The following is a 57,671-nucleotide window of genomic DNA, read 5'->3' as shown; positions in this document are numbered from 1 at the left end:
GATAGTGAACCAGGTCTTAATAATATTGAAATGCTTCACGCAATTGACGAAGGAAAAATGAAAGCAATGTATCTTGTCGGAGAAGATATGGCTCTTGTAGATTCTAATGCAAATCATGTACATGAAGTGTTATCGAGCCTTGATTTCTTCGTTGTGCAAGATGTTTTCCTTTCTAAAACTGCTCAATATGCAGATGTTGTATTACCAGCAGCGCCATCTCTTGAGAAAGAAGGTACTTTCACAAATACAGAGCGCCGTGTCCAAAGATTATATCAAGTTCTTCCTACGCTAGGAGATGCGAAACCAGACTGGTGGATCGTCCAGGAAGTTGCGAATAAACTAGGTGCAAACTGGAATTATAGCCACCCAAGTGAAATCTTTGCTGAGATGGCAAGTTTATCACCATTGTTCTCGCAAGCGAACTATGAAGTGCTTGAAGGATGGAACAGTTTCCATTGGGGAAGTTTTGATGGAACGAATACACCACTTCTGTTCCAAGACGGATTTAACTTCCCAGATAAAAAAGCTCGTTTTGCGATTGCTGACTGGGTACGTCCAGCTGAATTTCCAGCTGAGTTTGACCTTCACATAAACAACGGTCGTATGCTTGAGCATTTCCATGAAGGGAATATGACAAATAAATCAACAGGTATTCAAACGAAAGTACCTGGTGTTTTCGTTGAAATCTCTCCAGACCTTGCAAAAGAACGTGGCGTAAAAACAGGTTCGTTAGTTCGTCTTGTCTCTCCTTTTGGAGCATTAAAATTACGTGCACTCGTTACAGATCGTGTAAAAGCGAATGAGTTATATTTACCGATGAACTCTACAGATAACGAAACGGCAATTAATTTCTTAACAGGTCCTGCTGTGGATGTACGTACGAATACACCTGCGTATAAACAAACGAAAGTACGTATGGAAGTATTAGAAGTTGAGGGCGAAAATCCGATGCCAAAAGCGAACCCACGTAATAAAAAACGTCACCCTCAAGCTGGAATTGAGGTACATCGTAAGTGGGCACGTCCAGGGTATGTGCATTTAACGGATAAGTAGGAGGAGAAAACTATGGCTGCACCTATAAAAATGATTCAAAAACAAGAATTAACTGAGGAAGAAATAAAACAGCAAAAGTTAGATGATTTAAAAGAGCTTCTAACTAATAATGAAGAAGCTCTAAATCAGATGTTTAATATAGTAGGGGAATTAAATGACATTGGAATGCTAGAAGCTGCAAATTCAATGCTAAAAGCGAAAGAACCAATTGCGAAAATTGTTCTAGGTCAAGTAACTCGTGAGCCTGTTACAAATTTAATTAATAATATGATGGGTGCTGCAGGTGCGTTAACTGAACTTGACCCAGAACTTACGAAAAAGCTTATAGGTAGTTTATTAGTCGGACTAGAAGAAGGTAATGAACATCTAGAAAGTAATAAAAAAGTAGGGGTATTCGATCTTATGAAAGTATTGAAAGACCCAGATATTAACCGTGCTATCGGGTTTGGGCTTCATTTCTTAAAAGGTATGGGTAAAGGGTTAAAAGACGAATAAACTTCATGAAGTGAACCTTTCCGCCCAAATATTTGTACGAAATAGTTTGGGCGGAAGGCTCATTTTGGTAAAATATATAATAAAGTAAAATGAGGCTTTTGGGAGGTATAATTGTATGTCAAAAAAAGTACATGAATTTAATGATATGATACGAAAACTTCGAAAGGAACTTTTTGGAAAAGGACCAGAACGAATTCATACTGTTTTTGCGGAAAATATGGCTATAGCGACTCTTTATGGAAACTTAACACCTACTGAAAAATTTATTTCAAGTACGATGGACGGTGCGGAAATGGTTCATATGGCTAGAACGAAAATGATTCAAGAAGTGTATGCTGCGAATTCCCGTGAACATTTGGAGGAACTTGTTGGAGCGAAATTAGTGAATTTGTTTTCGGATATGAAAGTAGAAGAAGATATTGCAGTTTCTGTATTTGTTTTTGATAAAAATATAACGTGAGAGAAGGATACTGATCGTGAAACCGATACAGGTAGAAAGAGAAATCTTTCGTTATGAACAAGGAGCATTTAAGCATATAGAGGACAGCATTGTAACAGAGTTTCCTGTCACCATTAAAATGAACGGACAGGAGTTTGTTACAATGGTTAGTACTCCAGAATATATAGAAGATATGGTAATAGGCTTCTTAGCGTCTGAAGGAATCATTCGGAAGTATGAAGATATTGATAGTGTATGGGTGCAGGAGAAAGAAGGATTTGTGCATGTAATAACGACAAAAGTAAATCCGTATTATGAACAAATGCAAAATAAACGCTATATTACGTCTTGTTGTGGTATGAGTAGGCAAGGGTTTGTTTTTGCAAATGATGCACTAAGTGCAAAAAAAATGAAGGGTGTCCATGTACAGGTTGCTGCAGAGGATTGTTTTCGGTTAATGAAAGAAATGCAGCAATCTGCGGATACGTTTCATCATACTGGTGGGGTTCATAATGCAGCTTTATGTGATGTGAATGGTATTATTTTAAGTCGAATGGATATTGGTAGGCATAATGCATTAGACAAAATTTACGGTTATTGTTTAAGAAACGATATTTCTATAAAAGATAAAATCATTGTTTTTAGTGGTCGTATTTCTTCGGAAATATTATTGAAAGTTGCAAAAATCGGTTGTGAAATTATACTATCAAAATCAGCTCCAACTGAGTTAGCTTTGCAACTAGCGGAAGATTTAGGTATTACGACAATAGGATTTATTCGTAATCACTCCTTAAATGTATATACCCATCCAGAACGTGTTTTAAATATAAAATAAAAGTGAGGCAATGAAGATGAAATCAGTTACATTAGACAAGTTGCAACGTCCGTTAAAGGATTTACGTATTTCAGTTACTGATCGCTGTAATTTTCGCTGTCGATATTGTATGCCAGAAGAAATATTTGGTCCTGATTACTCGTTTTTGTCTAATGATAAAATTTTATCTTTTGATGAAATTGAAAGGATAACACGTATTTTCGTTTCTTTAGGTGTGAGAAAATTACGGATTACGGGCGGAGAACCGTTACTTCGAAGAGGGCTTCCAAAGCTTATTGAGCGCCTTAATAAAATTGATGGTGTAGAAGATATCGGTTTAACAACCAATGGATCGTTACTCAAAAAGTTTGCTCCTGATTTATATAAGGCGGGACTATCACGTGTAACAGTTAGCTTAGATTCCTTAGAAGAAGAGCGGTTTTTCTATTTAAATGGTAATAGGAGCAAAGTGCAAAGGGTTCTGGAAGGAATACAGGCTGCAGCTGAAGTTGGAATGAAAATTAAAATAAACATGGTCGTTCAAAAGGGAAAAAACGAACAGGACATTTTGCAGATGGCGCAATATTTTAAGGAAAATAAGCATATTCTTCGTTTTATTGAGTATATGGATGTTGGAAATTATAATGGTTGGGATTTAAAAGAGGTCGTCTCTAAACAAGAAATAGTAGATACGATTCATCAAGTTATGCCGTTAGAACGGATAGAAGCAAATTATTCTGGTGAAGTGGCTACTAGGTATCGTTATATAGGAAGCGATGAGGAAATAGGTATTATTTCATCAGTAACAGATTCTTTTTGCTCATCATGTACGAGAGCTCGTATTTCTGCAGAAGGAAAATTATATACTTGCTTATTTGCTTCTAAAGGAAATGATTTAAGAGAATTGCTTCGTTCTGAACATACAGATGAGGACATTACAGATGTAGTACGCGATATATGGAATAATAGGGAAGATCGTTATTCAGATGAACGCTTAAATCATACAAATAAGAAAACAATACCTAAAATTGAAATGTCACATATCGGTGGTTAATATATAAAGCTAGCTTCATAGTGAAAAATGGAAAATTTACAAGAGTTGTGGATTTTCTATTTTATAGTAAAAGTGATGATTGATATCTCTGTAAAAGATGTGCAGAGAAATTAAGCAGCATTCAAAAACCTTTATTTTGAGGAGGTTTTTTGAAGCTGCTTTTTTATTTGGAGAAAATGGAGGAATGGGTAATGGCATTTCATAAGCCGGAACAAATTGCTGAGCTTGTCATTGAGGCCGGTGTTCAAAAAGTAAGACAGACATTGCCAGCGATGCTTATTCTCGGTTTTTTAGGAGGAGCGTTTATTGCGATAGGTTTTTTACTTAACATTCGAGTTTTAGGGAATTTACCTGAGCGCTGGGGAAGTCTAGTGAATGTTTTAGGAGGAGCAGTATTTCCTGTTGGACTCATGCTCGTAGTATTAGCAGGAGGAGAATTAATTACGGGAAATATGATGTCACTGTCTATGGCGCTTTATGCAAAGAAAATTACATTGATAAGTGTACTGAATAACTGGGTTTGGATTACTCTTATGAATTTTATTGGGGCAATTTTCGTTGCGTATTGCTTTGGACATCTTGGCGGATTAACAGAGGGAGAGTATTTAAATAAAACGGTAGCGATAGCGGAAGGGAAGTTACATGAATCATTTGGGAGAACTTTGATTTTAGCAATTGGTTGTAATTGGCTCGTTTGTCTTGCTCTTTGGCTCGCTTACGGGACGAGTGATTTTGTCGGAAAAATCATCGGAATTTGGATTCCAATTATGGCATTTGTAGTGATTGGATTTCAGCAAGTAGTAGCAAATATGTTTGTCATTTCCGCTGTTATTTTTGCTGGTCATCTAACATGGATGGATCTGGCTAAAAATTTTGTTCCTGTTTTTATCGGAAATGTAATTGGAGGAGCTGGGTTTGTTGGTTTTGCTTACTTTGCTTGTTATCAGAAACAACATTCTAATATGAAATAGAGTTCTTGAGAGGAAGGGTATGTAATGGCTGATCGGTATTCACGACAACAGTTGTTCAAATCAATTGGGAGTAAAGGACAAGAAAAAATTCGAAATAAACATGTGTTAATTGTAGGGGCAGGCGCATTAGGAAGTGCAAGTGCCGAAAGTTTCGTACGTGCAGGTGTTGGCAAGTTGACGATTATTGATCGTGACTACGTTGAATGGAGTAATTTACAAAGGCAACAATTGTACTCTGAACAAAATGCGAGAGAGAAAATGCCGAAAGCAATTGCTGCAAAAAATCGGCTAGAACAAATTAATTCGGAAGTACAAATACATGCTTTTGTAATGGATGCAACTTCAGAAAATATGGAAGGTCTATTAAAAAATGTAGATGTAATCATTGATGCAACAGATAATTTTGATATTCGATTTGTAATAAATGATTTATCACAAAAACATAATATTCCGTGGGTATATGGTTCTTGCGTTGGATCGTATGGTATGAGTTATACAATTATTCCACAAGAGACACCGTGTTTACATTGTATGCTTAAAAATATTCCTGTTACAGGTGTGACATGTGATACCGCTGGAATTATTAGCCCGACTGTTCAAATCGTCGCAGCATATCAAGTGGCAGAAGCACTCAAAATTTTAGTGGAAGATTTCTCAGCAATTAGAAAAACATTTTTCATGTTTGATATATGGAGTAATCAAAATCATTTTATAAAATTAGGGAAAATAAAAACAGACGCTTGTCTCTCATGCGGTTCAAATCGAACTTATCCTTATTTATCATACGAAAATCAAACGAAAGCAGCTGTTTTATGCGGAAGAAATACAGTTCAAATTAGAACAGTAGACAATAGGAAATACAATTTTGATGATATAGAAAAAGTATTACAAAAACTGGGGAAAGTAGATCGGAATCCGTATTTACTATCTTGCCAATTCGATGATTACCGCGTGGTTGTTTTTCGAGATGGTCGTGTTTTTATTCATGGTACAAATGATATTTCGAAAGCGAAACAACTATATTATCGCGTATTCGGTTAATAGAGAGGGTGTCAACAATGGAAAGAAGAGTGCCAATTACGGTTGAAGAAGCTGTTCGTAAAGTGATGGGATTTGCTGATAAAGGATTAAAGGAGCTATTACCAATTGAATTAGCTTATGGACGTATATTAGCAGAGGATTTAGTAGCTGACCATGATGTACCGTCATTTAATCGTTCGCCATATGACGGATTTGCTATTCGAGCAGAAGATACTAATTTAGCAAGATATGAAACGCCAATTGTATTTGAAGTAGTGGGTGAAATTGGTGCAGGATCGCTATTCCATGAGAAAGTAGCTCCGTTTCAAGCAGTTCGAATTATGACGGGAGCACAAATTCCGAATGGGTGTGATGCGGTTGTTATGTTAGAGCTGACTCGTCAATATGAGAAGAATGGCAACAATTATATGGAAGTGAAGCGATCATTCAAAAAGGGCGACAATATTTCTTTTCAAGGTGAAGATGCTCGTAAAGGAACGGTTCTTGCAAAGAAAGGATCGTACATTAATCCAGGTATTTCAGCTCTTCTTGCTACATTCGGTTATAGTGAAGTACCAGTTGCGAGAAAGCCTGTAATTGGACTGTTAGCGACTGGGAGTGAATTACTGGATGTTAATGATTCATTACAGCCAGGGAAAATCCGAAACAGTAATACGTACATGATATTGTCTCAAATTCGAAGAGCGGGCGGAAGAGTAAAATATTTTGGGAAGTTTAGTGATGATTTTAATACGTGTTTTACAGCTGTGAAAGAAGCGCTTGGCCAAGTAGATATGTTAATTACAACGGGCGGTGTATCAGTAGGAGATTATGATTATTTACCAGCTATTTACGAAAAGTTAGGTGCATCTGTTCTTTTTAATAAAGTTGCAATGCGACCAGGAAGTGTTACGACTGTAGCACAATTAAATGGCAAGTTATTATTTGGTTTATCAGGAAATCCATCAGCTTGTTACGTAGGGTTTGAATTATTCGTAAGACCGTGTATTCGGACGTATATGTTTAGTGAAAAAGTACATTTAAAAAGAGAAAAAGCGTTATTAGGAGAAGATTTTCTAAAACCGAATCCATTTATAAGATTTGTACGAGCAAAATTGCAATATGATGAGGGGAAATTAATCGCTTATCCATCAGGGTTTGATAAATCTAGCTCAGTTTCTTCATTGGCAGAATCCAACGCGTTTATCGTATTGCCGGGCGGGACAAGAGGATATAAAAAAGATATGTTTGTCGATGTTCTTTTATTAGAAGATAACGAAGGTAGTGAATGGCCTTGGACATTTCATAAAGTGAGAGGTGGTTTTAATGGAACAAGTGCTATTTGAGATTGTAGATAATCCGATTTTAGTTGAAGAAGTAACGAATAAAGTCGCAAGAAGAGAAGCAGGTGCGATTACAACATTTATTGGTACGGTGAGAGAATTAACAAAAGGAAAACGAACGCTACATTTAGAGTATGAAGCATATAAACCGATGGCAGTAAAACAACTTATGAGAATTGGAGAAGAAATTAGTGAAAGATGGCCGGATACAAAAGTAGCAATTACGCACCGTGTAGGGCGGCTAGAAATAATGGATATTGCGGTAGTCATTGCAGTTTCATCACCGCATCGTAAAGTAGCTTATGAAGCGAATGAGTACGCGATTGAACGTATAAAACGAATTGTTCCAATTTGGAAAAAAGAATTTTGGGAAGATGGAACGATGTGGATTGGAGATCAACTTGAAAATACACCATATCCAGAAGGAAAACCAAAGAAGGAAGAATGAGAAAATGATTATAATTTTATTGTTTGCAAATTTGCGTGAGGAAGTTGGATCGGATCGATTAGTGATTTCAGAAAAGCAAGAAATGACAGTGCAACAATTAAAAGAATGGCTCAAAGCCAGCTATTGTTTACAATCGTTGGATAAAGTGATGGTCGCTGTTAACGAAGAGTTTGTAATGAATGAAGAGATGATAAAAGCTGGAGATATAGTCGCATTAATCCCGCCTGTTAGCGGTGGATGATAAGCTTTTTCACCAGATGAAGCGCCAAGAAAATGTTGTATATAAATTAGAATAAGAGAAGGGATGAGTTCTATGCTTACTCAAGAACAAATAATGAATGCATTAAAACATGTAGAGGATCCAGAGTTACACAAAAGTGTTGTAGAATTAAATATGGTTAGAAATATACAAATGAACGGAACAGAGGTTAAACTTGAAGTAGTACTAACAATCCAAGGTTGTCCGTTAAAAGCAAAAATTCAACAAGATATTGAAGAATCACTTCACGCAATTGGTGCCTCTAAAGTGGAGGTAACATTTGGTTCTATGACACAAGAAGAACGTACAGCTTTAACAGAGAAATTAAAGAAAAATACTAGAACAGAAACTGGTATGCCGAGCATGCTTCGCCCGGATTCAGGAGTACGTTTTATTACTGTAACGAGCGGAAAAGGCGGAGTTGGAAAATCAACGGTGACAATTAATCTTGCAACTGCACTAGCGCGTATGGGCAAAAAAGTGGGGATATTAGATGCAGATATATATGGTTTTAGTATTCCAGCTATGATGGAAACGAATAAGAAACCAACGATGATTGATCAAACGGCAATTCCAGTCATTAGTCACGGTGTTAAAATCATGTCGATGGGATTTTTTACAGAAGGAAATAACCCAGTTATGTGGCGCGGACCGATGCTAAATAAATGGATTCAAAATTTTCTTGCGAATACGCACTGGGGAGAATTAGATTATTTATTACTTGATTTACCACCAGGTACAGGAGATGTTGCGATCGATGTTGCAGCGATGATTCCGCAAGCGAAAGAAATAATTGTTACAACTCCGCACAATGTAGCTTCATTCGTTGCTTCAAGAGTCGGTGTAATGGCAAAACATACGAAGCATGAGATTTTAGGTATTGTGGAAAATATGGCTTATTATGAAGAACAAGATGGATCGAAAAATTATCTCTTCGGAAAAGGCGGTGGCGAAATGCTTGCAGAACAATTGCAAACAGAAGTAATTGCCCAAATACCTTTTGCGAAACGTGAAGAAAATAATGGTTCATCTGTATATGATGAAGATTCTGTTGTTGGAGAAGTGTTTACATCGTTAGCTGAGGATATTATTTATAGAGGATAGAGGGGGAAGTTTAGTATGGCATGTAACATTGATCATTCTATTGAAGATGTGATGAATAAGCTTGAAAGTCAAAAGAGTTTTTTACCTGAAGAGATTTTTAAAGGGGTAAAAAATTTTTTACAAGGTAATCACTCACAAGAAATATTAAATGATGTATTTCATCTTTTAAAAAAGTATGACTTAGTAAGTGAAGAAGAAAGAGAGACGAGAGATACTCAATTATTGTTGATTATAAAATAAGTATACTTTGGCTTTTGTTTTGTAACTGAAGGGGTAAATGGAATGGATATGAAAAAGATGATTGAAATGATAGAAGCAACAAAAGTGACTAAAGAAGAATTATCAATTTCTACTTTACATCAAGAGCTTGTGAAGTTATATAGTCAAAAAAATGTTGCTCATTATACCGAGTTATTAAAGTATATTTTATCATTATCCGTGCAGCTCAACCTACATCTTGTATTGAAATATTTTGGCGTACGACCGGTTGTTGCGACAGATGAGCGTATGCAATTTCAAGAGATATTTAAATGCTTAGCTAAGAAAGATGAGAATGGGGAATGGTTTTTAAATTTCGTTTCTTTATATGTAGGGTTAATTATGGTTCTTCATTTTGATGAGAAGGAGATTGAGGGAAGTTTTTTCGATGATATGGTAGTGGATGAATGTAATGAAATATAAGATTCTGCACATAACATTTTTCAATATTAAATGCTTTAACTGCGATTTTAGTTGGTTATGTAAATATGAAGGTAACTAATTAAGAAAAAGGAATGAAACTAGTTGGATAAAAAGAGTTCTTCAGTTGTTTCCGTCGTTTTTTCGTGTTACTATTAATCGAATTTTTCATAAGGAGAGAAAGCGATGAAATGGATTTATTTTCTTATTATTAACGTTATAGCTTTTAGCCTTATGGGGCTTGATAAACGAAAAGCAAAGAAGAAACAGTGGAGAACGCCAGAAAGTACGTTGTTTTTATCGGCGACAGCTGGGGGAGCAGTTGGAGCTTGGATCGGAATGTATATGTTTCATCATAAAACTCATAAAAAGAAATTTGTTTTCGGCATACCGTTACTTGTTGTGATAACGGTATGTTTATTATTCGTTGTATGAGAAATGTCGAAAGAAATGCAGATTGATTATTGGTAAAGTGAGCATGTGAGACCGTATAATGGAGAAAAAATGAGAAGAGGAGAAAAAGGAAGATGGGGAGTCAATCAGCAGAGCAAAAAAAAGGGATACTATATGCGGCTGGTGCTTACACGATGTGGGGAATACTACCAATCTATTGGAAATGGGTTGAGGAAGTTCCAGCAGATGAAATATTAGCACACCGCATCGTTTGGGCGTTTGTTTTTATGTTACTCGTATTAGGTGTTACGAAGAGGTTTCGCCAGTTTATTGGGGAATTTGTGAATCTTTTTAAACGACCTAAATTATTAATGTCATTAACAATAGCTTCAGTCTTGATTAGCGGAAACTGGTTTGTTTACATATGGGCCGTTAATCATAATCATGTTATTGAAGCGAGTCTTGGCTATTATATTAATCCGCTTATTAGTATTTTACTTGGTACAGTCGTTTTAAAGGAAAAGTTAAACTTCTGGCAATATGTTGCAGTTGGTTTAGCTGGAGTGGGGGTTATCATTTTAACAGTACGTTTCGGATCTATTCCGTGGGTTTCTCTTTCACTTGCCTTTTCATTTGGATTATATGGATTAACGAAAAAATTGTTAAACTATGATGCGACAATTGGACTTACGATGGAAACGATGTTAGTGACGCCGTTTGCGATTATTTATCTAGTAATGACAGGAGTACATGGTTTCGGCTCATTTGGCTCTATCTCAATGTTATCGACATTACTATTAATAGGAGCGGGTATTGTTACAGCTCTACCACTTTTTTATTTTGCAAAAGGAGCCCAACTTATTCCGCTTTATATGGTAGGTTTTTTACAATATATTGCACCAACAATTAGCTTAATTTTAGGTGTATTCGTATTTGGTGAACATTTCACATCTACTCATATGATTGCATTTTTCTGTATATGGGTTGCATTATTTGTATTCTCGGTAGCGAAGACTAAGTTTTTAGTGCAGAAACAACCGAAATTTATAAAAAATAAATCAGCAAAAGTATCATAATGCGTAGTATTTTCTACGCATTTTTCTTTATACTGATACTATATAGGATTTCCATTATAGCTAGTAAGGAGCTGAGAACATGGAAACAATTTTACATAATGATCCGCTTATGGCAGCTGTAATTTCATGGTTTTTAGCACAATTAACGAAAGTAGTCTTTAAATTAGTTAAAACAGGTGAATTTGATTTTGCAAAGTTTTTTGCTTCAGGTGGGATGCCAAGTTCTCATGCTTCAACAGTTACAGCGCTTGCTACAGGAGTTGGAGTAGTGGAAGGTGTGGAAAGCTCGATGTTTGCGGTTGCTACTATTTTTGCCATTATTGTTATGTATGATGCTTCAGGAGTAAGGCTTGCAGTAAGTAAACAAGCAAAAATATTGAATGACTTTTTTCACGGTAGAGAAACAGAATATAAGAAGTTAAATGAACTTGTTGGGCATACACCGTATGAAGTAGTAGTCGGTGCTTTATTAGGAATTATTGTCGGAGTAGGGTATTGTTTATGAGCAGAACATTTTATATGTTCTGCTTTTCTTTGTTTTTATACATATTCAGCTACCTTTTTGAATATCGTTATACGGATTTCGAAAGGGTGGGTGAGTAACTTGTTATTATATGAAAAAGTGCATAAAGAAATAGCGAGAAGAACAACTGCACTTCAAACAATGCAACGGCAAGATGGTACGTGGCGGTTTTGTTTTGAAGGAGCGCCACTAACAGATTGTCATATGATTTTTTTATTAAAATTATTAGGTAGAGATAAAGAGATAGAACCGTTTGTAAAAAGATTAGCATCACTCCAAACAAATGAAGGAACATGGAAATTGTATGAAGATGAAGTGGGTGGTAATTTATCTGCTACAATTCAATCTTATGCTGCCTTACTTGCATCGGAAAAATATACAAAAGAAGATGCGAATATGAAGCGAGCGGAAATGTTTATAAATGAGCGCGGTGGGGTAGCACGTGCTCATTTTATGACGAAGTTTTTATTAGCGATTCATGGAGAATATGAATATCCTTCTCTTTTTCATTTGCCAACACCAATTATGTTTCTGCAGAATGATTCCCCTCTCAGTATATTTGAATTGAGTAGCTCAGCACGTATTCATTTAATTCCGATGATGTTGTGTTTAAATAAAAGATTTCGAGTAGGGAAAAAGTTATTGCCAAATTTAAATCACATTGCAGGCGGGGGCGGAGAATGGTTTCGAGAGGATCGGTCTCCAGTTTTTCAAACGTTAGTAAGTGACGTGAAGAAAATTATAACGTATCCACTTTCTTTGCATCATAAAGGATATGAGGAAGTAGAACGTTTTATGAAAGAGCGTATTGATGAAAATGGAACATTATATAGCTACGCAACTGCCTCGTTTTATATGATTTATGCTTTACTTGCATTAGGACATTCTATTCAATCACCAATTATTGAGAAGGCTATAATGGGAATTACATCTTATATATGGAAGATGGAGAGAGGGAGCCATTTGCAAAACTCTCCATCAACTATATGGGATACAGCTTTACTCAGTTATGCTTTGCAAGAAGCTCAAGTTCCGAAAGCAAGTAAAGTGATTCACAATGCATCAGCATATTTACTAAGAAAACAGCAAACGAAGAAAGTAGATTGGAGTGTACATGCACCGGATCTCTTTCCGGGTGGTTGGGGCTTTTCGGATGTGAATACGACGATTCCAGATATTGATGATACAACTGCTGTGTTAAGAGCGTTGGCGCGAAGTAGAGGGAACGAAAATGTAGATAATGCTTGGAAGCGAGCGGTTAATTGGGTTAAAGGATTGCAAAATAATGATGGTGGTTGGGGGGCTTTTGAAAAAGGGGTAACGAGCCGTATATTAGCAAATTTACCAATCGAAAATGCAAGTGATATGATTACAGATCCTTCTACACCAGATATTACAGGGAGAGTGCTAGAGTTTTTCGGGACGTATGCACAAAACGAATTGCCTGAGAAACAAAAACAAAGTGCGATAAATTGGTTAATGAATGCACAAGAGGAAAATGGATCGTGGTATGGGAAATGGGGAATTTGTTATATATATGGTACGTGGGCAGTGTTGACTGGTTTACGGTCACTAGGAATACCATCTAGCGATCCATCATTGAAACGAGCAGCTTTATGGCTTGAACATATACAGCATGAAGATGGTGGCTGGGGAGAATCTTGCCACAGTAGTGTGGAGAAAAGGTTCGTTACTTTACCATTTAGTACACCATCCCAAACAGCATGGGCTTTAGATGCCCTCATTTCTTACTATGATAAAGAAACGTCAGTTATTCGAAAAGGTATTTCATATTTGCTCTCCAACCCTTATATAAATGAAAAATATCCTACTGGAACAGGTTTACCAGGTGGGTTTTATATTCGTTATCATAGTTATGCTCATATATATCCGTTGCTTACTTTGGCTCATTATGCAAAAAAATATAGAAAATAAACCGAGAGATGTCTCTCGGTTTATTTTGTTGGGTAGTAGGTCCCTTTTGAAAAGAATAAGGTTGTGATGTACCTTATTTTTCGGTTGGTTGGCGCTTTTGACGTGCATCAGCGGCATTTGCACGTGCGTTTGCTTCTAAGTCATTGTGGTCAGCGAGTTCGCGAGAGAACTCAACATCAATGCCATCAGTTGCTTTGCTTTGTTTGAAATTCTTTTTATTCATTCGACACAATCTCCTTGCACTTTATCCCGCATAACGGGTAGTAAAACCCCCACCTTAAAACTCAGATGGAACAAAGAAGCTAGGTGGGAGATTAACTGTCCGTAAATGCCCGATTGGTGAGGGCTGATAATCAGTGGGGGATGAACAAACTTCCCACTAATTAAAGTTTCACTTTATGCGACGTTGCAAAGTTAGTTTGACACAAATAGACTTTTTTATACAAAGAGGAGTTGGAAAGTAAAAAGCCGAAATATACAGTATAAGTAATAGAAATGGGGGATAGGAATGGAGTTTTTAAATGGGAAAACAGCTGTTGTAACAGGAGCTGCACAGGGAATTGGAAAAGAGATTGCAAAGGTTTATGCAAAGCTAGGGGCGAAAGTATTAATTAGCGATGTAAATGAAGAGAAGCTACAAAAAACGACACGTGAGTTATCAGATGAAGGATATGAAGTGTGCTCATATCGATGTGATGTGAGTAATCAAAATGAAGCAAAGTCGTTAATTGAATATGCAGTTCAAAAATTTGGTACATTACATATTTTGGTGAATAATGCTGGAATTACAAGAGACGCAATGTTACATAAAATGGAGAAATCTGCTTGGGAACAAGTATTACAAGTGAATTTAACTGGTGTTTTTTATTGTATGCAACCAGCACTTCTTTATATGAGACAACAAGGATATGGAAGAATTATTAATATTTCTTCTATAAGTAGAGAGGGGAATATTGGACAGGCAAATTATGCTGCAACGAAAGCTGGAGTTGTAGGATTAACAAAAACAGCAGCGAAAGAAGTTGGGAGTTTCGGTATTACTTGTAATGCGATTTGTCCGGGGTTTATGGATACAGATATGACCAAAACGATACCAGATAAAGTGAAAGAAAAGATGGTTGGCGCTATTCCAGTTGGTAGAATTGGAACGCCAGAAGATATTGCGAACGCAGCAGCCTTTTTAGCATCAGAATACGCATCTTATATTACAGGTGAAGTATTAAATGTGAGCGGAGGACTGCAAGTTTAAAGGAATACATAATGAAAAGAACCTGACCGGATAGGTCAGGTTCTTTCTCATTAATTTAAGTTAAGCCAAACGCTCTTTACTTCTGTATAGTTATTTAATGCATAAGATCCCATTTCACGGCCAAGACCAGATTGTTTAAATCCTCCAAATGGAGATGCTGCATCAAACACGTTATAACAGTTTACCCACACTGTACCTGCACGTACTTTACTTGCAACATAGTGTGCTGTTTTAACATTTTCTGTCCACACACCAGCCGCTAAGCCGAATTGTGATTTATTTGCACGTTCAATTACTTCATCAATATCGTTAAATGGTATTGCAGAAATAACTGGACCGAAAATTTCTTCTTTTGCGATCGTCATTTCATCATTTACGTCAGCGAATACTGTAGGAGAAACGAAGTAGCCTTGATCGAATGGATTACTTCCTCCGCAAAGTACTTCAGCGCCTTCTTCAATCCCTTTTTCAATGTAGCCCATTACACGTTTTTGTTGTTCTTCAGAAACGAGAGGACCAATTGTCGTTTCAGGGTTAAGACCGACACCTTGATTTAGTTTTTTAGAATAGAGGACGAGATCAGCCATGACATTATCATACATTTTCTTCGGAACAAATAAGCGTGATCCAGCAGAGCATACTTGTCCTTGGTTAAACATAACACCAGAAAGTGCACCAGGAATCGCGCGAGATAAATCAGCATCCGGCAAGATGATATTTGGTGATTTACCGCCTAACTCAAGTGTAACGCGTTTTAATGATTCGGATGCTTGTCGCATAATTTGTTTACCGACAGGAGTAGAACCGGTAAATGCAATTTTATCAACGAGTGGATGATTAACGAGAGCTTGTCCAGCTGATTCACCGAATCCAGGTACGATATTAATAACACCTTTCGGGAATCCAGCTTCTTCAATTAATTCAGCTAAGTATAGAGCAGATAGTGGAGTTTGTTCTGCAGGTTTTAAAACGATTGTACATCCTGTAGCAAGCGCTGCTCCCATTTTCCACATTGCCATAAGAAGCGGGAAGTTCCAAGGAATAATTTGACCAACGACACCAACAGCTTCATGGCGTGTATAGTTAAAGTAATCACCGGAAACAGGAATTGTTTGACCAACGATTTTCGTAGCCCAGCCAGCGTAATAGCGCATATGCTCAATTGCAAGTGGGATGTCTGCTGCCATTGTTTCACGGATTGGCTTTCCGTTATCTAATGTTTCGAGCTGTGCAAGCTCTTCTTTATGTTCTTCCATTAAATCAGCTAACTTGTACATGAGACGGCTTCGCTCAGCAGTGCTCATACGAGACCAAGGACCTTCGTCAAAAGCCATACGAGCTGCGACTACAGCTTTATGAATATCTTCGCGACCAGCTTCAGAAACGACGGCAAGTGTTTCACCAGTTGCTGGGTTAGGTGTTTTAAATGTTTTACTGGAAGCGCTTTCAATGAAAGATCCATTCACATATAACTTTTTTGTACCTTGAAGAAACTTCGCTACCTTTTCATGAAGATTTACAGCTAGTTGACTCATTGTATAACCCCCTTGAAAATATAATGTAAACGCAGTACGAGACGGCGCTTATTCCGAAATCAAGGATGTGGAAACTAGATGGAAAGCCTCTAATTAAAATCATAATTAAGAAATACTGAAAATTCAAATTTCATTTGTGTTACAATTGTAAAAAATATGTAATGTAAGAGAATCTTCTATATGATTATAAAAAAATCCTGCTTGTTTTTGCTTTCTAGTAGGAAAAACTAGAAGAACAATGGTACAATAATACATCGTGAGAGGAGGGGTAAAAATGAAAGATTATCATGATGATCCACGCTTTCGAATAGCCCATAGAGAAGCGTTAATTGGTCTTGGACTTGCTATTATTAATTTTATAATTTGGTACGGATTTGCTTATGGGCTTGGTAGTAAAAATCCGAATGAATATACATATGTATTAGGTTTTCCCGCATGGTTTTTTTATAGCTGTATCGTTGGATTTATCGTTATGGTTATTTTACTTAGTTTAGTTGTTCGTTTTGTATTTCAAGATATTTCACTCGATGAGGAAGAAAAAAGTGAGGAATAATAGATGAATTGGTATGTAATCATTCCAATGATAATTTCGTTTATCGTTGTATTTTTAATTGGTGTATATGCTTCAAGACGCGTGCAAGCAACTGCTCATAATAAATTTTTGCAAGAATATTTTCTTGGTGGGCGTGAGCTAGGCGGTTTATTATTAGCGATGACAATGATTGCTACGTACGGTAGTGCAAGTAGCTTTATTGGTGGCCCTGGTATTGCTTACAATATGGGTCTTGGATGGGTACTGTTATCTGCGATTCAAGTTGTAACAGGGTATATCGTTTTAACGGTTATCGGTAAAAAGTTTGCAATTATCGCTAGGAAGATGGAAGCAATTACTCTTATCGATTATTTAAAAGGGAGATACAATAATAAAGCAGTTGTTATACTTTCTGCGTTATGTATTATTATCTTTTTATTTTCAGCGACAGTAGCCCAGTGGGTCGGTGGTGGACGATTAATCGAGTCACTAACGGGGCTATCGTATACAACAGCACTATTTTTATTTACTTTTTCTGTACTTGTGTACGTATTAATTGGTGGATTTCGTGCAGTTGCTCTATCAGATACATTATTAGGAATCATTATGTTAGTTGGAACAACAATCATTTTAATTGCTACTGTCATTGCTGGTGGTGGAATTGAAAAGATTATGCAGGAACTTGTTCAAATTAATCCAAAGTTAATTACACCATTCGGAGCAGATGGCAGTTTAACGAAATCATATGTTACATCATTTTGGATTTTAATTGGAATTGGCGTTGTCGGTTTACCGCAAATTAGCGTGCGTGCCATGTCTTATAAAAATTCAAAAGCGATGCATCAAGCGTTAATAATTGGGACGATTGTTGTGGGTACAATTATGATTGGTATGCATTTAACGGGTGTATTTGCAAGAGTAGTACTTCCAGGTATAACGGTACCAGATAAAGTAATGCCGCTACTTGCGATGGAAGTGTTGCCACCTTGGTTAGCTGGAGTTTTCTTAGCTGCACCGATGGCAGCGATTATGTCTACAGTAAATTCTTTATTATTACTTGTAAGCTCGTCAATTATTAAAGATATATACGTAAATTACATAAATAAAGATGCAGCAGACAGTACGATAAAAAAAGGAAGTTTGTGGATTACTGGTATTGTAGGACTACTCGTTTATGCAGCGGCAATTAAACCACCAGATTTTTTAATATGGCTAAATTTATTTTCTTTCGGTGGATTAGAAGCTGCATTCATTTGGCCAATCGTATTAGGGTTATATTGGAGGAAAGGAAATGCTACAGGAGCGCTTGCGTCTATTTTAGTTGGGGTAGGCTCATATATGTGTATTCATCTTTTCTATCCAAATCCGTTCGGTATACATACAGTTGTCTTCCCGATTTGTTTTGCGTTTATCGCTTACATCATTGGAAGTATGAGTGCTGTAAAAAAAACAGTATAGGTTAGCTGAAGAACGTAGTCCTTATAAGACTGCGTTTTTTTGTGTGAATTTGTTCATTTTTTATTCTGTATATCCACGGTTATTCATAAATTAATAACAACTGAGGGGATGGAGTTGAGGTCGATGAAAAAAGTATTATTTTTAGGAGACCCAGGAATTGATGACTCTTTAGCAATTATGTATGGATTGTTGCATCCTGATATTGATATTGTTGGTGTAGTTACAGGATATGGAAATGTAACGCAAGAAAAGGCGACAAGTAATGCGGCATATTTATTACAGTTAGCAGGTAGGGAAGATATACCTGTTATTAATGGTGCGAAAATCCCTTTATCTGGAGATATTACAACGTATTATCCAGAAATTCATGGGGCGGAAGGTTTAGGACCAATTCGACCACCGAAAAATCTTTCTCCAAATATAAAGCCTTTTTGTGAGTTTTTTGACATTCTTGAAAAATATAAAGGAGAATTAATAATAGTCGATGCTGGTAGATCAACAACATTAGCGACAGCATTTATTTTAGAAAAGCCAATGATGAAGTATGTGAAAGAATATTATATAATGGGGGGTGCTTTCTTAATGCCAGGCAATGTTACACCAGTCGCAGAGGCGAATTTTCATGGTGATCCGATTGCGTCGCAATTAGTTATGCAAAATGCCAAGAATGTGACACTGGTGCCGCTCAATGTTACATCTGAAGCTATTATTACGCCAGAAATGGTAAAGTATATTACGAAACATTCTAAAACAAGTTTTAATAAATTAATTGAACCGATTTTTACGTATTATTATAAAGCTTATAGAAAATTAAATCCGAAAATAAAAGGAAGTCCAGTACATGACGTCGTTACAATGATGGTTGCCGCAAATCCTTCAATATTGGATTATGTGTATCGCCGTGTCGATGTAGATACAGTGGGAATAGCAAAAGGAGAAAGTATTGCAGATTTCCGTCCTCAACCTGATGCAAAAGCATTAAAAAATTGGATGCGAATTGGTTGGTCATTACATTATAAAAAATTCCTTGAGGATTTTGTGAAAATCATGACGTAGACATAATAGGAGTATACAAGTTAAAATAATGGAGATGGTTATTTAAATAACCATCTCCATTATTTTGTTTTTTAAAGATAGAGAGAAGAGTTACACAATAGGAGAGGAATTTTACTTGAAAAAAACTATAGTATGCGCAGTGGTTGTGGGTATTTTCGTTTTGCTAATATCGGGTAACTTTTTAGTGAAAAAAGTGTGGAGTTCAAATAATGATGATGCACAGTATATTGCATCTTTTATTGAAGAACACAAAGATGAAAAAAATAGTGCGCTTCTAGTAAAGAGAAATGATAAAGTTGTCTATTCTGTAAACCCAAATGTTGTATTGCCAGTTGCTAGTACGATGAAATTAATTGTGGCGCTTGAATATACGAAACAAGTTACTGAAGGGAAAATTGATTCGTCTAGTTTCGTATCGATTAATGATGTGAATCGCTATTATGTACCGAATACAGATGGTGGTGCACAAGATAGATGGCAAAGGTATTTGGAGAAGACGGGCAAGATAACTGAAGGAGCGGTTTCTTTAGAAGAAGTGGCAAAAGGAATGGTTAAGTTTAGTTCGAATGCAAATGCTGAATACTTAATGGAATTGTTAGGATTAGATAACATCAATCGAAATTTACAAAGTTTATCACTTCCTGCACATCAACCACTATTTCCAATCGTTTCATCTTTGTATATCCCGGGATATTTGCATAAAGAATTACATGTTCCAAAATATAAAATAGAGAAAAAGTTAAAAGAAATGTCTCAAGAGCAATATCGTGAATATGCGATGGTTATTCATGAACGCTTAAAGAAGAAGGGACCATTATTACAGAAGGAAATTCCGCTTTATTTAGAGGAACGTTACGACAAAATTTGGTCAGATAGATTACCAGCAGCTTCTGCAAATGATTATATGGTATTACTTCAAAAGGCAAACCATAAAGGTGGCTTGACAGAGGCTGAAGAAAAAGTGTGGGCAAATATCGTTGAAACAGACATGAGTGCCAAGAAATACCGTAAAACATTCAGACATGCTGGGCAAAAGAATGGTTACACACCATGGACGGTTACAAAAGCAGTTTACGCTATGGATAAACGTGGAAACTGTACGGAGATTGTGTTTTTGGCGAATAATTTAAATGAAGACGATAGTGCAGAAATACGGAAACATTTAGCAAACTTACATTTCCAAGTGTTGCAAAGTGATAAGTATGATGCGACTTTTATTAAATAAACTCGGTGCAGAGAGCACCGAGTTTATTTTTATGTACAAGCACTTTTTTTCTATCTCTGGGTATGATGGGTAGTAATACTTAGGTGAGAGGGGAAAAGGTGATGAAACAGAGTAAAGAAGAGTTTATAAAGAGTGAAGGCGCTGATTTCCCTGGAAAAACATATGTGGATTGTGTATTACAGCATGTATTTGATTTTCAACGAAATTATTTATTGAAAGATATGTTTCAAGTGCATAAAGCACATATTGCGATGCTAACGGAAGAAAATTTAATGAAAAAGGAAGAAGCTAAAGTTATATTACACGCATTAAAAAAGGTAGAGGGAATTCCAGAAGAGCAATTGCTCTATACAGAGCAGCATGAAGATCTCTTTTTTTTAGTCGAACATTTAATTTCTCAAGAAGCGAAATGCGATTTTGTAAGTAATATGCATATTGGTAGAAGTAGAAATGATATGGGTGTAACGATGTATCGCAGGAGTTTAAGGCGATATGTATTACGATTAATGGAACATCATTTGTTATTGCAAGAAAGTGTACTACAACTTGCTGCTGATTATAAGGAAACAATCATGCCAGCTTATACACATACACAACCGGCACAGCCAACAACATTTGGTCATTATACGTTAGCAATCTATGATACGATGCAAAGAGATTTAGAAAGAATGAAAAAAACGTACCAGCTTTTAAATCAGTCTCCAATGGGGGCGGCTGCACTCTCTACAACAAGTTTCCCGATTAAACGAGAACGAGTTGCTCATCTACTTGGATTTACAAATGTAATTGAGAACTCATATGATGCTGTTGCCGGAGCGGATTATTTATTAGAAGTTAGTTCGCTACTTATGGTAATGATGACGAATACGAGTAGATGGATTCATGACTTTTTGTTGTTAGCAACGAAAGAATATGACGGTATTACTGTTGCAAAGCCATATGTACAAATCAGTAGTATTATGCCGCAAAAACGAAATCCGGTTTCAATTGAACACGCTCGTGCGATTACGAGTAGTGCTTTAGGAGAAGCATTTACAGTATTTCAAATGATTCATAATACACCATTTGGTGATATTGTCGATACGGAAGATGACTTGCAGCCATATTTATATAAAGGGATTGAAAAGGCAATTCGTGTTTTTTGTATGATGAATGCAGTGATCCGAACGATGAAAGTAGAAGAAGAAACGTTAAAAAGTCGTTCCTATAAACATGCAATAACGATAACGGATTTCGCCGATGTTTTAACAAAAAATTATGAAATTCCATTTCGGCATGCTCATCATGCAGCAAGTGTTATTGCAAATATGTCATTGGGGCAGAAAAAGGAGCTACATGAATTACATTTCAAAGATGTAAATATATACTTGCAAGAACATTTTAAAATAAATTTATTAGAAAAAGAGTGGAAAGAAATCATATCGCCAGAAGCTTTTATTCAAAAAAGAAATGTATACGGTGGACCGAGTAAAAAAGAAATGAATCGTATGATTCAAAATCGAAAAGAGTCATTTCGAAAAGAAGAAGATGTATTTGAAAAGGAAAAACAGAGGATTTTACAAACTGAAAATGATTTAAATATATTAGTTTCTAATATTATAGAATTGTAAAAGAAGGATTTAATGAATTAATCGCCAATACTTAATTAAAATATAAATAGAGAGAAGAGATTGTCGATGATTCAATTACATGTATATGAAGAGATTTTTCATTTTAAAGAAGATGTTACACCATTTCTAGAAAAGAATGAGCAGGAAAACAATCTCATATTAGGTGTATTACAAATGGTCCAAGAACCGATATTTATGGGGATAGCGAAACAAGGAGAAGAAATTGCGGTTGTATTTCTACAAACAGAAGAGAAGAAACAAATCATTGTTGCAACTTCTGAAATTTCGGGAGTAGCTATTGAGGAACTTGCAAAAGAGTTAACGAAAGTATACCCGGATATTCCTGGATTGATCGGTAATAAGAAAATTGTACAGAAATTAGCGGAAGAGATTGCGGTATTAGAAAATAAGAAAACGAATATTACAATGGAACAAGGTGTGTATGAGCTCAACAGAGTAAAGAAGAAGTGTAATGCGGATGGACTTTTCCGGGCGGTAAATAATGATGAATTACCATTAATAGAACAGTGGATATATCAATTTTGTGAAGACGTAAAGCTTCCTACTACGAAAGAAGAAGCAAAACAAACTGCGCATACATTAATAACTACAAATCGACTGTTTGGTTTGGAAGTGGATGGGAAACTCGTTTCTGTAGCTGCAAAAACGAGACCAACTAAAAATAATATAACAGTTAATTTCGTATATACGCTGAAAGAAGCAAGGAAAAAGGGATACGCATCTAAGTGTGTAGCGGCACTTAGTCAACGTATGTTAGATGAAGGGTACAAGACGACTACGTTATATACTGATTTAGCGAATCCGACATCGAATAAAATTTATCAAGAAATTGGTTATGAGCAAATTACGGAGTCTATGCTTATATTTTTAGAGAAGTAGAACAAAAAGGCGTGTTAAAATAGCACGCCTTTTTGTTATTCATCAATTCTAATAACCTCGCCTTGAGGAAAGTCCTCAGTTTCTAGTAAGTTACGAATAGCTTTCGCAACATATTCAGGTGATAATAGTTTTCCTTCTTCTTTTAATGCAATGAAGCGGTCCAAATTTATGAAATCTTCTTTATTTGTTTCACGAATTTGTGATTGCATATTTGTATCAACAACGCCAGGTGCAAAAGCGACGATTTTTACTGGATATTCTTTTTCCACTTCTTCAGTTGCTACGCACTGTGTAAACATATTTACACCAGCTTTCGTTGTACAATAAGCGCCCCATCCGAAATAAGGATTTTTTCCTGCACCAGATGAAATGTTAATAACGCGTTTATCTACTTTCCAGTCTTTCGTATGTTTCATAAACGTAGATGTAAGAATCATAGGAGCAAGTAAATTAATGTGAACGTTCGTAATGAATTGTTCGCTTTCTGCTTTTTCAATTGGCTTCATAGGAGCAACTGTACCCGCATTATTAATTAAATGAATAGAAGATACACTGTCTTCTTGAATAGATGAAATGATTTTGTTAAAGTTCGTTTCTAAATTATGTACATCTTGAAGATCTAAGGAGTGGAAAACACAATTGCTATTATATTGCTCTGCAAGTTTAGTAAGCTCTTTATTTTCTCTTCTAGAAATAGAGATGACAGTTGTATTTTCTTCTAATAATTGCGTAGCGATTGCCTCACCTAAACCTTGTGAAGTTCCTGTTATGATAACGTAGCGCATAGTTTTATAAACTCCTCTCATATGTGCGGAATTTTGTTGGACAACGTACATCACATAGGTTGTCTACATTTTATAGTATAGAGCACTTTTTACTATAAATGAAATGAGATGATTGTGTGCCTTTTATAAATCGTTTTACGACAACGGTACCTGGTGCCGTCACGTTTACTGGGAATACGCTGGGACTTAGCCCTACATCACCTGCACCAGGTAATATTTTTGGTACACTTGCTGTGTTTACGACAGTAAATACAGCATTGCAAGTACCAGGATTCCCAGCAGGGACAACAGATGAATGGCAATTGAATTCTTCAAGTGCAATTTTAAATCTTCCAGCGGGAAGCAGTGTGTTATATGCAGAATTAGTTTGGGCTGGTACTTTCCGGACTGATACGGAAGATGTTTTACCATTTTTAAATGATAACATTACATTTACAACGCCAGCAGGGACGTTTTCTGTTACGCCAGATCCTGCTACCGCGCAGCAAGGTTCAGTAGGAAATCAGTTTTATTATGCTCGCTCTGCCAATGTAACGAATCTTGTTAGTGCAGGTGGGGCAGGCACATATACAACGGGTGCTGTGCCTGCTGCCAGAACTTCAGCCGACCCGACAATCAGTCGTTCAGCTGGATGGACGCTTGAGGTTGTGTATCAAAATGCAAGTTTACCACTTCGAAATTTGTCAGTATATGCAGGCCAAGAAATTATTGATGCTTCATCACCACCAGTTGATGCTACTATTTCAGGATTTGCTACGCCGGCAACAGGAGCTGTTACAGGAAGAGTACTCGTAACTGCTCAAGAAGGCGATTCTAACATTGTTGGAGATCAACTTCGCTTTGGACCGAATGCAAATGCTACAGTTGCATTATTCGGACCGAGAAACCCTGCGAATAATTTCTTCCAGTCTCAAATTTGTAATGACATTGGAGAGTTAGATACAACCGGGACATTTGGAAATTTGAATCAGCCGTTAGGGATAGCTTTAGCGATCCGAAGACAAGGGTGGGATATTACGAATGTAAATGCCTCTGCATCATTAGTAAATAATCAAACGTCAGCAACTGTTCGCTTCGTTACAAATGGAGATGGATACGCTGCAGCTGGTTTTGGTGTTCAAATTGATGCAACAGGTCCAATTATTAATCCTGTTAAATCAGTTAATAGAACAGTCGCAGGGGTAGGGGATACTCTCACTTATACGATTACGGTCCCAAATACAGGAACAGGAAGTGCAGAAAACGTTGTATTACGTGATAGTATTCCGAACGGAACGACGTTTGTTGCAGGTAGTGTTACGGTAGAGGGAGTAACACAGCCGAATGCAAACCCAGCTAATGGAATTAATTTAGGTACAATCCCAAATAACACGCAAAGAATTGTTACATTTCAAGTTCGAATAACATCATTCCCGAATCCCAATCCTATTTTAAATCGTGCAATGGTGTCATATCAATTCCGTCCTTTCGTTGGTAGTCCTCCTATTACAAGTACGTCTTCTTCAAACACAGTACAAACGACAGTGAATCAAGCAACCATAAGTATGCAGAAATCTGTAGATTTACAGACGGCAACGCTTAATGATGTATTAACGTACACAGTTAATGTCACAAATAATGGAAACGTCACTGCGAACAATGTTATTTTTGTTGATAGTATCCCTGCTGGAACAACATTTGTCGCAAATAGCGTTACAGTAAATGGAGTAGCGCGTCCAGGAGCGAATCCAGCAAGTAGTATTAATCTAGGAAGTATTAATGCTTCGCAAACGACTGTAGTGCGCTTTCAAGTTCGAGTAACATCGAACCCTCTTGTCAATCCAATTCCAAACCGTGCAAGTGCAACATTTACCTTTACTCCAGTGCCTGGTCAACAACCAGTTTCAGGGCAAGCGACAAGTAATACTGTAGTTACGACAATTAATATAGCTGATATAACAATGAGAAAAACAGTGGATAAAGCTTTTGCAACGGTTAACGACGTTCTTACGTACACGGTAACAATTCAAAATACAGGAAATGTACTTGCAACGAACGTTATTTTTCAAGACCCAATCCCAATTGGAACGACTTTTATCGCAAATAGTGTGACTGTGGACGGGGTTTCACAACCTGGGGCAAATCCAGCGAGTGGGTTTACGGTAGCTAATATATCTCCTGGCGGAAGTAGGACTGTTACATTTCAAGTACGAGTAACATCTACGCCGTCAGGAGGTACGATTCCGAATCGCGGAAATGTGTCTGCTAATTTTGTCGTTATTCCAAATCAGCCACCGATAACAATTAATAGACTAACGAATACAGTTGTGACACAAGTTAATACAGGTGGTTTGAATGTAATAAAAGAAGTGAATACAATGCAAGCAGCAGTAGGGGATACTTTAACATACACAATTGCCGTCCAAAATACAGGGAACGTTCCGTTAACAAATGTATTTTTCCAAGACCCTATTTCTTCTGCTGTTTCATTTGTTGCAAATTCTGTAACAATTAATGGAGTACAGCAAAGTGGACTAAATCCGAATACAGGATTTTCTCTTCCGAATATTCCTGCGGCTCAAACAGTTGTAGTCACATTTGACGTGTTAATTGTACAGGATCCAGAAAATGAAGATATTTTAAATCAAGCGAATGTAACAGCAAGCTTTCAAGTGAATCCGAGTGAACCACCAGTGACAATTAATGTTCCGAGTAATGTTGTGAATACGACAGTACAATCAGGAAACTTTGAAGTTGTGAAATCAGTGAATACAGATGTTGCGACGGTAGGAGATGTTTTAGTATATACAATCGAAGTTATAAATGCAGGTAGTGTACCAGCTACAAATGTATTTTTTCAAGATTCAATTCCACAAGGGACATTATTTATTGAAAATAGTGTATTGGTTAATGGTGTTTTACAAGAGGGGGCAGATCCAGGACTTGGATTCCCATTAAATGATTTGCCTACTGGCGCCAGTGTTATTGTTACGTTTGAAGTATTAATTGATGAAATTCCCCAAGGAAATAATGTCGTAAATAATGCGAATGTAACTGGAGATTTCCTTGTAAATCCAACAGAGCCACCGATTACTGTAACAGTACCAAGTAATACTGTTATGACGGTCGTGAATTCTTCAGGGTTAAATGTAATGAAAAGTGTAAGTGCTACTGAAGCCGGTGTAGGAGATACGTTAACGTATACAGTCCGTATACAAAATAGTGGAACGGTGGCAGCGACAAATGTATCATTCCTTGATCCGATTCCAGTTGGAACCACTTTTGTAGCGAATAGTGTAACAATAAACGGGACACCTCAACCAGGTTTAAACCCGACAACTGGATTTCCACTTGCTAATATTCCAGTAGGAGGTATGGTGACGGTCACTTTTCAAGTGACAATCACGAGTATACCACCAAATAGAGTTCTTCCGAATAATGCGAATGTCACTGCTGATTTCCAAGTAAGTCCTCTCCAGCCACCAATTACAATTGTAACGATTAGTAATATTGTCGTGACGCGAGTGAATGTAGGATCACTTAATGTAATGAAGAGTGTAAATACACCACAAGCCGGTGTAGGAGATACGTTAACGTATACGATTCTTATTCAAAATACAGGAACTGTTCCTGCAACGAATATTGTTTTTCAAGATCCAATTCCGTCTGGTACTGCCTTTGTAGCAAATAGTGTGACGATAAATGGAGTCGTTCAGCAAGGTGCGGATCCTATGGCAGGTTTCCCAGTACCAAATATTCCGGTCGGGCAAACATCTACGATTACGTTTCAAGTTACAGTGACGAGTATTCCGAGCGGTGGAAATATAAGAAACCAATCGAACGTTACTGCAAGTTTTCTTATAAATCCAGCAAACCCTCCAATAACGACTGTTACAAATAGTAATTTTGTAGTGACGCAAGTAAACACAGCACAGTTAAATATACAAAAATCTTCATCTGTACAACAAGCAGCACTTGGAGAAACTTACACGTATTCTGTTGTCATTCGAAATAACGGTACAGTAACAGCAACGAATGTCTCTTTCCTTGATCCAATTGCTTTAGAAACAACATTTGTAGCAAATAGTGTAACGATAAATGGAACGCCTCAACCTGGATTTGATCCAAATATTGGTTTCCCGCTTCCTAATATTGCAGCTGGAACATCATTGACAGTAACGTTCCAAGTTACGGTAGTTGCACCGTCTACACGTGGAGCAGTATTAAATACAGCATCTGCTACAGCCACTTTCTTATTGAATCCTTTACAACCACCTGTAACAACAACGAATTCAAGTAATACAACGGTAGTTACAATACCGTTACCTCCTCCTGGTGAAGTAACAGCAACAAAAACAGTTGATGTTGCAACTGGGGCTGTCGGGGATGTATTAACGTATACAGTGCTAATAACGAATGTAGGAATTATCCCTGTTACAGATGTACTCTTCCAAGATGTCATTCCAGAAGGGACGACGTTTGTTGACAATAGTGTAACGATAGGTGGAGTGCAGCAACCAGGATTAAATCCAGAAATAGGATTTACAGTTACTCCATTATTAATCGCTGGTGGAAGTATTGAGGTCACATTCCAAGTGACGATTACAGAAATTCCAGATAATGAAGTCATATTAAATGATGCAGATGTTACATTTACTTCACAACCAAATCCGCAGGAACCACCGATTACGGAAACGATATTAACAAATTTAGTCGTTACGACAATTAATATAGCGTTTATTTTTCCATTGAAACTAGTAGATAAAGAAGTAGCGACGGTAGGAGAAATATTAACGTATGATGTATTGATTTTTAATTTCGGAACAGTGCCAGCGACGAATGTTCAATTTATCGATACTACTTCCGCGGGTGTAGCATTTGTACCAGGAAGTGTGAGCATAAACGGGGTACCAGCACCAGGATTAGATCCTTTCATTGGTTTTACAGTTCCAGATATACCTGTCGATGATTTTGTACTTGTCACATATCAGGAAGTGGTTACAAGCATACCAGAAGGTGGAACGATTGTTAATTTTGTAGACGTTACAGCTACATTTGCTGTAAGTGAAACAGAACCGCCTATTACGGAAACAACGACAAGTAATACGACATTAACAGAAATCAATGAATCTGGTTTGAATGTTTTAAAATCAGTAAGTCAGCCGGTTGTTGCAGTAGGCGATACAATCACATATACAACAGTAGTTCAAAATACAGGAACAGTGATAGCGACAAATGTTCAATATAGTGATGTATTACCTTCCTCTATAGCATTCGTGCCGAACAGTGTAATGATAGACGGTGTGTTACAACCTGGATTCAATCCGAATAATGGATTCCCGCTTCCAGATATAAATCCAGGTGAAAGTGTAGAAGTCACATTCCAAGTAACTGTTGTTAGTGTGCCGACAAACGGAACAATTGCCAATACGGCAAATGTAACGGGAAGTTTTGTATTAGTACCAGGAGAACCACCAGTTATAGTAAACCAATCGAGCAATACAACACTTACAACTGTAAATAGAGGGCAATTTAATGTTATTAAACAAGTAAATAGGGTTGCTACTCTCGTTGGAGATATATTAACGTATACGGTCCAAATAACGAATACAGGAACAGTAACAGCTAACAATGTTCAGTTTATTGATACGATTTCAACAGGTGCGTCATTTGTATCAAATAGTGTAACGATAAATGGAGCCCCGCAACCAAACTTAAATCCGATTACTGGATTTGGAGTTGGAGATATACCGGTAGGTGAAACAGTTATAGTGACGTTTCAAGCGACAGTTACAAACATCCCGTCATCAGGAACAATTACGAACGTTGCAAATATAACAGGAAGCTTTACTTTAGTGCCAGGAGAGCCACCGGTTGTAGTAACAGAGCTGAGTAATACGACGATAACTAGAGTGAATAGAGGACGATTCAGCGTTATAAAATCTGTAAATAAAGAAGCGACACGATTAGGAGATACGTTAACGTATAGTGTGCAAGTTACAAATACGGGAACGGTAACAGCAACGAATGTTCAGTTTATCGATGTTCCATCACCTAGTTTAGAATTCGTTCCTGGAAGTGTACAAATAAATGGGATTCCGCAAGTAGGTTTAGATCCATTTGTAGGCTTTGTATTGCCTAATCTTGCAGTAGGGGATAGCGTATTAATTACATTTGAAGTAAATGTAATCGCAGTTCCGCCTTCTAGTAGCATTATGAATACAGCAAGAGTAACGGGTGATTTTGAATTAATTCCAGGAGAACCTCCGTTTACAATTACGAATTCAAGTAATACGACAGTCACACCAGTAAATAGAGGCAGTTTAGATATGCAAAAAGAAGTAGATCATTCAATTGTTGGAGTAGGAGAAACAGTAAAGTATACGGTTCGAATATTAAATACTGGTACTGCTGATGCGATGAATATTCAATTTATTGATGTCCTATCTCCGGAAGCTGTTTTTGTACCAAATAGTGTAACTGTAAATGGAGTAGCTCGTCCGGGAGTAAATCCGCAGGTTGGATTTACGATTGTAGACATTCCAGTCGGTGAGACGGCGATTGTAACATATGAAGCTACGATTACGAGCTTTCCAGATGGTGGTACAGTAGTGAACGTTGCTGGGGCGTTAGCAGAATATATTTTAGTACCAGGGGAGCCGCCAGTTACAGTGATGGATACGAGCAATACAGTTATAGTGACGGTAAATACTGCAATCTTATTTGTTGCAAAAGGAGCAAACTTTGAAGTAGCAATGATAGGGGATGTTGTCACTTACGGAATCGCTGTTATAAATGATAGTACAGTCCCTGTGACCAACATTGTGTTAACAGATATCATTGATCCGAATACGCTATTTATAAATGGCACGGTAACGGTAAATGATGTACCTTTTCCATTCGCTAACCCGAATACTGGTATTCCGTTAGGTGATTTTCAGCCAAATGACGCAGCAATTATTAATTTCCAAGTTGTAATAACAGGAGGACAAATAAATAATTTAGTTACAAATACTGCTATAGCAAATGGGCTCGCAACTGTAAATCCGAATGAGCCGCCAGTAGTAGTTGAAGGTGATAGCAATACAGTTGTTATCCCGTTTATTCCTCAAAATGTCTCAACGACAGTCGTAAAAACGGCAAATTTACAGGCAGCAACAATTGGCGATGTTATTACGTTTACGACAGTTATTACAAATACGGGGGATACAGCAATACAAAATATTCGTTTTCAAGATATGTTAGATAGTAGTGTTCAATTTGTCCTTGGAACTGTAACGATTGATAATACGCTAGTGCCAAATGTAAACCCAGTATCAGGTTTTATTATAGGAAATTTAAATCCAGGTGAAGCACGGACAGTTTCGTTCCAAGTAGTAGTGCAGAGCGCGCCAAATGGTTCAGGAAATTATATAAATCAAGCGAGTATTCGTTTCGAACATCAAGTAGGCACAGTATTGCCACCTGTTACACAAATGGTAGAAAGTAACATAGTTGTCATTCCATTTGTTCCAACGATAGAACAAATTTGCGAAACGAATCTTAATTGCTTAAGGAAAATTCCTTTTCAATGTTCTTCGTGTAATCATTTGCAAATAAATAAAAAATAAATACAGAAAGAGCATCCGGAAAAAAGGATGCTCTTTCTGTATTGATCATGTAGATTCTTTTTCGGGTGAGGTGAAAAATTCGTCGATTTTGTCGGAGAGTAGTAATGGAATGGCTCCTTTTATAACAGAAATGTCCCAGTCCCACCATGCGAGATTCTCTAGTTTGTCAATCGTTTCTTGTGGGAAACGATATCGAACAAATTTTGCAGGATTACCAGCCACAATTGCATATGGAGGGACGTCTTTTGTAACAATACTTTTTGCACCAATAATGGCACCGTTACCAATTGTAACACCAGATAAAATGCAGGATTGATAACCAATCCATACATCATTGCCGACTACGATATCACCTTTTGAAGAAGGGTGACCAGTAATATGTGCTCCTTCATCAAAAAGTGCATTAAATGGATAAGTTGTTATCCAGTCTGCGCGATGTTCACCGCCAAGTATGAAAACGACTTCTTCTGCTAATGAACAAAACTTACCTATTTTTAATTTTGTTTCATCGTTCCAAGAAAAAATGGTTGGCCCTACTTTACTATAAGTATAATCACCAATATCATATTTATTATATTCAGGTTTTTGATTTAAATATAACATGCTTCTTCAGCCTCCTTTCTCAATTAAGTGATACGTATGGAATATTATATGCAAGATGTAGTAATGTGAACTGTATTAATAGGTGAAATGAACAAAAGGGAGTGGGATGTATGCGATACGAAATGGGTTTATATAATAAACCGTTTCAGTCAATTCAATCAGGAAAAAAAGTATATGAAGTACGCCTATACGATGAAAAACGTCAACTAATAAACAAAGGTGATGAAATCGTATTTACGAATCTTACGACAAAAGAAATGATGACGGTAAAAGTAACGGAAATAAAGCGATACGAGAGCTTTAAAGCTATGTATGAACAAATCGATAAAAAATTATTGGATTGTGAAAATGATAGTTTAGAGGAAATGTTAGAAAGTACATACAAAATATATACGAAAGAACAAGAAAAAGAGTGGGGAACAGTTGCGATTTGTATTGAGGTAATAAAATGATAAGAAATCGCGGGGCGGCTATCATTGTACAGGAAGGAAAAATCGCTCTTATAAAACGTATTCGAGAAGAGGAAACATATTATGTTTTTCCGGGCGGAGGGATTGAGGAAGGTGAAACGCCTGAAGAAGCAATGAAAAGAGAGGTATACGAAGAATTAGGGGTACATATAAAAGTGGAGCACCTTATTGCAAAGGTAAAATATAAAGGAAATGAATATTATTATGCTGCCTATATTACAGGCGGAGTGTTCGGAAGCGGAACAGCTGAGGAATTTCAGTGGGAAGATAGAGGAAGTTATATTCCGTTATGGCTACCGATAAACGAGTTGGAAAAAGTGAATATAAAACCTTATGAAGTGGTCGAAAATATATTTAGTCATTATAAAATATAACGTCTGACAACATACAAAAAAAACCATTGACATAGGCTTCTGATTTAAGTATTGTATTCGAGTATGTTTATAATCAGGAGGTTTATATGAGCAATCAAACTACTACACATCATGTGAAAATGACAACAGCGGATCCATCTGGAATTGGTCTATTTGGATTAGCGATGGTAACACTTGTAGCATCATCTCAAAAGTTAGGCTTAACAGATGGCGTTTCACTTGTATTACCATGGGCAATCTTTTTAGGAGGATTCGCACAAATCTTTGCTTGCATTCACGATGCAAAGCATAACAATACATTCGGTACGACAGCATTTGGTGCGTACGGCCTATTTTGGTTAGGTGTTGGAATGACTTGGTTAATTCAACTTGGAGTATTTGGCGAAAAATTAGCACAAGCTGCAGATTCAAAACAGCTTGGTGTAGCCTTTATCGGATATTTGATTTTCACAATCTTTATGACGATTGGTGCAATGGAAACACATAAAGTATTATTTATGATCTTCGTCCTTATTGATTTCTTATTTATTGGTCTTTCATTAAGTACTTTAGGTGTTATGCCGCACGCAATGCATAATTTAGCAGCATATTCTGAACTTCTTATTTCATTGTTATCTTTCTACGGTTCAGCAGCAGCAGTGTTAAACACACACTTCGGAAAAGTTGTTTTACCAGTTGGAAAGCCGTTTGGTATTTTTAAAAAGTAATAAAAAAGCACAGATGATTGTATAGTCATCTGTGCTTTTTTATTTATTCCGCTCTTTGTGGGCTGTCTGAAAAAGCTTGATTGGTGAGGACTCATTAAACTTTCACTTTATCCCGCTATTTGCCGGGCAGTAAGACCCCCGCCTCAAAATTCAGCGGAAACAAAGAAGTTAGGTGGGGGATGAATACCCCGCTGATTAAAGTTTCACTTTATTTGAAATAAGTAATGTGAAATGTAAATAAAAGTAGAAAAAATCAATTGAAATTGATTATCATTATTAATATAATGAGAATGAGAATCATTTATTGTTAGAGGGGGATGCCAAAGTGGCAAAAATTTTAATAGCTTATGCAAGTATGTCAGGAAATACAGAGAGTATTGCTGATTTAATTAAAGTTAGTTTAGATGCTTTTGATCATGAAGTAGTATTGCAAGAAATGGAAGGCATGGATGCTGAAGAATTATTAGCTTATGATGGAATCATTTTAGGATCTTATACGTGGGGCGATGGTGAATTACCATTTGAAGCGGAAGATTTTCATGATGACTTAGAAAATATAGATTTAGCTGGGAAAAAGGTAGCGGTATTCGGATCGGGTGATACGGCGTATGAACTGTTTTGTGAAGCGGTAACGATATTTGAAGAACGTCTTGTGGAACGCGGTGCAGAGCTTGTACAAGAAGGGCTGAAAATTGAATTAGCTCCAGAAGATGAAGAGGATGTTGAAAAATGCAGTAATTTTGCAATTGCATTTGCTGAGAAGTTCTAAGAATGGGAGTGTCAACGTGGAGACAATGTTAAGTGCAACTGCTATTACAAAGTTAAGAGATGGAAAACTGTTGTTAGCTACTACATATAATGGCTTATTTGTTGAACAAGACGGAGAATGGAAACGAATTTTAAATGGTTTTCAAAAACGAATTAGGGATTTACATAGCGAAGATAATGTAGTTTATGGTGTAGGTGACGAAGGGATTTTTATTCGTAGTATGAATGGTGGAGAGAACTGGACAATTCAGCGTTTTCCAACAAAAGCAACGAGTTGGAATGTATGTAGCAATGTACAAGGAACTGTTGTTGCTCATGGAGAAAAAATGCTGTATCTTTCTAATAATTTCGGTTCGACATGGGAAACTATTCATCCGTTTCTTGAGTATGGCAGTGCGGCACCGTCTATTCGATCGTTATTTTTATATAAACATTACTTATTTATTGGTACGAAAATACATGCTAAATATGGTGGTGTTTGGCTCTTTGATTTGAAGACACGTAAATTAAAGAGGATTAAAATTGCGATGAATCAAATGATCTCCGCGTTGACTTTACACAATTCTTATTTAGTAGCGGCAAGTGGATCGTGCAAGGGAGTTAGCGGGAATATTTCTTATTGTAAAATAGATGAAAGTATTGCAAGTGAAAAAATATATTGGCACACATGTCAAAGTGAGCAGAAAGCAAGTAGTTATTTAGACTTAAGTGTAGATCAACATGTTTTATATACAACTTCAACGCAAAATAAGGCGGGTATTAGTAGTGTGTGCCGTGTGCTTCTTGAAGAAGGTATTGTTACAGTATGTGATTCAGTTAAAGGGCACGGATGGCGCATTGTTAATCAAAAAGATGGTTATGTAGTAGCCGGATCAGGTGAATTAAAAGCAATGCAGTGGGAACAAAAAATAATTTAAGAAAAAAACTTTACTTTTATTATATTGATATGATATAGTATATTTAAACCATTTTACTTTTAATAATATAGAGATTTAAATGAGCTGTAACTTCCGAGGAGGATAGCAATGTTAAATCTCCTCAGGGGTTGCAGTTTTTTAATATCTGGCTTATTATTGTAAGGTGGTTGAAAATGAATATGTACATATAGGTACATTGTAGGAGGATTTTTTTCATGCAAAACGGTAAAGTAAAATGGTTTAACTCAGAAAAAGGTTTCGGTTTCATCGAAGTTGAAGGCGGAGAAGACGTATTCGTTCATTTCTCAGCTATCCAAGGCGAAGGCTTCAAAACTTTAGAAGAAGGTCAAGAAGTTACTTTCGAAGTAGAACAAGGTAACCGTGGACCTCAAGCTACTAACGTAAACAAGAAGTAATTTTTGAAAAAAGAAGGGCTCGCCCTTCTTTTTTTTTGCATTTTTATAGATGTCCTCCTACTTACATATCATAACGAGACTGAATTTTCATTTATTTATTCGGAGTATTTTTGTATAAAGTACATGAATAAATAAATACTGAAAATAAAGTGTTTGTGTGAAAAGGAATTTAGAAAGAGGTAAATAAATTGAAAAACGCTACACATTTTATTGTGTTTGATATTGAGAGGAATTTCAGACCGTATAAATCAGAAGATCCGTCAGAAATAGTTGATATCGGAGCTGTAAAAATAGAAATAGGTACGATGAAGATAATTGAAGAATTTTCGGAGTTAGTAAAACCAAGTGCACGATTAACTCGTCATACAACAAAATTAACCGGTATTACGAAAAAAGATTTAATGGGTGTAGAAAAATTCCCTCGAATTATAGAGAAATTTATTCAGTTCATCGGCGAAGGTTCTATATTTGTTTCATGGGGAAAAGAAGATTATCGCTTTCTATCTCATGATTGTACATTATATGGTGTTGAATGCCCAAGTATAGAAAAAGAAAATAGAATTGATTTGCAAAAATTTGTTTTCCAAGCATATGAGGAATTGTTTGAACATACGCCAAGTTTACAATTTGCGGTAGAACAGCTCGCTTTAACGTGGGAAGGAAAACAGCACCGTGCTTTAGCAGATGCTGAAAATACAGCAAATATACTTCTTAAAGTGTATAGCGAGAGAGATATTAATAAGCGATACAAAAGACATGGTGAACTTGAACTTGTAAAAAACGGAAAACTAACAGAAAAAGCGAAAAAAAAGATGCGAAAATGGGTGTTTAAAGAACTAAAGAAAAATACAGAACGCCCATTTGAATGGAGTACATTTGAAAGTAGTGACACGTGGGAAAGTATAACGGAAAGATATTATATAAGTGAAAATACAGTAGAACTCCTGAAAAAACATTTTCGTACAGCAGTGAGAAAAGCGGAACGGCAGATTAGGTATTTGGCTGAGATGGAGGAGAATACAGAGGTTAAATGAATTTCTCCTCCATCTCTAACTACATACATGTAATAACAGCGTATTGATATTAAATAGGCATCAACTTGTTGTTGTGATGGTGCATTATAATTGCTTTGGGAGTGTTAAGACGTAATAAGAGTTTTAAACCGTATTAATAAAATAAAAATATATATAAAGAAAAGAGTGTAGTTTAATGGAAACAATCTTTAACATTTTAACTGTTTTAGTTTTTTGGATAATATTTACCACACAATTAGCATTAACTACACTTTCTTTCATAGTAAAGAAGGATTGGAAAAAACTTAATATCTCTTTAAGTTGTGGTGTATTAAAGTTTAAAATAGAAGAGTAAGATTGAGTTTTGTACAAGGGAGGTGTGATAGTGGTAGACTTGGATATTAAAGATGTCACAGTAAAGATGGAATTAAACGGTGTCTTTTGGAATGAGGATCGGATTGCTGAAATGAAGGTGACTACAAAAGAAGAGCATTCTGTTATTCTTCGTCTAGTAGTTGATTTAGAAAGTAAAACTATTAGGGCGATGAGTGCGGAAATAGTGAATGGATTCTGCCCTCTGTGCAAACAGAAAAGGGACGAATGTAGTGAACTTAATGACTTGCAAAACAAAATGGAAATTTTAGAAGAAGCCTACGATTGGGTGAGAGAACATCCGGAATATCGTTTTCAATTATCTTTTTACGAGTACAATAAATTTGAAGTAGTAAAGTGAATTTTGCATCTTAACAACTTATAGAAGGACTTGGTCAACTAGAAATATTGAAGTAGATATTTCTAATGGAAATAAGCTTGTATAACAAGGAAGGGATGTATTTGATTCTGCAACAAATGTCATCTTGCATCAAAAAAATTTGAAAATAAACATGTTTTATTATAAAGCAGAAAAATCGATTCTTAGTAGAGTCGGTTTTTAATATAAATAAAAGAGCGCTTATTAAAAGCGCCCAGTAACAACAGTTATATGGAAGTATTTATCCCGTAAAAGCCCGATTGGTGAGGGTTAATAATTAGTGGGGGATGAACAAAACCCCACTGATTAAAGTTTCACTTTATTCAATACCGCTCGGATCAAACGAATACTGCTGCTTATTCTCAATCCGCTCAATCACATCTTGCAGCTCATCCGGCTTCAGAAACTCAATAGGAGAGAAGCCTTTTTCAAATGTAAGTGTGTCTGCTTCAATCATAAGTACATATCGATCATTTACCTTCGCAATATGTATTTGATCCCCGAAATCCGCAAGCAACGCCTTCACAGAGATATGATCGGCTTTTAGTTTTAATTCCACTTCAGGAGCATGCTCAACGATTTGAGCGGTAGCTTCCATTACTTCTTCGGTTGAAAATTGTTCCATAATTTCGCGTTTCGGACTGGCAGCCCATACTTCCATTGCTTGGTCGAATTGTTCGCGTTCTTCCGTACCTTCTTCAAATACATCTTCAATTTGGTCATATACCATGTCCATTACTTGTGTTTTCATAATTTCAGGCATAGAGCGTTCATACTCGACGAATTTTAAGAAGTCTTCAAAATAACGGGCGTGTGATGCTTGATGAATTTTTAGTTCGCCTACTTCAACCATCCCTTCTTCAGGCATGTACGGATATTGGATAGATTTCATATTCTTTGTTGTGATGGCCATTTCAACGTTACGAATCAGTGTTGATTCATCAGAAATAGAAGCAACCTTTGGTTCAAAGTCGCATTTCATTACGAATACGAATGGATCATCAAAGTATTTGCGTAGTTTTGCCTGAGCAATTAAAAATACACCACCACGTACAGCGCTTGTGTCAAGATATGTATAAACGAGAGGTTCGCTCATATCTTTAAAGTTTTCTTTTGTTTCTGCAAAGCGAATACGATTAAAAAGGTTGTAATGAGGGTTTGAATCAAGTTCGTGCCCTTCTTCTACAATAAAGCGACCAATTTTTGTTGGGGCTTGTTCTGTTTTTGCATGACGTTCTACTTTTCGCTTCGATATTTTTAATAACTCACCATTCAAAAATTCTTTTAAGGAGCTATCTTCATATTCTTCAGCGTCTAAAGTTTGAAAATGTTTGTAGCGTTTATCAACTGCTTCACCTTTTCCTTCTACTTGTACAACATAAAAGGAAAGATAATTTATTTCAAAATCCATATTTATCACCTTGTTTCATTTCATTAACTCTTATCAGTATAGAGATGGAAAAAACTTTCGTCAATTTATATAAGGAAGGGGGAGCCCCTTCCTTATATAATTTTTATTTTTTCAATTAAAATCCGTCTTCTAATGCTGCGAATGGAATATTTAGTCTGTTTTCTACTGTGCGTAAACGTTGGTTTAAGCGGTTGAGTCTACGTGTATGGCGCTCAACTGTATTTTCTAGTTGACGTACTCTTTGTTCAAGCTCATTTACGCGTCTTTCTAATTGACGATTTCCAGTGCCAGGAAAAGAGATTGGAAGTTGGAATTGTCTATTTTGGTCGTATGGATTCGTGTGCTCTGCTTGATCTATATAAGATTGATATTGTGTTTGTAAGTCATACTGTGGTTGTTGGTACGCATATTGATTATATGGATCATATGGATTGTAGGGATACATAATAACATCCTCCATTTCTTTAAAATAGGTTGAATACACCATAATGTATGTGCAAAAGCGGAGCGGTGGCACGGCAAATACCTATTTATGTTGACGGGATTTCTCTTTATCCCGCTATTTGCTGGGCAATAAGACCCCCATGTCAAAATTCAGCAGAAACAAAGAAGGTCGGGATGCCCGTAAAACCCCCACTGATTACAATTTCACTTTATAAAAAATAGCTTGAGGGTTTTTGATTTGTATTTCTTTTGTTTAATGGTATATACTGGATAAAAGGGAGAGTTTACATAAAAGTTACAATTCTATCAAACTCAAACTTTTATGTAAATATGTATAGACATTTATAAAAGAAAAGAGTAATTTATATAGAGTGAAAAATAACTTGTAACATTTTATAAACATATTGTAAAATGATTGTAACAAAACATACATAAAAATGAAATAAATACATAATAGTGATGTTGGGGAAAGGGAGAGAGTATATTGTTCCGTAAAGTAAAGGGTATATTAGTTGGGGTGTTATGTGTAGCTATAATGAGTGGCTGTGGTGCAAAAGTAAGTGATGTTGCATTGGTAAGTGATATTGGTGGGCACACTGTAGAGGCTAAAGCAGAAGTACAGGATACTATTAGTTTAGTTGATGGTCGAACTGGTACTGAAGTGAAAAAATTAGATTTATCTGGTTTAGGCTATTTTGAAGATGAAGCGAAATTTAAAAAGTCTGTAACAAAGGTTGTTGGTGAGGTTGGAAAAAGCGTCGACAAAAAAATGGTTCCTTCACGTATAGCACCTGATGGAAGTTGGCAAGAAGGAAAACCTTCTTATGAATTAATGGAAAAAGAATTAGTAGATAAATTGTTAAACGTTGGTATGTGGGATGCTACGTATCAGTTGCCGATCGTGGAGAAAAAACCAGTCGCAACATTAAGTGATGCGCAAGGAAATGGTACGGTAATTGGTAGATATGAAACGAACTTAGGTGGTTCAACAGGTGGCCGTATTGAGAATATTCGTTTGTCAGCAGCGAGCATAAATGGAGTTGTGTTAGCAAAAGGAGACCGTTTCTCTTTTAATTCATTAATCGGTGATACAACACCAGATAAAGGATATCAATTAGGGAAAGAAATAGTTGATGGTAAATTAGTAGATGGATATGGTGGTGGTGTTTGTCAAACATCTTCAACTTTATACAATGCAGCAGATCAAGCTGGCCTGAAAATGGTGGAGAGAACTACACATTCTAAAACGGTAGGTTATGTTCCACAAGGAAGAGATGCTACAATTGCATATCCATATTTAGATTTAGTATTTGAAAATACGAATGATGCACCTGTGAAGCTTTATATGGGCATTCAGGGTGGAAAACTAGTTGCTGAAGTACATAAAATGAGATAAGAGTTATAAAGCCACCTTTTCTGAAATTTAGAAAAGGTGGCTTTTTTATTATGAAAATAAAAATGTATGTAAATTCTGACTTTTCTTATTTACATAGGATGATTTTAGTTGTATCCTTCATAGTAATGGTTATATGTAATGGAAAAATATAGGGATAAGGAGATGGAGTTATTCATGGTACAAATTCATCCGAAAACACGTATTGGTCATATTGAATTTAAAGTGAAAGATTTAGAGCGTCAAATTGCTTTTTATGAAAATGTTGTAGGATTAGAGGTAATTAAGCAAGAGGGGAATAAAGCATATTTATCTGGAAAAGGTGGAAAGAACGCGTTACTTGTTCTTGAAAAGTTAGAGGACAGGGTACTGCAAGAACCGCGTACGACTGGTATATATCATGTAGCCTTTTTAGTTCCGACTCGTGAAGCTTTTGCTTCTGCGCTATTTGGGGTTCTTCGTAATAAAAATGTAATTGACAGCCCGGATGAGCAAGAAGGGCGTTATACATATTCAAATGAAATTTTACCAATTTCAAGGTTTAATAGTGCAAGTGATCATACATATAGCGAAGCTTTTTATTTGCAAGATTTAGAGGGGAATGGTATTGAAATTTATGCAGACCGTCCGCACGATCAATGGGGAGAAGGGCCAGGAGGAAGTACACCACTTGATTTAAAAGAATTGGCAACACTCGTTGATTATGAGTTTGATGGTTTGCCTGCTAATACTGTCGTTGGGCACGTACATTTACGAATAGCTGATGTAGAGAAATCACATGAATTTTATGTGGAAACAGTAGGTTTTGAAGTACAACAGCGTGAAGAGGATTGCTTATTTATTTCAGCAGGGGGATATCATCACCATATTGGTGCAAATACGTGGAACGGAGTAAACAACCCACACCCACCAGTACATGCAACTGGGCTAAAAGTGTATACGATTGTACTACCGTATAAAGAAGCGTTAGATGAAGTGAAAGAAAGATTAATAGAAAAACAACATGAAATAAATGAAACTACAAATGGGTTTGTGGTGGTAGATCCAAGTGGTATTACAGTGCAGTTTGAAATAGAAGCAGTGTAAAATAAGCGAGAAAGTGTATAATCACTTTCTCGCTTATTTGTGATTATTCATAGCTCAATCCAATATCTTCTTACTACATTCCCATCTTCCTCAGTGAAATCATCATCACGAAGTCCGCCGTTATGTAAAATCGTTTTTTCAGAAGCGGTATTCACTGCGTCGCAAACGACAAGTACTTTCGTGATGTCTAATTCCTTCGTTTTTTCTAATGATAATGCTAGTAATTTCGTAGCATAACCTTTTCTTCTTTCAGAAGGGCGAATGCCATAACCGATATGACCGCCAGCGTTAAATAAATGTTTGGTTAAACTATGACGTATATTAACAGCTCCGACAATTTTATTTTCATCTGTAACAAGCCAATATGTAGAGTCTGGTACCCAATTTTTAGGGATATTTATTCCTTTATGCGCATCGAGAAGTTCTTGAACCATAGCTGGGAAGTTGGCAGGATTTTTTGAGATAACCCACGGGATCATTGTTTCACCGCTATCTTTCCATTCGTTATAGAAATCTAAGTATTCTTCTTGTAAATCAGTAGTAGGCGTAAGTAATGAGACGTTCATTGTTAGTAAGCTCCTTTGTTTATGTAGTATTTATAAAAAATTATGATACAAAATGAAAGCGTTTTCTGAAGTTTCTCAACCTAATTTCATGTAATCCATCTTTGTTTTTTTAGAAAATTAGTGGAGGTTTAAAATTAGAAGTTATTTATTTTATGTTAATATTTTAAATATTAACATAAAACAGTCGGAGTATTAAGTGTATTTTAGTAGTATTCCTTCATGTTGATAAATGGATATTTGTGATAATTTTTGTTTTATCTATCTATAATGAATGAAAGGGGGAAGTGCCCGTGAGTGTAGATTTTGATTTTATTATACGAATCGGTGTTGCTGGCTTGTTAGGAGCAATGATTGGTATTGAAAGAGAAATTCGATCGAAAGAAGCTGGATTAAAGACTCATTTCCTCGTAGCGGTAGGAAGTGCGTTAATAATGGTTGTTTCGAAATATGCCTTTTCAGATATTGTGTTTGAGGAGCATATGTCTCTAGACCCAAGTCGTATTGCAGCACAAGTCGTTAGTGGAGTTGGTTTTTTAGGTGCAGGCACAATTATTATTCAAAAGCAGGCGGTGAAAGGATTAACGACCGCGGCTGGTTTATGGGCTACTGCCGGTATAGGATTAGCAATTGGAGCGGGAATGTATGTAGTAGGCATTGGAGCGACGATTCTCGTTTTAATTGGTTTAGAAATTGTAAGTCGTATTTTTAAGGTGCAATTTTTATTTCCACAAAATATAACAGTGCAAATGTTTGTAAATAAACATGAAGCGGTACAACAAATATTAGAAACACTACAAGTGAAAGGCATCCCAATACTCTCATATGAGGTGGAAGCTTCACAGCAAAGTACAGAAACTGTTTATAAGGTAGGGATGCAACTGAAAAATATATCGTCAGAAGAAAAGAATGAGTTTATTCAGCATATGCAAACATTACCGGAAGTTACGTTTATAAAGTTAAAATCATAGTGTTGAAAACGAGGATAGATGTAGCAGAAATTTTGCTATTATCTATCTTTTTTTGATATAAAATGCACGGAAAGTCAAGCGTTAATTTTACAGGGAATGGATACATGTGTGAACGTTACCTTGTTTTTTTCTCAATACAGGACAAAAAGTAAAAATAGTAAAATAATGGAGCGGGACACTAAAAATGTAAGGTAGGGGAGAGCATGAAAGGCTATTCAAAGAAAATGTTAGTAGGGGTAAGTTTTGCTAGTTTAATGTTAGGGAGTTTTCAAGGGGTAAGTTTGGCAGAAGATACTAAGGGAGAGCAAGTTTCTTATCGAAATGTGCTAAAAATGGAGCCAGTCGGTGTACAACTACCAGTACAAGAATTAGCTCATTCATCGAAAGTGCTCGAAAGCAAGTCTTTTGAGAAAAGGTTACAATTTGCCGATTTATCACAAAGACCACCTGAGGTGAAAAAAGAAAGTAAGCAATTAGCTGTAGCGAAAACTTATACAATTGCTGAATTAAATCAATTAAGCAATCAGCAGTTAGTAGATTTACTTGTAACAATTGATTGGGAGCAAATTACGGGGCTATTTCAGTTTAATACAGACAGTCTAGCATTCTATCAAAATGATAGTAGGGTGCAGGCGATTATTGATAAATTGAAGCAGCAAGGACAAGCCTATACGAAGGATGATTCAAAAGGGATTGAGACATTAGTAGAGGTATTACGTTCAGGATTTTATTTAGGATTTTATAATTCGGAACTTAGTAAATTAAATGAACGGAGTTATCATGATAAATGCTTACCTGCATTAAAAGCGATGGCTAACAATTCAAATTTCAAGCTGGGTACATTAGAGCAAAATAGAGTGGTATCATCATACGGAAAGTTAATAGGAAACGCTTCGAGCGATGTGGAAACGATAACATCGGCTGCAAAGATTTTTAAACAATATAATGATAATTTTTCTACATTAGCAGATAATCTTTCAGCTGGAAATGCTATTTACGATATTATGCAAGGTGTTGATTACGACATTCAATCGTATTTGTACGATACGAGGAAAGCACCGAAAGATACAGTATGGTATCAGAAAATAGATAGTTATATTAATGAATTAAGTCGTTTTGCATTAATGGGAACGATTACAGCAAAAAACGGTTGGCTTATTAATAATGGCATTTATTATACAGGTAGACTCGGTACGTTCCATAGTACAGGAACGAAAGGGTTACAAGTTGTAACAGATGCGATGAAAATGTATCCGTATTTAGGGGAGCAATATTTCGTAGCTGCTGAGCAAATTGCAACAAATTATGGCGGAAAAGATGCAAATGGTAAAGTGGTGAATTTAGATCAAATAAGAGAAGATGGAAAGAAAAAATATTTGCCAAAAACGTATACGTTTGATGATGGGGCAATTGTTTTAAAAGCTGGAGATAAAGTGACAGAAGAAAAAGTAAAACGTTTATATTGGGCGGCAAAAGAAGTAAAGGCACAATTCCATCGTACGGTTGAAAGTGATCAACCTTTAGAAAAAGGAAATCCTGATGATGTATTAACGATGGTTATTTATAATAGCCCAGCAGAATATCAATTTAATCGTCAATTGTACGGTTATGAAACGAATAACGGTGGTCTTTATATAGAAGGAACAGGTACGTTCTTTACTTATGAGCGTACGCCAGAAGAAAGTATTTATAGTTTAGAAGAATTATTCAGACACGAGTTCACGCATTATTTACAAGGTAGATATGAAGTACCAGGGTTATGGGGACAAGGGAAAATATATGAAAATGAAAGATTATCTTGGTTTGAAGAAGGAAATGCTGAATTTTTTGCAGGGGCAACGAGAACGGATAATGTTGTACCGAGAAAGAGTATTATAGGAGGATTATCTTCAAATCCAGCAGAGCGTTATACGGCAGAGCGAACGTTAAATGCAAAGTATGGAACGTGGGATTTCTATAATTATTCCTTTGCTTTACAATCATATATGTACAATAAGAGATATGATATGTTCGATAAAATACATGATCTTATTAGGAAAAATGATGTAACAGCATATGATGCATATCGCTCTACATTAAGTAAAGATGCGAATTTAAATAAAGAATATCAAGACTATATGCAAATGCTAGTTGATAATCGTGAGAAATATAATGTGCCATTAGTATCAGACGATTATTTAGCGAATCATGCATCGAAGCCAGTTTCAGATATTGCAGCAGAAATAACAGCGGAAGCAAAATTGAAAAATGTATCAGTGAAGAAAAATAAATCACAGTTCTTTAATACATTCACACTACAAGGAACATATACAGGAACTGCAGCAAAAGGAGAATATGAACATTGGAAAACAATTACACAAAACGTTAATGATACGTTAAAACGTTTAAGTGCAAAGGAATGGACAGGCTATAAAACAGTAACAGCATACTTCGTAAATTATCGCGTGAATACATCAGGACAATTTGAATATGATGTTGTGTTCCACGGTATTAATACAGAAGAAGGTGCAGAGAATAAAGCACCAGTTGCAGTTATAAACGGTCCGTATAGCGGAAATGTAAATGAAGCAATTTCATTTACAAGCGACGGATCAAAAGATGAAGACGGGAAAATTACTTCGTATAAATGGGAGTTTGGTGATGGAGCAGTAAGTAATGAGCAAAATCCAACTCACGTATATACAAAAGAAGGAACGTATACGACGAAATTAACGGTAACAGACGATAAAGGAGCAACTAATACTGCTACAGCGACTGTAACTGTTCAAAAGAAAGAAGATAACAGTGTAGAAAAAGAACCGAATAACTCATTCCAAACAGCAAACAAATTGCAGTTAAATCAAGTTTTACGTGCTAGTTTAGGAAATGGCGATACAAGTGATTTCTTTGAAATTAATGTGGAGACTGCTAAAAACCTTCAAATTAACGTAACGAATGAAAATAATATCGGAATGAACTGGGTACTTTATTCTGAAGCAGATTTAAATAATTATGTTACGTATGCTCAGCAACAAGGGAGTAAACTAGTAGGTAGTTACTATACGTATCCAGGGAAGTATTATTTACATGTGTATCAGTATGGCGGGGGGACAGGGAATTATACGGTGGAAGTGAAGTAGTAAAAGGGGAGTTGTCTTGTTCAATGAATGGAAAAAGGTCTGTACTTTAATGAAAAAACAACTGCAGGCAATGTCTCTAATGATAATAACAAATTAAGTGTCGCGAGATGTTATATTTATATTAAACCAATCTAATCAGTAAATAAGATAAAATTGATGAACTAGTATTTCATCACGATGTAAGAAAAGTTATAAATATTAAGTGTTTTTAATTGAATTAAACTAAAGGATCAGAGTGTATCTGTAACAATAGATAGGCTCTGATCCTTATTATATTTAATTAACGCATATGAATTTAAGACAATTAATAAATAAGCTAGCTAGCGGGATTCTTAAAATTCATTTATGTAATTAACTAAACAGAAAATTGTTATCACATTAGCAAGGGATACTAATAGAAAAGCGTGTCCCTTTACCTAATTCACTCTCTATTTCTATATCTCCGTTTAATTCTCTAATAATACTATAAGCAATCATAGTACCAAGCCCAGTTCCTTTTTCTGTTGTTGAATAGAATGGCAAAGCAATTCGTTTTATTTGTTGAGATGACATCCCAATTCCTGAATCAATAATATCAATTATGATATTTCCTTTTACTTTTTGTATATTTATTTGTAATAATCCACCATTTTTCATAGCCTCAATTCCGTTTTGGATGATGTTGTTTAGACAGAGTTTGAATTTTTCGGGGTCCCCATTTATATAAAAGGAATCTGTACTATTTTGTTTGATTTCAACTTTGTATGATAGAGCGAGTGGTGAAATAGTATCTTTCACCTGATTTAAAATGTGATTAATATCTATTTTTTCTTTTAGGGTGTTCTGTGGTTTGGTTAAAGATAAATAGTTATTAATAGTAGATTGTATTTGCTGCATTTCAATTAACATGATTTCTAAGTATTGATCCTGAGATAGCTTAGAGGCATGTTTTTCATTTAATAATTGAGTGAATCCATGTACCGTGGTTAGTGGATTGTGGATTTCGTGTGCAATTGACGCTGCTAGTTCGCTAGCTATATAAAATTTTTCAGCCCGTTGCAGTTTTTCTTTCATTTTATATTTCTCAATCATTTCCTCTATAAAATAAACTGATAATAATACTGTGAAAATATTAATGACTATATAATTTAATAAAAATTCTATGAGAGTAGAGTCTATTTTACCTCCTGTATTTATTTGAGTTACAATACCGCAAATAGAAAGGGAAGCTGTACATACTAAAATAAGAAGTAAGCTTAATAATATCTTTTTTTCTTTAAAATACATAGGTAATAAGTAACGAGAGAGCATTGTTATAACAGAAATGATAGTAAAGATAATAAATGATGGAAGAACGCCATTTCCGCCTAAGTAAAACCGGTAAGAAAGATATAAAATTCCTATAAAAACAATGTTTTTTGTATTTCCATATAGAAAAACTAATATTATAGGAATAAAACGTAAATCATAAATAAATCCCACATGTAAATGAAAAGGAAAAGTCATACAAAAAATAATAGCAATGGAGGAAAGGATAGAAAATAACATATTATTACATGTTATTTTTTCTTTAAACTCTAGCCAAAATACGTGATAGCTAAGGATACAAATTATTATAATAAAGGTATTTAATAAAAGAGTAGAAATTCCCATAGTTTTGCATCTCCGATAGTTTGTAAGTAGAATTATGTATGAGTTGGACATAGATGTTTAGTATTAGTAGACTTTTTATCTAAAAAAGGAAGGGTACTTGAAAAGTGCTGTCATATTACTCGTATTAAAATTGATAAGGAAAATAGAAAAAATAATAGATAAAAAATCTATTTAAATTTATGTACATATGAAATTATAAACTAACTTTTGTATAGGTGAAATTTGGATTGAGTTACTGATAAAATAAGTCTTTTTAAGTATGAATATTCTGTGAAAATGATATGCGTGGTGACTCCTGTTTTGTAGCCTTCGTTATATTAACATGGAATATATCAAATTACAAAGTGAAATTTTAGAAAAATTTTATTAGTACATTTTATCTGAAATAGAAATGCTATTCATTTGAGTATTTTGGTACTTACTCGTATAAAACTTTGTTAGAAAAAGACTTTAAAATTCACATGTTTTTTATGAAGTGCAATATTGTAACTTTATCTATGTGGCTTTCTCAATAACTATTAAGTTGAAAAGTTAAGATATATAGGTTTATAGATATGAATTATTACATAAAAACGCACTTGGAAAAGGATGTATGATGGTAATAGAATACAAACATCAAGGGGGAACTTAAAATGAAGTTAAATAAACTAGCGCTTAGTTGTGGAGTAGTTTCAGCATTAACACTTGGTGTGTTAGGGAATAATACTTATGCTGAAGAAGTACACAAAACGAATGATCCAATTCATGTAGTTGAACATGTTTCTGCAGACTTATTATTAACCCAAACAATGGATTATAGTGGCGAGGCTGTAACTTCTTTCGTATATGATGGGAGTACTGACTTAAGCTTTTCTATGAAAAATAATGGTCAAAATACAATGGGATATAGTGTAAAAGGTCCAAATACAGAGCTAATTGTTGGTGGTTATATAAAACCTGGAGAACAACAAATTAATGTTACAAATGTACGGAATGCTTTATCTCCATTACCGAATGGAACATATAAAATTTACGTTTCAAATGATGATGGTTCTAAGGGGCAATTCCAAGTTTCAGTAAGATCTATGAATTAAATTTAAAACGCTTTGTTTTTAAGTTAATTTAATCTTTGCTTATTGGAAAGAAGCTAAAATGAATTGAGAATTACCGATAAAAATGAAAACGAGCACCTTATCTAATTGTGAGAGGGTGTTCGTTTTTTGCTATTAAACAGAAAATAATTATAAATATATTTTGATATCCCCATTGCTAACCTACTAGATTGTGTCAACGAGAGAATGGCTACTATAAAAGATATTAAAATAAAGATGATGTAACATTCCGCTAAATTATATGGGGAAATAGAAAAACCACCCTTATATGAGTGGTTTTTAGTAATTATTTTTAGGTTATACATTTAAAATTAGGCTAAGTTATAGAAATAATAAACATTTAATCCGTTGTTATTATTTTGGTTCTGGATAATGATTGTAGTATGAGATTCTAATAAATTCTTGGTAGACATTTGTTAATTTGGCATCTCTAAGAGCATCGTTGAATTTTTGCATACGTACACTCCCTTGAGCGTAGCCTCCACCTGGAGTATAAGGGTTTCTAGCTTCAAAGTCATCCAAAAATACTTTTAATTTTTTATAGTCTTGAGATTGATAGAAAGCCACGGCCTCTTCAGGAGTGACATCAAAGTAAGAGGATGACGTTGAGTTATAAGAAGCTGCTTGAGCAGTAGGTGCCTCTAGCATAGTTGCAGCTCCACCGAACATAGTAAGCGCCATAGAAGATACAATAATTTTTTTAAACATAATAAAACCTCCATGTAGAATATTAGATTAATAGTAATTCTGTAATCATTATAGTTACAATGAAAATGATTATCAAATGCAATATTGCATAATATATCCCGTTATTTTTGGGCAGTAAGACTCCCGCCCAAAAATTCAATGAAAGCAAAGAAGTTAGGTGGGAATCGGGCGAATTAAAGTTTCACTTTATTATTTGAACGAGAAGTCACCTTTATATTTAAATGGAGGAGTGTAATAGATTAAAAGAGGTGTATAAATTACTCAGGTTAACAAGAAAATGAAAAGGCTATTTTTAATAGGGGAAAGCTTAATAACTGGAGTAAAGGAATTGCTATTTATATATTTAACATACATATTTGTCTTTTAAATTGTAGGCGTGTTTTAGAATTTGTATATAGTAAATTCGTTAAAAAACTTGATAAATAATAAAATGTGTAAATTTTTTGACTATTTTATTAAAATTATTTAATATTTGTAATTTATTGTTTTATAATGATAATTGGGTCGATCGTGAATGTTTTAGATATTGCGATATATACTCGGATTAATTTATTCTAGGGAGGTTACAAAATTGGGTAAGAGAGTCATTATAAGAGTTTTTACATTATTATCAGTACTGGCATTATTCCTTAATGTATTTTTACCTAGGGCTAGTGCAGAGGTTATGACGCATGAGAAATATTCAATGGACTGGAGTTATAGTAATAGTCTAGGTAAGTACATTCGTACTGAAATGATTAAAAATTCAAGTGGTCAAATTGCTTATTGCTTAACCCTTGGATTAAAATCACCAAATGGTGAAGATCTTCCTGAAATGGGGAAAACAGATAATGTAGTATATAGAGTCTTATTAAATGGTTTCCCGCAAAAAAGTGCTGAACAGCTGGGAGTAGCTAATAAAAATGAAGCGCATTATGCAACGCAACTTGCGGTTTGGAATGCATTAGGTCAACTCAATGTAAATGAATTAAAACATGAGAATAAAAATGTTGAAAAAGCAGCTAAGACAATTATTAATGCTGCTAATAATAGTGGGGATACGCAAGATATTTATATGAATGTTATCCCAGCTGAAAAACAAAAAGCAGAATTAAAAGGTGAATTCTTCGAAACGAATCTATATACAGTACAAACAAATGCTAAGAGTGGTTCTTATAAAGTAGTAGCGAAAAATACACCTAATGGAGTTAGAATTGTTAGTGAAAATGGAGAAGTGAAAGATCAGCTTTCAGTTGGAGAAAAATTTCGTATCCAAATTCCTAAAAATACAAAAACGGGTGAATTTAATTTAAGTGTTGCTGCTAATTTAACTAAAGTTCAAGCAATTGCTTACCGTGGTACGGATACTGTTCAGAATGCTACAGTACTATTAGAAAGAAATGAAGAAAAGCTTAGTAGTGATCTTGCAGTAAATTGGGAAGCAGCTGGTTCTTTAAAAATTAAAAAAGTTGGAGAAAATGGAGAAGTTTTAGCTGGTGCAGTATTTGAGGTCTTTAATGCAAATAATGAATCAGTCGGAAAAATCACGACTGGTGCTGATGGTATGGCAGAATTAAACAACTTACCAATTGGTACTTACACATTAAAAGAAATTAAAGCACCAACAGGCTATGTTTCAGATGATAAACCACAAACTATTGAAGTTAAGACAGGGGAAACAGGAGCTGTCCAAATAGTAAATAACAAAGTAAAAGGTAACATCGAAATTAAAAAGCTTAGTGATTCAGGAAAGATTTTACCAAATGTTGAATTCACAGTCTTCACTGAAGATGGAAAAGAAGTGAAAAAAGTAGTAACAAAAGAAAATGGAATTGCAAACGTTGAAGATCTTACGTATGGTAAATATTATTTCTTAGAGACAAAAACACCTAATGGATATATTGGAAATAAAACAAAGTATCCTTTTGAAATTAAAGAGCACAATAAAACACTTACTTTTACAGTGGAAAATACCGAAGTGAAAGGTAGTGTAAAATTACTAAAAGTAGATAATGAAGATATTAGTAAAAAATTAGAAGGTGCAGCATTCGAGCTAAAAGATGCAAGTGGAAAAGTAGTTGGGGAATATAAGACAGATAAAAATGGTGAGATTAACGTCAAAGATTTAGCGTATGGTAAATATTCATTTGTAGAAAAGGCTTCTCCAAATGGTTACGTTCTTGTTAAAGAACCGATTACGTTCGAAATAAAGGAACATGGAAAGATTATTGAGTTATTGGCAGTTAATCATCTTATCAAAGGTGATCTAGAAATTACAAAGGTAGATGTGGCTGATGGAAATAACAAGCTTCCAAATGCAGAATTTACAATTTATAACGAAGCAGGAAAAGAAGTAGTAAAAGGTAAAACAGATGATAAAGGTATCGCTAAATTTGAAAAGCTACCATTTGGAAAATACACATATAAAGAAACTGTTGCACCAAACGGTTATATCTTAAATGAAGAGACGTTTTCTTTTGAAATTAAAGAGAATGGTCAAATCATTAAACACGTTGTCAAAGATGAGAAGATTCCTTCAATTAAAACAACAGCATCTGATAAAAAAGATGGTACAAAAGAAATGCACACTTCTAAGTCTGTAACAATCCAAGATAAAGTGGAATTCAAAGACCTACAAGTAGGTAAAGAGTACACTTTAAAAGGTAAATTAATGGATAAAAAGACTAATAAATCATTCGTTGTAAATGGTAAAGAAGTAACAGCTGAAACGAAGTTTACACCAAAAGAAGCAAATGGTTCTATTACATTAGACTTCACATTTGATGCAACTGGTTTAGAAGAAAAAGAAGTAGTAGTATTTGAAGAGTTACTGAAAGACGGAAAAGTTGTTACGACACATGCTGATATCAATGATAAAGGTCAAACAGTTAAGTTCGTTAAGCCATCAGTAAAAACGACAGCAACAAATAAAGCTGATGGTGGAAAAGAGATTCATTCAAAGGATTCTATCACTATTCAAGACAAAGTGGAGTATACTAACTTAGTTGTAGGTAAAGAGTACACTGTAAAAGGTAAACTAATGAACAAAGCTATTAACAAACCATTATTAATTGATGGTAAAGAAGTAACAGCTGAAACGAAGTTTACTGCAAAAGAAAAGAATGGGTTTGTAACATTAGACTTTACTTTTGTTGGTGCTGAACAGCAAGGAAGAGAAGTAGTCGTGTTTGAAGATTTATTACATGAAGGTCAAGTAATTGCAACTCATGCTGACATTAACGATGTAGGTCAAACAGTTCGATTTGTAGAACCTTCTATTAAAACGACAGCAACAAATAAAGCTGATGGTTCTAAAGAGTTAGATGCTTCTAAATCTGTAACAATCCAAGATAAAGTGGAATACAAAGACTTAATCGTGGGTAAAGAATACGTAGTAAAAGGCAAACTAATGGATAAAGCAACCAACAAACCATTATTAGTTGATGGTAAAGAAGTAACAGTAGAATCTAAGTTTACTGCTAAAGAGAAAAATGGTTCTATCACACTAGATTTCACATTTAATGCTTCTGCATTACAAGGTAAAGAAGTAGTAGTATTTGAAGAACTGTATCAAGATAATATATTAGTAGCTATTCACGCTGAAATTGAAGATAAGGGACAAACAGTGAAATTTAAAGAGGGAAAATCGGAACAACCTAAACCAGAACAGCCAAATTCAGATGAAAATACGCCAACACCAGAGCAACCTAACGAGCAAGTAAAAGAACAACCACAACTTAAGAAAGAAATTCAATCTAAAATTGGATGGTTACCGCAAACAGGTACTAATCTTACAAGTTGGATTTCTATGGCTGCAGGAGCATTACTGTTAATTGCTGGTGGAGTTATTTTCTTAAAACGTAAAAACGCATAAAAACTAAAAAATAAGCACATCTGTTTTTATAACAAGATGTGCTTATTTTTATCATTTTAGCCAAGAAGACTCCTATATTTAAGCGTGAATGGCATTTAAAATAGCAACTTTATTTGTAGTAAACAATACATAATTTTGTTTTACTGTTTTAATTAAAATACGGTCTGTTGTCCCATAAGCTGTTCCAATACGTATTACATCTACTTCTTCAACACCAGCATAGGTAGCATCTTCGGTAACCTCAATCACATCACGTAATGGAATTGTAATCTCCGCCAATTGCCATGAAATAATTAACTCTTCATTTGTTTTTTTTACATTAATGCCTAGCATTATACCAAGACCTTTCAATAATAATAATATGCTACACTTCTAATCTTATTATATAAATTTTTAGATTATTTATCTATATATAGGAATAGAATTTATTTCTATTTGTGAGCATCTTAATGATGTCAAACAAATAGAAGGATATACAGTCTTTCTATTAAGAAATATGTTAAGAACAAAATTTTACTTCAAATTAATATGAATTTGATATGGTTGAGATATTATGAACGAGAAACAGTAAGAGTTGCAGGAAGGAAATGAATAATGAGACTTAAATTAGTAGGGATTTTCATTTGTGTAATTATGATGTTAGGTATCTTTATAATTTACACCAATCAATCTATTGGTAAAGAATCAGATAAGATGAACTATGAATCTCGTGAAAACTTCATAAATAAAGAGAAAGATAGTAGAGGAAAAAGGCAATCAAAATACAATGAAAGTTCTTTTGCTAGTATACAGGCTGTAGTTAATAAGGAATATGGATTACCCGAAGACTTAGTGGACAGGATTGTTACTGCATTAACAGATAAACTTAATGTGTAAATTATTCAGTGTTTATGAATTCTATTATTACTATTTAAAGCCTAATTTCTCAATGTATTGTAGAGAAATTAGGCTTTTTTTATCAATTCATTAAAGTTTTTATAATTCAAGGACTCAAGTTAATGATTATATTTTCAAGTATTCGTTTTGAGCTACATAGATATAGTTTTCGTTGCAACTGTTTGTTGAAATATTTTATCATGCTCAACAATAACCATTGTGGGATTAAATTGTTGAATAAGTTCTTCAATCTGCATGCGGGAATAGATATCTATAAAATTTAGTGGTTCGTCCCATATATATATATGAGCTTTTTCACATAAACTTTTAGCGATAAGCAGTTTTTTCTTTTGTCCACCAGAATAATGAGATATATCTTTTTCAAATTGAATTCGGTCAAAGTCCATCTTACTTAGGATGGACTTAAATAAGGTTTCATCAATCTTGTGCTCTTCAATAAAGCCTGATAGCGATCCCTTCAAATGAGAAGTATCTTGTTGGACATAGGAAATGATGAGTCCTGTACCTAAAGTAACTAAGCCTGTATGCTGTATCGGATGTCCTAGAATTAGTTTTAGGATACTACTTTTTCCGCTCCCATTCGTTCCATCAAGTACAATTCGGTCACCTTGTTCAACTATGAAGCTAATCGGCTCATTCACAATTTGATCATTGTACTTAACGGACACGTCAACTAAAGTAACCAATTCATTTGATTTAAATTGCAATTGTTCCAATTTTAATGACTCAGTTTTTTCCACATTTTTTAGTAATTTTGATTTTTCCTCAATAGCTTTTTGTTGCCTTGATTCAAGGTTTTTTGCTCTTTTCATCATCTTCGCTGCTTTATGTCCTACAAACCCCTTATCCAACTTAGAGCCTGAATTCCTCGTTCCATTTTTTGAAGCTTCCACGTCATGAGACCAACTTGCTGAACGTTTGGAAGACTGTTTTAATCGCCCTATGTCTTTTTGTAGACGCTCATTTGTAGCCTTCTCGTGTTCTTGCTGTCTATCAAAATTTAACTTCCAAGAAGAATAGTTACCACTTTGAACTTCAATATTTGCTCTATTAATAGATAGGATATGGTCAACGCACCCATCTAAAAAGATTCTGTCATGTGAAATTAAAATAAATCCTTTTTTCTTCCTTAGATAATCGGAGACTATCTTTCGTGCATCTGTATCTAAGTGATTTGTTGGTTCATCAATTAATAGAAATTGACCCGCATTTAAAAACAGTGCAGCAAGCAACACTTTTGTTTGTTCCCCATTTGATAATGTTTTAAATGGTCTGTACATGACCTCAGCATCAACATTTAAATAGGATATCTCACGTAGAAGTTCCCAATCTGCGGCTTGGGGACAAATTTCTTCAAGGATTTCATGAGTGAATTTGTTCTTATCTGAAACAGAGTAGGGGAAGTAATTGAATTCTACTGAAGCAAGGATTTTCCCGCTATACTCATAATTCCCTAACAATAAATTAAAGAATGTCGTTTTACCTCGTCCGTTTCTACCGATAAATCCCAGCTTCCAATCCGTATCTATTTGGAAGTTTACACTTTCAAAAATATTATCAAAGCTACCTGGGTATGAAAAAGTTAAGTCTTGGACCTTTATCATTGACATAATAATTCCTCCTTTATATATCGAAACGTTTCATATAAAGTCGGAACATCCATTTTTTAATTCCTCTATATAAGTTTGATGGATATTAACGACTTATATAGAGCATTACATGTGTAACAATAGTATCTGAAGTACTCATTTTTCTCGCTCCTTTATTTGTGAAGTACATTTAACAATTAGTAAGTTTCAACTAAGACAAACAGGAATAAAAAAATCCCCCAATTTGTAATCGGAAGGATTAGTCTTTCGTCTATACTTAATAAGTACTTATTAATCATTTGAATCATGACAAATAAAGTATGAACTGAATTTTAAAAATGGATAGACTAACCCTATATTTTGTAGTTTGAAGTTATAAAATTCAACTTAAAATATAAATTAGTTAATCATTATTCATCCATCATTCCTTTCATAATTCTATTTTTAGAGTAACATTCTTTTTAGGGAGATGCAATATTAGCTTCAATTTCATCTAATACTAAATCATTTATAATTCTTTGAGTAAGGAGATAAAACTTTACCGCCCTTTTTATAAACATCACATTTTTGTTCAATAGGTCATGTCTTTTGTCCGTTAAAAAGGGAGGATATGAAATTGACATCAACTTTTTGTGTAACTATAATAGTTACAGTTGGTTTCGTAAACTAATTTGAATTTCTATTTTAATGATAGTATATTTTCATTCCTTTTTAAGTGTGACAGATAGCAACTATAATCCAATAGAGGAGTAGATTCTATCTCATATGTAAAGAGTAGATAAGTTGTACCCGCCAAATTTACGACGCGCAAATACTTAAAAAATTACATTTTTCAGCTTATCCTTTTTAGAATCCTCAGTATTGGTAATTGTAAACATCTACAAAAAGTTAATAAGATTGTTGTGTGTAGAAAGAAATCTTTTAAAAAGGTCATAATATGGATAATAGGTAGCACACATTTTAATTAGTAGGACTTGTGCTACCATCAAGCCATTTTTTAATAAAAGTATAGAAAAACTCAAGAAGGTGAGTCCATTGCGTAAGCATGCATATGTGCAATTTTATGTATTGATATTGGCTTTAATAACTTATATAAGCTTTTGCTTTATATTTTTATTTGTTTTTCCGAATCATTATTTCGTATCAGATTTTAATATCCGACTATCATCTTTAGTCGTTGAAACTACTGTATTTATCTCATTACTGTATTCTATATTATCCCAAAAAATTAAGTTAGGAGTATTCTGGGTTTGCATTACTATTGCAATAGGGTGTTTTTTGATAGGGAATTTCATATCCGCTTTTCAAGTACTTAATGTAGAATTACCAATACAAAATTTTAATATTTCTG

51 protein-coding genes and 1 pseudogene (2 of these 52 cut by a window edge) are annotated in these 57,671 nt (G+C 35.2%); 41 read left to right on the top strand and 11 right to left on the bottom strand.

The window, feature by feature from the left end; all coding sequences use genetic code 11:
• The 17 genes from fdhF to EBQ15_RS21400 all read left to right on the top strand — a co-directional run.
• Positions 1 to 1,053 carry the final stretch of a formate dehydrogenase subunit alpha gene (gene fdhF, locus EBQ15_RS21480; RefSeq protein ID WP_001063643.1) on the top strand. The gene continues 1,887 nt to the left of window position 1, outside the view, so only the last 1,053 of its 2,940 coding nucleotides appear in the window; the start codon falls outside the window, past its left edge; it ends in the stop codon at positions 1,051 to 1,053.
• A 12-nt stretch (positions 1,054 to 1,065) separates the two neighbouring features.
• Positions 1,066 to 1,548, top strand: a complete 483-nt coding sequence (locus EBQ15_RS21475) for a helical membrane plugin domain-containing protein (protein WP_000729897.1) — start codon at positions 1,066 to 1,068, stop codon at positions 1,546 to 1,548.
• Positions 1,549 to 1,663: 115 nt separating this feature from the next.
• Positions 1,664 to 2,008 (top strand): Na-translocating system protein MpsC family protein, encoded by a 345-nt coding sequence (locus tag EBQ15_RS21470; protein WP_000039582.1) that lies wholly within the window; start codon positions 1,664 to 1,666, stop codon positions 2,006 to 2,008.
• Between the two features lie 16 nt (positions 2,009 to 2,024).
• Positions 2,025 to 2,822, top strand: a complete 798-nt coding sequence (fdhD, locus tag EBQ15_RS21465) for a formate dehydrogenase accessory sulfurtransferase FdhD (protein ID WP_000802684.1) — start codon at positions 2,025 to 2,027, stop codon at positions 2,820 to 2,822.
• 16 nt (positions 2,823 to 2,838) lie between these two features.
• Entirely contained in the window at positions 2,839 to 3,855 is a 1,017-nt protein-coding gene (moaA, locus tag EBQ15_RS21460) for a GTP 3',8-cyclase MoaA (protein WP_000844124.1), read from the top strand.
• 191 nt (positions 3,856 to 4,046) lie between these two features.
• On the top strand, positions 4,047 to 4,826 hold the full coding sequence (locus tag EBQ15_RS21455; RefSeq protein WP_000863998.1) for a formate channel: 780 nt from the start codon (positions 4,047 to 4,049) through the stop codon (positions 4,824 to 4,826).
• Positions 4,827 to 4,850: 24 nt separating this feature from the next.
• The gene (locus EBQ15_RS21450) at positions 4,851 to 5,867 is read left to right on the top strand and encodes a molybdopterin-synthase adenylyltransferase MoeB (RefSeq protein ID WP_000785277.1); all 1,017 of its coding nucleotides are present in this window, start codon (positions 4,851 to 4,853) and stop codon (positions 5,865 to 5,867) included.
• A gap of 17 nt (positions 5,868 to 5,884) precedes the next feature.
• Complete coding sequence (locus tag EBQ15_RS21445) at positions 5,885 to 7,192, top strand: molybdopterin molybdotransferase MoeA (protein ID WP_000442189.1); 1,308 nt, start codon at positions 5,885 to 5,887, stop codon at positions 7,190 to 7,192.
• Positions 7,173 to 7,637, top strand: coding sequence for a molybdopterin synthase catalytic subunit MoaE (moaE, locus tag EBQ15_RS21440; protein ID WP_000438665.1), 465 nt, complete (start codon positions 7,173 to 7,175; stop codon positions 7,635 to 7,637). Before EBQ15_RS21445 ends, moaE begins: the two co-directional genes overlap by 20 nt.
• Before the next feature lie 4 nt (positions 7,638 to 7,641).
• Positions 7,642 to 7,878 carry a molybdopterin converting factor subunit 1 gene (moaD, locus tag EBQ15_RS21435; protein ID WP_000583943.1) on the top strand — a complete coding sequence of 79 codons (237 nt, stop codon included), beginning with the start codon at positions 7,642 to 7,644 and terminating at the stop codon, positions 7,876 to 7,878.
• Between the two features lie 72 nt (positions 7,879 to 7,950).
• Complete coding sequence (locus EBQ15_RS21430; protein WP_000957510.1) at positions 7,951 to 9,000, top strand: P-loop NTPase; 1,050 nt, start codon at positions 7,951 to 7,953, stop codon at positions 8,998 to 9,000.
• A gap of 15 nt (positions 9,001 to 9,015) precedes the next feature.
• Positions 9,016 to 9,240 (top strand): hypothetical protein, encoded by a 225-nt coding sequence (locus EBQ15_RS21425; RefSeq protein ID WP_000752379.1) that lies wholly within the window; start codon positions 9,016 to 9,018, stop codon positions 9,238 to 9,240.
• Positions 9,241 to 9,282: 42 nt separating this feature from the next.
• Positions 9,283 to 9,681 (top strand): hypothetical protein, encoded by a 399-nt coding sequence (locus EBQ15_RS21420; protein WP_000367288.1) that lies wholly within the window; start codon positions 9,283 to 9,285, stop codon positions 9,679 to 9,681.
• Between the two features lie 183 nt (positions 9,682 to 9,864).
• Positions 9,865 to 10,113 (top strand): DUF1294 domain-containing protein, encoded by a 249-nt coding sequence (locus EBQ15_RS21415; RefSeq protein ID WP_000871352.1) that lies wholly within the window; start codon positions 9,865 to 9,867, stop codon positions 10,111 to 10,113.
• Between the two features lie 92 nt (positions 10,114 to 10,205).
• On the top strand, positions 10,206 to 11,147 hold the full coding sequence (rarD, locus tag EBQ15_RS21410) for an EamA family transporter RarD (RefSeq protein WP_000535538.1): 942 nt from the start codon (positions 10,206 to 10,208) through the stop codon (positions 11,145 to 11,147).
• 79 nt (positions 11,148 to 11,226) lie between these two features.
• Entirely contained in the window at positions 11,227 to 11,652 is a 426-nt protein-coding gene (locus tag EBQ15_RS21405; protein WP_000447820.1) for a divergent PAP2 family protein, read from the top strand.
• Between the two features lie 99 nt (positions 11,653 to 11,751).
• Positions 11,752 to 13,605: a terpene cyclase/mutase family protein gene (locus EBQ15_RS21400; protein ID WP_000928165.1), complete on the top strand. Its 1,854-nt coding sequence runs from the start codon at positions 11,752 to 11,754 to the stop codon at positions 13,603 to 13,605.
• Between the two features lie 73 nt (positions 13,606 to 13,678).
• Here the strand turns inward: EBQ15_RS21400 and EBQ15_RS21395 are convergent, their stop codons facing one another.
• A complete protein-coding gene (locus EBQ15_RS21395) occupies positions 13,679 to 13,828 on the bottom strand; it encodes a YfhD family protein (RefSeq protein ID WP_001035813.1) in 150 nt (49 codons plus the stop codon).
• A gap of 285 nt (positions 13,829 to 14,113) precedes the next feature.
• On the opposite strand from EBQ15_RS21395, the gene fabG reads away from it, so the two are divergent.
• The gene (fabG, locus tag EBQ15_RS21390) at positions 14,114 to 14,854 is read left to right on the top strand and encodes a 3-oxoacyl-ACP reductase FabG (RefSeq protein ID WP_000395018.1); all 741 of its coding nucleotides are present in this window, start codon (positions 14,114 to 14,116) and stop codon (positions 14,852 to 14,854) included.
• 50 nt (positions 14,855 to 14,904) lie between these two features.
• Here the strand turns inward: fabG and dhaS are convergent, their stop codons facing one another.
• A complete protein-coding gene (gene dhaS / locus EBQ15_RS21385) occupies positions 14,905 to 16,389 on the bottom strand; it encodes an aldehyde dehydrogenase DhaS (protein WP_000080266.1) in 1,485 nt (494 codons plus the stop codon).
• A gap of 274 nt (positions 16,390 to 16,663) precedes the next feature.
• Here dhaS and EBQ15_RS21380 point away from each other — a divergent pair, with 274 nt between their 5' ends.
• From EBQ15_RS21380 to EBQ15_RS21355, 6 genes are all read left to right on the top strand, one after another.
• Complete coding sequence (locus EBQ15_RS21380) at positions 16,664 to 16,942, top strand: YhdT family protein (RefSeq protein WP_000656239.1); 279 nt, start codon at positions 16,664 to 16,666, stop codon at positions 16,940 to 16,942.
• A 3-nt stretch (positions 16,943 to 16,945) separates the two neighbouring features.
• Positions 16,946 to 18,379: a sodium/pantothenate symporter gene (gene panF / locus EBQ15_RS21375; protein ID WP_001104815.1), complete on the top strand. Its 1,434-nt coding sequence runs from the start codon at positions 16,946 to 16,948 to the stop codon at positions 18,377 to 18,379.
• Between the two features lie 108 nt (positions 18,380 to 18,487).
• Positions 18,488 to 19,435, top strand: a complete 948-nt coding sequence (locus tag EBQ15_RS21370; RefSeq protein ID WP_103572790.1) for a nucleoside hydrolase — start codon at positions 18,488 to 18,490, stop codon at positions 19,433 to 19,435.
• 115 nt (positions 19,436 to 19,550) lie between these two features.
• Positions 19,551 to 20,660 carry a serine hydrolase gene (locus tag EBQ15_RS21365; protein ID WP_000751377.1) on the top strand — a complete coding sequence of 370 codons (1,110 nt, stop codon included), beginning with the start codon at positions 19,551 to 19,553 and terminating at the stop codon, positions 20,658 to 20,660.
• 101 nt (positions 20,661 to 20,761) lie between these two features.
• A complete protein-coding gene (argH, locus tag EBQ15_RS21360; RefSeq protein WP_000813958.1) occupies positions 20,762 to 22,270 on the top strand; it encodes an argininosuccinate lyase in 1,509 nt (502 codons plus the stop codon).
• A gap of 66 nt (positions 22,271 to 22,336) precedes the next feature.
• The gene (locus EBQ15_RS21355) at positions 22,337 to 23,170 is read left to right on the top strand and encodes a GNAT family N-acetyltransferase (protein ID WP_000615378.1); all 834 of its coding nucleotides are present in this window, start codon (positions 22,337 to 22,339) and stop codon (positions 23,168 to 23,170) included.
• A 35-nt stretch (positions 23,171 to 23,205) separates the two neighbouring features.
• Here EBQ15_RS21355 and EBQ15_RS21350 read toward each other — a convergent pair whose 3' ends face one another.
• A complete protein-coding gene (locus EBQ15_RS21350; protein ID WP_001271046.1) occupies positions 23,206 to 23,955 on the bottom strand; it encodes a (S)-benzoin forming benzil reductase in 750 nt (249 codons plus the stop codon).
• A 116-nt stretch (positions 23,956 to 24,071) separates the two neighbouring features.
• Between EBQ15_RS21350 and EBQ15_RS21345 the strand changes: the two genes are divergently transcribed.
• Entirely contained in the window at positions 24,072 to 31,544 is a 7,473-nt protein-coding gene (locus EBQ15_RS21345) for a DUF7507 domain-containing protein (protein ID WP_001115922.1), read from the top strand.
• A 45-nt stretch (positions 31,545 to 31,589) separates the two neighbouring features.
• On the opposite strand, the gene EBQ15_RS21340 is transcribed toward EBQ15_RS21345, so the two are convergent.
• Positions 31,590 to 32,147 (bottom strand): CatB-related O-acetyltransferase, encoded by a 558-nt coding sequence (locus tag EBQ15_RS21340; protein ID WP_000966300.1) that lies wholly within the window; start codon positions 32,145 to 32,147, stop codon positions 31,590 to 31,592.
• Positions 32,148 to 32,257: 110 nt separating this feature from the next.
• Here EBQ15_RS21340 and EBQ15_RS21335 point away from each other — a divergent pair, with 110 nt between their 5' ends.
• From EBQ15_RS21335 to EBQ15_RS21300, 8 genes are all read left to right on the top strand, one after another.
• Complete coding sequence (locus EBQ15_RS21335; protein WP_001268347.1) at positions 32,258 to 32,599, top strand: ASCH domain-containing protein; 342 nt, start codon at positions 32,258 to 32,260, stop codon at positions 32,597 to 32,599.
• A complete protein-coding gene (locus EBQ15_RS21330; protein ID WP_000620826.1) occupies positions 32,596 to 32,991 on the top strand; it encodes an NUDIX hydrolase in 396 nt (131 codons plus the stop codon). Before EBQ15_RS21335 ends, EBQ15_RS21330 begins: the two co-directional genes overlap by 4 nt.
• An 86-nt stretch (positions 32,992 to 33,077) precedes the next feature.
• Positions 33,078 to 33,698: an acetate uptake transporter gene (locus tag EBQ15_RS21325; protein ID WP_000070938.1), complete on the top strand. Its 621-nt coding sequence runs from the start codon at positions 33,078 to 33,080 to the stop codon at positions 33,696 to 33,698.
• 325 nt (positions 33,699 to 34,023) lie between these two features.
• Positions 34,024 to 34,467, top strand: coding sequence for a flavodoxin (locus EBQ15_RS21320; RefSeq protein ID WP_001062752.1), 444 nt, complete (start codon positions 34,024 to 34,026; stop codon positions 34,465 to 34,467).
• Positions 34,468 to 34,483: 16 nt separating this feature from the next.
• Positions 34,484 to 35,383: a WD40/YVTN/BNR-like repeat-containing protein gene (locus tag EBQ15_RS21315; RefSeq protein ID WP_000449494.1), complete on the top strand. Its 900-nt coding sequence runs from the start codon at positions 34,484 to 34,486 to the stop codon at positions 35,381 to 35,383.
• Positions 35,384 to 35,598: 215 nt separating this feature from the next.
• The gene (cspB, locus tag EBQ15_RS21310; RefSeq protein ID WP_001179150.1) at positions 35,599 to 35,799 is read left to right on the top strand and encodes a cold shock-like protein CspB; all 201 of its coding nucleotides are present in this window, start codon (positions 35,599 to 35,601) and stop codon (positions 35,797 to 35,799) included.
• A gap of 188 nt (positions 35,800 to 35,987) precedes the next feature.
• Positions 35,988 to 36,833 (top strand): exonuclease, encoded by an 846-nt coding sequence (locus EBQ15_RS21305; RefSeq protein WP_000786421.1) that lies wholly within the window; start codon positions 35,988 to 35,990, stop codon positions 36,831 to 36,833.
• 364 nt (positions 36,834 to 37,197) lie between these two features.
• Entirely contained in the window at positions 37,198 to 37,545 is a 348-nt protein-coding gene (locus tag EBQ15_RS21300; protein ID WP_000227981.1) for a hypothetical protein, read from the top strand.
• 337 nt (positions 37,546 to 37,882) lie between these two features.
• Here the strand turns inward: EBQ15_RS21300 and EBQ15_RS21295 are convergent, their stop codons facing one another.
• Entirely contained in the window at positions 37,883 to 38,974 is a 1,092-nt protein-coding gene (locus EBQ15_RS21295; RefSeq protein ID WP_000345046.1) for a DUF3900 domain-containing protein, read from the bottom strand.
• A 115-nt stretch (positions 38,975 to 39,089) separates the two neighbouring features.
• On the bottom strand, positions 39,090 to 39,419 hold the full coding sequence (locus EBQ15_RS21290; protein WP_000283715.1) for a hypothetical protein: 330 nt from the start codon (positions 39,417 to 39,419) through the stop codon (positions 39,090 to 39,092).
• Between the two features lie 483 nt (positions 39,420 to 39,902).
• On the opposite strand from EBQ15_RS21290, the gene EBQ15_RS21285 reads away from it, so the two are divergent.
• Both EBQ15_RS21285 and EBQ15_RS21280 read left to right on the top strand, forming a co-directional pair.
• Entirely contained in the window at positions 39,903 to 40,814 is a 912-nt protein-coding gene (locus EBQ15_RS21285) for a VanW family protein (protein ID WP_000488971.1), read from the top strand.
• A 174-nt stretch (positions 40,815 to 40,988) separates the two neighbouring features.
• Positions 40,989 to 41,897 carry a VOC family protein gene (locus tag EBQ15_RS21280; protein ID WP_000249857.1) on the top strand — a complete coding sequence of 303 codons (909 nt, stop codon included), beginning with the start codon at positions 40,989 to 40,991 and terminating at the stop codon, positions 41,895 to 41,897.
• A gap of 47 nt (positions 41,898 to 41,944) precedes the next feature.
• On the opposite strand, the gene EBQ15_RS21275 is transcribed toward EBQ15_RS21280, so the two are convergent.
• A complete protein-coding gene (locus EBQ15_RS21275; protein ID WP_001103116.1) occupies positions 41,945 to 42,463 on the bottom strand; it encodes a GNAT family N-acetyltransferase in 519 nt (172 codons plus the stop codon).
• A gap of 290 nt (positions 42,464 to 42,753) precedes the next feature.
• Between EBQ15_RS21275 and EBQ15_RS21270 the strand changes: the two genes are divergently transcribed.
• Together EBQ15_RS21270 and colA are read left to right on the top strand one after the other, a co-directional pair.
• Positions 42,754 to 43,431 (top strand): MgtC/SapB family protein, encoded by a 678-nt coding sequence (locus EBQ15_RS21270; RefSeq protein WP_000109721.1) that lies wholly within the window; start codon positions 42,754 to 42,756, stop codon positions 43,429 to 43,431.
• A gap of 203 nt (positions 43,432 to 43,634) precedes the next feature.
• Complete coding sequence (colA, locus tag EBQ15_RS21265) at positions 43,635 to 46,550, top strand: collagenase ColA (RefSeq protein ID WP_000679528.1); 2,916 nt, start codon at positions 43,635 to 43,637, stop codon at positions 46,548 to 46,550.
• Positions 46,551 to 46,928: 378 nt separating this feature from the next.
• Here colA and EBQ15_RS21260 read toward each other — a convergent pair whose 3' ends face one another.
• Entirely contained in the window at positions 46,929 to 48,182 is a 1,254-nt protein-coding gene (locus tag EBQ15_RS21260) for a sensor histidine kinase (RefSeq protein ID WP_000513019.1), read from the bottom strand.
• 632 nt (positions 48,183 to 48,814) lie between these two features.
• Between EBQ15_RS21260 and EBQ15_RS21255 the strand changes: the two genes are divergently transcribed.
• Positions 48,815 to 49,255 carry a hypothetical protein gene (locus EBQ15_RS21255; RefSeq protein WP_000773471.1) on the top strand — a complete coding sequence of 147 codons (441 nt, stop codon included), beginning with the start codon at positions 48,815 to 48,817 and terminating at the stop codon, positions 49,253 to 49,255.
• Positions 49,256 to 49,627: 372 nt separating this feature from the next.
• On the opposite strand, the gene EBQ15_RS21250 is transcribed toward EBQ15_RS21255, so the two are convergent.
• Positions 49,628 to 49,981, bottom strand: a complete 354-nt coding sequence (locus EBQ15_RS21250; RefSeq protein WP_000473483.1) for a hypothetical protein — start codon at positions 49,979 to 49,981, stop codon at positions 49,628 to 49,630.
• Positions 49,982 to 50,552: 571 nt separating this feature from the next.
• Between EBQ15_RS21250 and EBQ15_RS21245 the strand changes: the two genes are divergently transcribed.
• A complete protein-coding gene (locus EBQ15_RS21245; protein WP_033693012.1) occupies positions 50,553 to 53,834 on the top strand; it encodes a VaFE repeat-containing surface-anchored protein in 3,282 nt (1,093 codons plus the stop codon).
• A gap of 78 nt (positions 53,835 to 53,912) precedes the next feature.
• Here the strand turns inward: EBQ15_RS21245 and EBQ15_RS21240 are convergent, their stop codons facing one another.
• A complete protein-coding gene (locus EBQ15_RS21240) occupies positions 53,913 to 54,167 on the bottom strand; it encodes a SunI/YnzG family protein (RefSeq protein ID WP_000900695.1) in 255 nt (84 codons plus the stop codon).
• A gap of 261 nt (positions 54,168 to 54,428) precedes the next feature.
• On the opposite strand from EBQ15_RS21240, the pseudogene EBQ15_RS21235 reads away from it, so the two are divergent.
• A pseudogene (locus EBQ15_RS21235) lies at positions 54,429 to 54,662 on the top strand (hypothetical protein); the annotation flags it as partial.
• A gap of 200 nt (positions 54,663 to 54,862) precedes the next feature.
• Here the strand turns inward: EBQ15_RS21235 and EBQ15_RS21230 are convergent.
• Entirely contained in the window at positions 54,863 to 56,341 is a 1,479-nt protein-coding gene (locus EBQ15_RS21230; protein WP_000061795.1) for an Lsa family ABC-F type ribosomal protection protein, read from the bottom strand.
• A 1,014-nt stretch (positions 56,342 to 57,355) separates the two neighbouring features.
• Between EBQ15_RS21230 and EBQ15_RS21225 the strand changes: the two genes are divergently transcribed.
• A protein-coding gene (locus EBQ15_RS21225; protein ID WP_033683744.1) for a sensor domain-containing protein crosses the window boundary here: on the top strand, positions 57,356 to 57,671 show its start. 2,414 nt of this gene lie beyond the right edge of the window; 316 of the gene's 2,730 nt are visible here — the first part of the coding sequence; the start codon lies at positions 57,356 to 57,358; its stop codon lies beyond the right edge, outside the window.

Source organism: Bacillus sp. 2D03 (assembly GCF_003946765.1).
Taxonomy (GTDB): Bacteria; Bacillota; Bacilli; order Bacillales; family Bacillaceae_G; genus Bacillus_A; species Bacillus_A cereus.
Note: the sequence above shows the minus strand (reverse complement) of the source record. Positions and strands in the feature narration are given on the sequence as shown.

Excerpts from the sequence above, each read along its gene's own strand:
- EBQ15_RS21475 (WP_000729897.1), top strand. The coding sequence starts at position 1,066 with ATGGCTGCACCTATAAAAATGATTCAAAAACAAGAATTAACTGAGGAA.
- EBQ15_RS21470 (WP_000039582.1), top strand. The coding sequence starts at position 1,664 with ATGTCAAAAAAAGTACATGAATTTAATGATATGATACGAAAACTTCGA.
- moaA (WP_000844124.1), top strand. The coding sequence starts at position 2,839 with ATGAAATCAGTTACATTAGACAAGTTGCAACGTCCGTTAAAGGATTTA.
- EBQ15_RS21455 (WP_000863998.1), top strand. The coding sequence starts at position 4,047 with ATGGCATTTCATAAGCCGGAACAAATTGCTGAGCTTGTCATTGAGGCC.
- EBQ15_RS21450 (WP_000785277.1), top strand. The coding sequence starts at position 4,851 with ATGGCTGATCGGTATTCACGACAACAGTTGTTCAAATCAATTGGGAGT.
- EBQ15_RS21445 (WP_000442189.1), top strand. The coding sequence starts at position 5,885 with ATGGAAAGAAGAGTGCCAATTACGGTTGAAGAAGCTGTTCGTAAAGTG.
- moaE (WP_000438665.1), top strand. The coding sequence starts at position 7,173 with ATGGAACAAGTGCTATTTGAGATTGTAGATAATCCGATTTTAGTTGAA.
- moaD (WP_000583943.1), top strand. The coding sequence starts at position 7,642 with ATGATTATAATTTTATTGTTTGCAAATTTGCGTGAGGAAGTTGGATCG.
- EBQ15_RS21430 (WP_000957510.1), top strand. The coding sequence starts at position 7,951 with ATGCTTACTCAAGAACAAATAATGAATGCATTAAAACATGTAGAGGAT.
- EBQ15_RS21425 (WP_000752379.1), top strand. The coding sequence starts at position 9,016 with ATGGCATGTAACATTGATCATTCTATTGAAGATGTGATGAATAAGCTT.
- EBQ15_RS21420 (WP_000367288.1), top strand. The coding sequence starts at position 9,283 with ATGGATATGAAAAAGATGATTGAAATGATAGAAGCAACAAAAGTGACT.
- EBQ15_RS21415 (WP_000871352.1), top strand. The coding sequence starts at position 9,865 with ATGAAATGGATTTATTTTCTTATTATTAACGTTATAGCTTTTAGCCTT.
- rarD (WP_000535538.1), top strand. The coding sequence starts at position 10,206 with ATGGGGAGTCAATCAGCAGAGCAAAAAAAAGGGATACTATATGCGGCT.
- EBQ15_RS21405 (WP_000447820.1), top strand. The coding sequence starts at position 11,227 with ATGGAAACAATTTTACATAATGATCCGCTTATGGCAGCTGTAATTTCA.
- EBQ15_RS21395 (WP_001035813.1), bottom strand. The coding sequence starts at position 13,828 with ATGAATAAAAAGAATTTCAAACAAAGCAAAGCAACTGATGGCATTGAT.
- fabG (WP_000395018.1), top strand. The coding sequence starts at position 14,114 with ATGGAGTTTTTAAATGGGAAAACAGCTGTTGTAACAGGAGCTGCACAG.
- dhaS (WP_000080266.1), bottom strand. The coding sequence starts at position 16,389 with ATGAGTCAACTAGCTGTAAATCTTCATGAAAAGGTAGCGAAGTTTCTT.
- EBQ15_RS21380 (WP_000656239.1), top strand. The coding sequence starts at position 16,664 with ATGAAAGATTATCATGATGATCCACGCTTTCGAATAGCCCATAGAGAA.
- panF (WP_001104815.1), top strand. The coding sequence starts at position 16,946 with ATGAATTGGTATGTAATCATTCCAATGATAATTTCGTTTATCGTTGTA.
- EBQ15_RS21370 (WP_103572790.1), top strand. The coding sequence starts at position 18,488 with ATGGAGTTGAGGTCGATGAAAAAAGTATTATTTTTAGGAGACCCAGGA.
- argH (WP_000813958.1), top strand. The coding sequence starts at position 20,762 with ATGAAACAGAGTAAAGAAGAGTTTATAAAGAGTGAAGGCGCTGATTTC.
- EBQ15_RS21355 (WP_000615378.1), top strand. The coding sequence starts at position 22,337 with ATGATTCAATTACATGTATATGAAGAGATTTTTCATTTTAAAGAAGAT.
- EBQ15_RS21350 (WP_001271046.1), bottom strand. The coding sequence starts at position 23,955 with ATGCGCTACGTTATCATAACAGGAACTTCACAAGGTTTAGGTGAGGCA.
- EBQ15_RS21340 (WP_000966300.1), bottom strand. The coding sequence starts at position 32,147 with ATGTTATATTTAAATCAAAAACCTGAATATAATAAATATGATATTGGT.
- EBQ15_RS21335 (WP_001268347.1), top strand. The coding sequence starts at position 32,258 with ATGCGATACGAAATGGGTTTATATAATAAACCGTTTCAGTCAATTCAA.
- EBQ15_RS21330 (WP_000620826.1), top strand. The coding sequence starts at position 32,596 with ATGATAAGAAATCGCGGGGCGGCTATCATTGTACAGGAAGGAAAAATC.
- EBQ15_RS21325 (WP_000070938.1), top strand. The coding sequence starts at position 33,078 with ATGAGCAATCAAACTACTACACATCATGTGAAAATGACAACAGCGGAT.
- cspB (WP_001179150.1), top strand. The coding sequence starts at position 35,599 with ATGCAAAACGGTAAAGTAAAATGGTTTAACTCAGAAAAAGGTTTCGGT.
- EBQ15_RS21295 (WP_000345046.1), bottom strand. The coding sequence starts at position 38,974 with ATGGATTTTGAAATAAATTATCTTTCCTTTTATGTTGTACAAGTAGAA.
- EBQ15_RS21290 (WP_000283715.1), bottom strand. The coding sequence starts at position 39,419 with ATGTATCCCTACAATCCATATGATCCATATAATCAATATGCGTACCAA.
- EBQ15_RS21280 (WP_000249857.1), top strand. The coding sequence starts at position 40,989 with ATGGTACAAATTCATCCGAAAACACGTATTGGTCATATTGAATTTAAA.
- EBQ15_RS21275 (WP_001103116.1), bottom strand. The coding sequence starts at position 42,463 with ATGAACGTCTCATTACTTACGCCTACTACTGATTTACAAGAAGAATAC.
- colA (WP_000679528.1), top strand. The coding sequence starts at position 43,635 with ATGAAAGGCTATTCAAAGAAAATGTTAGTAGGGGTAAGTTTTGCTAGT.
- EBQ15_RS21260 (WP_000513019.1), bottom strand. The coding sequence starts at position 48,182 with ATGGGAATTTCTACTCTTTTATTAAATACCTTTATTATAATAATTTGT.
- EBQ15_RS21255 (WP_000773471.1), top strand. The coding sequence starts at position 48,815 with ATGAAGTTAAATAAACTAGCGCTTAGTTGTGGAGTAGTTTCAGCATTA.
- EBQ15_RS21250 (WP_000473483.1), bottom strand. The coding sequence starts at position 49,981 with ATGTTTAAAAAAATTATTGTATCTTCTATGGCGCTTACTATGTTCGGT.
- EBQ15_RS21240 (WP_000900695.1), bottom strand. The coding sequence starts at position 54,167 with ATGCTAGGCATTAATGTAAAAAAAACAAATGAAGAGTTAATTATTTCA.
- EBQ15_RS21230 (WP_000061795.1), bottom strand. The coding sequence starts at position 56,341 with ATGTCAATGATAAAGGTCCAAGACTTAACTTTTTCATACCCAGGTAGC.